Origin of the sequence: Streptomyces sp. NPDC047315, assembly GCF_040643215.1 — a bacterium.
Taxonomy (GTDB): domain Bacteria; phylum Actinomycetota; class Actinomycetes; order Streptomycetales; family Streptomycetaceae; genus Streptomyces.
On record NZ_JBEYTZ010000002.1, the window covers coordinates 1 to 57,671 of the forward strand.

38 protein-coding genes (1 of these 38 running past the window's edge) are annotated in these 57,671 nt (G+C 73.0%); 14 read left to right on the forward strand and 24 right to left on the reverse strand.

The genetic code is table 11. From position 1 onward, the window contains the following. The 4 genes from ABZ842_RS01885 to ABZ842_RS01900 all read left to right on the forward strand — a co-directional run. A partial coding sequence (locus ABZ842_RS01885; protein ID WP_361530016.1) for a DUF6531 domain-containing protein occupies positions 1–3,899 on the forward strand: 3,899 nt, incomplete at its 5' end. Between the two features lie 5 nt (positions 3,900–3,904). Continuing rightward, on the forward strand, positions 3,905–4,471 hold the full coding sequence (locus ABZ842_RS01890) for a hypothetical protein (protein WP_361530019.1): 567 nt from the start codon (positions 3,905–3,907) through the stop codon (positions 4,469–4,471). Then, on the forward strand, positions 4,468–5,094 hold the full coding sequence (locus ABZ842_RS01895) for a DUF4291 domain-containing protein (RefSeq protein WP_361530022.1): 627 nt from the start codon (positions 4,468–4,470) through the stop codon (positions 5,092–5,094). The genes ABZ842_RS01890 and ABZ842_RS01895 overlap by 4 nt, the downstream gene beginning before the upstream one ends. A 183-nt stretch (positions 5,095–5,277) precedes the next feature. Beyond that, the gene (locus tag ABZ842_RS01900) at positions 5,278–5,955 is read left to right on the forward strand and encodes an RDD family protein (RefSeq protein WP_361530025.1); all 678 of its coding nucleotides are present in this window, start codon (positions 5,278–5,280) and stop codon (positions 5,953–5,955) included. 118 nt (positions 5,956–6,073) lie between these two features. On the opposite strand, the gene purH is transcribed toward ABZ842_RS01900, so the two are convergent. Then, positions 6,074–7,651, reverse strand: coding sequence for a bifunctional phosphoribosylaminoimidazolecarboxamide formyltransferase/IMP cyclohydrolase (gene purH / locus ABZ842_RS01905; protein WP_361530028.1), 1,578 nt, complete (start codon positions 7,649–7,651; stop codon positions 6,074–6,076). Continuing rightward, positions 7,648–8,301: a phosphoribosylglycinamide formyltransferase gene (gene purN / locus ABZ842_RS01910; protein WP_361530031.1), complete on the reverse strand. Its 654-nt coding sequence runs from the start codon at positions 8,299–8,301 to the stop codon at positions 7,648–7,650. The genes purH and purN overlap by 4 nt, the downstream gene beginning before the upstream one ends. A 256-nt stretch (positions 8,302–8,557) precedes the next feature. On the opposite strand from purN, the gene ABZ842_RS01915 reads away from it, so the two are divergent. Continuing rightward, positions 8,558–9,304: a hypothetical protein gene (locus tag ABZ842_RS01915; protein ID WP_361530034.1), complete on the forward strand. Its 747-nt coding sequence runs from the start codon at positions 8,558–8,560 to the stop codon at positions 9,302–9,304. Between the two features lie 134 nt (positions 9,305–9,438). Here ABZ842_RS01915 and ABZ842_RS01920 read toward each other — a convergent pair whose 3' ends face one another. Then, positions 9,439–11,631: a VCBS repeat-containing protein gene (locus ABZ842_RS01920; RefSeq protein WP_361530037.1), complete on the reverse strand. Its 2,193-nt coding sequence runs from the start codon at positions 11,629–11,631 to the stop codon at positions 9,439–9,441. A gap of 103 nt (positions 11,632–11,734) precedes the next feature. Next, positions 11,735–13,474 (reverse strand): DUF6350 family protein, encoded by a 1,740-nt coding sequence (locus ABZ842_RS01925; protein ID WP_361530040.1) that lies wholly within the window; start codon positions 13,472–13,474, stop codon positions 11,735–11,737. Positions 13,475–13,641: 167 nt separating this feature from the next. On the opposite strand from ABZ842_RS01925, the gene ABZ842_RS01930 reads away from it, so the two are divergent. Further along, the gene (locus ABZ842_RS01930; protein ID WP_361530043.1) at positions 13,642–14,859 is read left to right on the forward strand and encodes a sigma factor-like helix-turn-helix DNA-binding protein; all 1,218 of its coding nucleotides are present in this window, start codon (positions 13,642–13,644) and stop codon (positions 14,857–14,859) included. A 117-nt stretch (positions 14,860–14,976) separates the two neighbouring features. On the opposite strand, the gene sucD is transcribed toward ABZ842_RS01930, so the two are convergent. From sucD to ABZ842_RS01955, 5 genes are all read right to left on the reverse strand, one after another. Continuing rightward, complete coding sequence (sucD, locus tag ABZ842_RS01935) at positions 14,977–15,861, reverse strand: succinate--CoA ligase subunit alpha (RefSeq protein WP_361530046.1); 885 nt, start codon at positions 15,859–15,861, stop codon at positions 14,977–14,979. A 21-nt stretch (positions 15,862–15,882) separates the two neighbouring features. Further along, positions 15,883–17,067, reverse strand: a complete 1,185-nt coding sequence (gene sucC, locus ABZ842_RS01940) for an ADP-forming succinate--CoA ligase subunit beta (RefSeq protein ID WP_361530049.1) — start codon at positions 17,065–17,067, stop codon at positions 15,883–15,885. Between the two features lie 339 nt (positions 17,068–17,406). Then, entirely contained in the window at positions 17,407–18,594 is a 1,188-nt protein-coding gene (locus ABZ842_RS01945; RefSeq protein WP_361530945.1) for a VWA domain-containing protein, read from the reverse strand. Between the two features lie 41 nt (positions 18,595–18,635). Further along, a complete protein-coding gene (locus tag ABZ842_RS01950) occupies positions 18,636–21,380 on the reverse strand; it encodes a DUF5682 family protein (protein WP_361530052.1) in 2,745 nt (914 codons plus the stop codon). After that, on the reverse strand, positions 21,377–22,516 hold the full coding sequence (locus tag ABZ842_RS01955) for an AAA family ATPase (protein ID WP_361530055.1): 1,140 nt from the start codon (positions 22,514–22,516) through the stop codon (positions 21,377–21,379). Before ABZ842_RS01955 ends, ABZ842_RS01950 begins: the two co-directional genes overlap by 4 nt. Before the next feature lie 145 nt (positions 22,517–22,661). On the opposite strand from ABZ842_RS01955, the gene ABZ842_RS01960 reads away from it, so the two are divergent. Both ABZ842_RS01960 and ABZ842_RS01965 read left to right on the forward strand, forming a co-directional pair. Then, entirely contained in the window at positions 22,662–24,029 is a 1,368-nt protein-coding gene (locus tag ABZ842_RS01960) for an SWIM zinc finger family protein (protein WP_361530058.1), read from the forward strand. A gap of 73 nt (positions 24,030–24,102) precedes the next feature. Next, complete coding sequence (locus ABZ842_RS01965) at positions 24,103–25,818, forward strand: DUF5691 domain-containing protein (protein ID WP_361530061.1); 1,716 nt, start codon at positions 24,103–24,105, stop codon at positions 25,816–25,818. Between the two features lie 327 nt (positions 25,819–26,145). Here ABZ842_RS01965 and ABZ842_RS01970 read toward each other — a convergent pair whose 3' ends face one another. Then, a complete protein-coding gene (locus ABZ842_RS01970) occupies positions 26,146–26,559 on the reverse strand; it encodes a cobalamin B12-binding domain-containing protein (RefSeq protein ID WP_361530064.1) in 414 nt (137 codons plus the stop codon). 274 nt (positions 26,560–26,833) lie between these two features. On the opposite strand from ABZ842_RS01970, the gene ABZ842_RS01975 reads away from it, so the two are divergent. Both ABZ842_RS01975 and ABZ842_RS01980 read left to right on the forward strand, forming a co-directional pair. Then, the gene (locus ABZ842_RS01975) at positions 26,834–27,850 is read left to right on the forward strand and encodes an alpha/beta fold hydrolase (RefSeq protein WP_361530067.1); all 1,017 of its coding nucleotides are present in this window, start codon (positions 26,834–26,836) and stop codon (positions 27,848–27,850) included. Positions 27,851–28,137: 287 nt separating this feature from the next. After that, complete coding sequence (locus ABZ842_RS01980; RefSeq protein WP_361530070.1) at positions 28,138–29,685, forward strand: M23 family metallopeptidase; 1,548 nt, start codon at positions 28,138–28,140, stop codon at positions 29,683–29,685. A gap of 94 nt (positions 29,686–29,779) precedes the next feature. On the opposite strand, the gene pcrA is transcribed toward ABZ842_RS01980, so the two are convergent. Together pcrA and ABZ842_RS01990 are read right to left on the reverse strand one after the other, a co-directional pair. Further along, positions 29,780–32,269 carry a DNA helicase PcrA gene (gene pcrA, locus ABZ842_RS01985; protein ID WP_361530073.1) on the reverse strand — a complete coding sequence of 830 codons (2,490 nt, stop codon included), beginning with the start codon at positions 32,267–32,269 and terminating at the stop codon, positions 29,780–29,782. A gap of 159 nt (positions 32,270–32,428) precedes the next feature. Beyond that, positions 32,429–32,782, reverse strand: a complete 354-nt coding sequence (locus tag ABZ842_RS01990) for a hypothetical protein (protein WP_361530076.1) — start codon at positions 32,780–32,782, stop codon at positions 32,429–32,431. 306 nt (positions 32,783–33,088) lie between these two features. Between ABZ842_RS01990 and ABZ842_RS01995 the strand changes: the two genes are divergently transcribed. Beyond that, positions 33,089–34,138, forward strand: a complete 1,050-nt coding sequence (locus tag ABZ842_RS01995) for an NlpC/P60 family protein (protein WP_361530079.1) — start codon at positions 33,089–33,091, stop codon at positions 34,136–34,138. A 48-nt stretch (positions 34,139–34,186) separates the two neighbouring features. Here ABZ842_RS01995 and ABZ842_RS02000 read toward each other — a convergent pair whose 3' ends face one another. Then, on the reverse strand, positions 34,187–34,906 hold the full coding sequence (locus ABZ842_RS02000) for a response regulator transcription factor (protein WP_361530082.1): 720 nt from the start codon (positions 34,904–34,906) through the stop codon (positions 34,187–34,189). After that, positions 34,903–36,201, reverse strand: coding sequence for a PspC domain-containing protein (locus ABZ842_RS02005; protein ID WP_361530085.1), 1,299 nt, complete (start codon positions 36,199–36,201; stop codon positions 34,903–34,905). Before ABZ842_RS02005 ends, ABZ842_RS02000 begins: the two co-directional genes overlap by 4 nt. Before the next feature lie 209 nt (positions 36,202–36,410). On the opposite strand from ABZ842_RS02005, the gene ABZ842_RS02010 reads away from it, so the two are divergent. Both ABZ842_RS02010 and ABZ842_RS02015 read left to right on the forward strand, forming a co-directional pair. Beyond that, positions 36,411–37,751 (forward strand): PspC domain-containing protein, encoded by a 1,341-nt coding sequence (locus tag ABZ842_RS02010; protein WP_361530088.1) that lies wholly within the window; start codon positions 36,411–36,413, stop codon positions 37,749–37,751. Then, positions 37,738–38,100, forward strand: a complete 363-nt coding sequence (locus tag ABZ842_RS02015) for a hypothetical protein (RefSeq protein WP_361530091.1) — start codon at positions 37,738–37,740, stop codon at positions 38,098–38,100. Before ABZ842_RS02010 ends, ABZ842_RS02015 begins: the two co-directional genes overlap by 14 nt. Here ABZ842_RS02015 and ABZ842_RS02020 read toward each other — a convergent pair. From ABZ842_RS02020 to guaA, 3 genes are all read right to left on the reverse strand, one after another. Then, complete coding sequence (locus tag ABZ842_RS02020; RefSeq protein ID WP_361530094.1) at positions 38,007–38,531, reverse strand: DoxX family protein; 525 nt, start codon at positions 38,529–38,531, stop codon at positions 38,007–38,009. The genes ABZ842_RS02015 and ABZ842_RS02020 overlap by 94 nt on opposite strands. A 214-nt stretch (positions 38,532–38,745) precedes the next feature. Next, complete coding sequence (locus ABZ842_RS02025; RefSeq protein WP_361530097.1) at positions 38,746–39,606, reverse strand: class II aldolase/adducin family protein; 861 nt, start codon at positions 39,604–39,606, stop codon at positions 38,746–38,748. Positions 39,607–39,720: 114 nt separating this feature from the next. Further along, the gene (gene guaA, locus ABZ842_RS02030) at positions 39,721–41,316 is read right to left on the reverse strand and encodes a glutamine-hydrolyzing GMP synthase (protein WP_361530100.1); all 1,596 of its coding nucleotides are present in this window, start codon (positions 41,314–41,316) and stop codon (positions 39,721–39,723) included. A 397-nt stretch (positions 41,317–41,713) separates the two neighbouring features. Between guaA and ABZ842_RS02035 the strand changes: the two genes are divergently transcribed. Beyond that, a complete protein-coding gene (locus tag ABZ842_RS02035; protein ID WP_361530948.1) occupies positions 41,714–41,989 on the forward strand; it encodes a chorismate mutase in 276 nt (91 codons plus the stop codon). Positions 41,990–42,785: 796 nt separating this feature from the next. Here ABZ842_RS02035 and ABZ842_RS02040 read toward each other — a convergent pair. The 7 genes from ABZ842_RS02040 to ABZ842_RS02070 form a co-directional block, all read right to left on the reverse strand. Next, a complete protein-coding gene (locus ABZ842_RS02040; RefSeq protein ID WP_361530103.1) occupies positions 42,786–44,654 on the reverse strand; it encodes a GMC family oxidoreductase in 1,869 nt (622 codons plus the stop codon). A 57-nt stretch (positions 44,655–44,711) separates the two neighbouring features. Then, on the reverse strand, positions 44,712–46,346 hold the full coding sequence (locus ABZ842_RS02045) for a succinic semialdehyde dehydrogenase (RefSeq protein ID WP_361530106.1): 1,635 nt from the start codon (positions 46,344–46,346) through the stop codon (positions 44,712–44,714). A 280-nt stretch (positions 46,347–46,626) separates the two neighbouring features. After that, on the reverse strand, positions 46,627–48,378 hold the full coding sequence (locus ABZ842_RS02050) for a serine/threonine-protein kinase (protein ID WP_361530109.1): 1,752 nt from the start codon (positions 48,376–48,378) through the stop codon (positions 46,627–46,629). Positions 48,379–48,547: 169 nt separating this feature from the next. Beyond that, positions 48,548–50,524: a serine/threonine-protein kinase gene (locus ABZ842_RS02055; protein ID WP_361530113.1), complete on the reverse strand. Its 1,977-nt coding sequence runs from the start codon at positions 50,522–50,524 to the stop codon at positions 48,548–48,550. A 97-nt stretch (positions 50,525–50,621) separates the two neighbouring features. After that, positions 50,622–53,507 carry a protein kinase gene (locus ABZ842_RS02060; protein ID WP_361530116.1) on the reverse strand — a complete coding sequence of 962 codons (2,886 nt, stop codon included), beginning with the start codon at positions 53,505–53,507 and terminating at the stop codon, positions 50,622–50,624. Positions 53,508–53,629: 122 nt separating this feature from the next. Then, the gene (locus tag ABZ842_RS02065; RefSeq protein WP_361530119.1) at positions 53,630–56,185 is read right to left on the reverse strand and encodes a protein kinase; all 2,556 of its coding nucleotides are present in this window, start codon (positions 56,183–56,185) and stop codon (positions 53,630–53,632) included. A gap of 323 nt (positions 56,186–56,508) precedes the next feature. After that, a protein-coding gene (locus ABZ842_RS02070; RefSeq protein ID WP_361530122.1) for a glycerol-3-phosphate dehydrogenase/oxidase crosses the window boundary here: on the reverse strand, positions 56,509–57,671 show its 3' portion. It continues 544 nt past the right edge of the window; only the last 1,163 of its 1,707 coding nucleotides appear in the window; the start codon falls outside the window, past its right edge; its stop codon occupies positions 56,509–56,511.

Sequence of the window (57,671 nt, forward strand, 5' to 3'; positions counted from 1 at the left end):
CCAAGGGCAAGGACTCCCTCACCGCAGTCCTCGACGGCACCATCGAAGGCGTCGTCGAAAAGCTGATCAAGGGCCACAACCACCTCGGCGACCACGTCGGCAAGAAACTCCCCGACGCCATCGGCCAGAGCTCCAAGACCCACAAGAACACCGACAAGGACGTCGACGACCGCATCAAGAAGATCACCGGCAGCGGCAAACGCGACACCGACGACCTCACCGGCAAACGCGCCGAATCCGAAGGCCCCGCCCGCAAGCGCCCCGACGACGTCCGCACCCAACCCGCGTCGCTCGACGACGTCAAGAACGACCCCCGGCGCCACTCCGTCCCCCTCGACAAGAAGACCTGCCGCAACGACCCGATCGACGTCGCCACCGGCGAGATGACGCTCCCGCAGACCGATCTGGTGCTGCCCGGCGTCCTTCCCCTGACGCTGCGCCGCACCCATCTGTCGGAGTACCGCTACGGCCGCTGGTTCGGCCGCAGTTGGGCCTCCACCCTGGACGAGCGCATCGAACTCGACGCCGCCGGCCGCGGCGCGATCTGGGCGCGCGACGACGGTTCCGTACTCCTCTACCCCCGGCTCCCCGCGCCCGGCGACCCCGACGGCGTCCTGCCGCTGGAGGGCCCGCGGCTGCGCCTGGTGCACGGCGGGCAGCGGGACGCGGAGACGTCGTACCTGGTCACCGACCCGGCGGACGGCACCGTCCGGACCTTCACCGGCAGCCCGTACGGCGAGTCCGCCGCCTTCTGGCTGCGGGAGATCGAGGACCGCAACGGCAACGGCGTCACCTTCCAGCGCCGCGGCGACGGCTCCCCCACCAGGGTCCTCCACGACGGCGGCTACCAGGTCGGCGTCGCCTGCCGCGACGGACGCGTGCACGAACTGTCGCTGCGCACGCCCGACGGCCCCGTCACCGTCCTGACCTACGGCTACGACCGGGACGGCAACCTCGACGCCGTCACCAACTCCTCCGGTCTGCCGATGCGCTTCGCGTACGACGCGGAAGCGCGCATCACGTCCTGGACCGACCGCAACGACTCCACGTTCCAGTACGTCTACGACCCCGCCGGCCGCGTCGTGCGGACCGTCGGCCCCGACGGCACCCTGTCGTCCACCTTCGCGTACGGGACCGGCCCCGACCCCGACACCGGCACCCGCGTCACCCGCTACACCGACTCCACCGGCGCCACCACCGTCTTCCACCTCAACGAGCTGCTCCAACTCGTCGCCGAGACCGACGCGAACGGCGCGACGAGCGTCTTCGAACGGGACCGCTACGACCGGCTCCTGAGCAGCACCGACCCGCTGGGCCGCACCATCGGCGTGACGTACGACGCCGACGGCTCCGTCACCTCGGTGACCCGCCCCGACGGCCGCCGCACCACCGTCGAGTACGAGGGCTCCCCCGCCCTGCCCGTGCTGGTGAACCAGCCGGACGGCCGCACCGTCCGCCAGGAGTACGACGACCGGGGCAACCGCACCTCCGTGACCGGGCCCACCGGCCTCACGACCCGCTTCGGCTACGACGGCCGGGGCCGGCTGGCGTCCACGACCGACCCCCTCGGCCGGACGACGACGCTCCGCTGCGACGACGCCGGTCTCGTCGTCGAGTCCACCGACCCGCTGGGCGCCGTCACCGGGTACGCGTACGACGCCTTCGGCCGGCCCGTCGCCGTCAGCGACCCGCTCGGCCGGGTCACCCGGCTGACCTGGAGCACCGAAGGTCGGCTCGTGCGCCGCGTGGAGCCCGACGGCTCCGAACGGACGTGGACGTACGACGGCGAGGGCAACGTCACCGGCCGCACGGACCCCGGCGGCGGCCGGTCCGCGTACGAGTACGGCGCCTTCGACCGGCTGTCCGCCCGCACCGGCCCGGACGGCGCGCGCTACGAGTTCGCCCACGACACCGAGCTGCGGCTCACCGGGGTCACCGACCCGCGCGGGCTGACCTGGACGTACGAGTACGACCCGGTCGGCCGGCTGACGTCCGAGACGGACTTCGACGGCCGCACCCTGCGCTACGGCTACGACGCCGCAGGCCAGTTGACCTCCCGCACCAACGCGCTCGACGAGACGACCCGTTACGCCTACAACGCGCTCGGCCAACTCCTCCGCAAGGACGCGGCCGGCGCCGTCACGGAGTTCGCGTACGACGCCTTCGACGAGCTGGCACGTGCCACCGGCCCCGACGGCACCCTGGACCGGATCCGCGACGCCCTCGGCCTGCTGCGCTCCGAGACGGTCGACGGACGGACGCTGAGCTTCGCCTACGACGAGTGGGGCCGGCCGGTCGGCCGCACCACGCCCACCGGCGCCGTCAGCGAGTGGACCCACGACGCCGAGAACGCCCTCACCCGGCTGACCGCTTCGGGCCGCACGCTCACCTTCCGGCACGACGCCGCCGGCCGCGAGCTGACCCGGACGATCGGCTCGTCCCTCACCCTCACCCACGGCTTCGACGAACTGGGCCGCCTCACCGAGCAGCACCTGGTCGGTCAGGACGGCGCCACGGTGCAGCGGCGGGGCTACGCGTACCGCGCCGACGGCCACCTGACCGACGTGGACGACTCGGTCAGCGGCCGGCGCAGCTACACCCTCGACGCCGGCGCCCGGGTCACCGCGGTGGAGGCGGACGGCTGGTCGGAGAGTTACGCGTACGACCCCGCGGGCAACCAGACCGCGGCGTCGTGGCCGGCCTCGCACCCGGACGCCGAGGTGGCCACCGGCCCCCGCTCGTACACCGGGAACCGGCTCACGGACGCCGGCGGGCTGCGCTACGAGTACGACGCCCAGGGGCGCGTCGTGCTGCGGCAGAAGACCCGGCTCTCCCGCAAGCCGGAGACCTGGCGCTACGCATGGGACGCGGACGACCGCCTGGTGGGGGTGGTGACCCCGGACGGCGCGCGCTGGCGCTACCGCTACGACCCGCTGGGCCGCCGCTCCGCCAAGCAGCGGCTCTCCGCGGGCGGGGAGGTCGTCGAGGAGACCACCTTCACCTGGGAGGGCTCGACCCTCTGCGAGCAGACGACCGCGGCGCACGCCGGGTCGGAGCACCCGGTCACGCTGACGTGGGACCACCGCGGACTGCACCCCGTCGCCCAGCGGGAACGCATCCTTTCGGCCAGTCGGGAGGAGATCGCCAGCCGCTTCTTCTCCGTCGTCACGGACCTGGTCGGCACCCCGACCGAACTCGTCGACGAACAGGGCGAGATCTCCTGGCGCAGGCGCTCCACCGTGTGGGGCACGACCCTGTGGAACCGCGATGCGACCGCGTACACGCCGCTGCGCTTCCCGGGCCAGTACTTCGACCCCGAAACGGGGCTCCACTACAACGTCTTCCGCACCTACGACCCGGAGACGGCGCGCTATCTGAGCCCCGATCCGCTGGGCCTTTCGCCGGCGCCCAATCCGTCGACGTACGTCCACAATCCGCTCACCGGATCCGATCACCTGGGGCTCGCGCCGGACGAATGCACGGTCACGGTGTACCGGAAGCAGACGCGCTATCCACAGAGCCAGCGCGTCCACATCGACGAGAACGGCAACGTCAGGATCAGCGGAAAGAACTCGCTGTACGTCAACATGAGCGGGGACATCCGGCACACCACCGAATTCCGCGAGGGCGAAGCCGGGTCACAACAGATCGTCGCCTTCGAAGTTCCGAAGAGCTTCCTGGAATACGTCCGGCGGGAGGCCGTCCCGCAGGAGCAGCCGTCGGACCTGGGCTTCACCAAGGCGGAATGGCGGGAGATCAAGAAGTCCTACCCGGAGATTTCCGACCCCACGAAGGGAAAGGACCTCTACGGTCTCCCCAATGAAGTCATCGAGAAAATGCGAGGGGTCATCATTCCGGGCTCTGGTAAGATCGTTCAGGATTTTGATGACGGAAAGTAGTGGGGATGCTGCACGAAATCGAGGGTGTCGAGCAGGAGCGGTCACGCGTTTCCGAGCGGCCTGAAATCGATCCCGATGTGCCCTTGCTCTCCTACGTCGAGGTGGCGGTGGCGGGCTCGCCCGAGGCGTACGCCCGCCGGCTGCGCGAGGTCCTGGCGGCGGTGTACGACCTCGCCGTGCGGGAGGACTTGGACGAGGAAGTGGTGCCGGTCGACACCCTCCCCGCGTGGTTCGTGGGCGTGTGCCGCGGCGGCGGGGGGACCGAGCCCACCGAAGAATTCGCCGCCGAGGGCCTGGCGGGGTACACCGAGCGGACCGGCAGCGGTCCCTGGGAGATCCAGGACTGGCTGTCGCGCTTCCATCCCGAACTGGAGTCGCGGGGCTGGGCGTTCTGGGACCTGACGCACCCGAAGGACGGCGGGGACCGGCTGCGGCTGTGGGTGGACACCTGGGGCGAGTCGTTCTTCGCCTGGGAGGAGCTGCGCTTCCTCGCGTACGTCTGCGGGGCGCGCTCCGTCGCGGACCCGGCGCTGGCCGAGCCCGGCGCGTGGGCCGAGGAGGCGTCCGTATGACCGACGGCGCACGCCCCGACGGCTCCGTGGAGATCCCCTCGCACCAGGTGCGAGCGGTCTTCACCGAGGAGACCATCACGGTCTACCAGGCGTACTCCGCGCGGATCGCGGACCCCGCGCTGAAGGCGGGCACCTTCGTCGACCCGTTCAAGCGCGCCCGGATGACCTGGATCAAGCCGTCCTTCCTGTGGATGATGTACCGCTGCGGCTGGGCCGCCAAGCCCGACCAAGAGCGGGTCCTCGCCCTCGACATCACCCGCGAGGGCTTCGAGTGGGCGCTGTCGAACGCCTGCCTGAGCCACTACGACCGCACCCGCTTCGCCACCGAGGACGAGTGGCGCACGGCCCTCAAGTCCAGCCCGGTCCGCGTCCAGTGGGACCCCGAGCGCGACCTCGGGCTGAACCCACTGCCGCACCGCGCGATCCAGGTCGGGCTGTCGGGCGAGGCGGTCGAGCGCTACGTGGACGACTGGATCACCGCCGTACGGGACGTGACGCCGCTGGCGCACGAGGTGCACGCGGCCGTGCTCGCCGGCGACCGGGCCGCCGCCGGGGCGCTGTTGCCCGCGGAGCGCCCGTATCCGCTCCCCGCCGATGCGGTCGAGCGCATCGGAAGGTCCTGAAACCGCAGGTTGCACTTGCACAACACCTGAGGTGCCGGCTGGACAAAGCGTCCGGGGCGACAGCACGATGTGGGGGAACAGGAAGCACCGCGGCGAATCATCGGGGGGAACACCGCGAAGCCTGTTCTCCCGTCCTCCCGCTGGACCGCGGAGTCCCCGCACTCTCCACGGAGGAACCTCGCCATGAGCTTCGGCGACCCGAACAACCCCTACGGCCAGCCCCAGGGGCAGCAACCGGGCGGATACGGCCAGCCCCAGCAGCCCGGTGGTTACGGCCAGCCCCAGCAGCCGGGCGGGTACGGCCAGCAGCCCGGAGGCTACGGGCAGCCCCAGGACCAGCAGGGGTACGGCTATCCGCAACAGGGGCCGCCCCAGCCCCAGCAGAGCCAGTACGGCTACCCGCAGGCCCCGCCCGTCCAGCCGTACGACGCCTATCAGCAGCCCGGCTACGGCAGCGGGATGCCGGAGCTGGCCCACTGGGGTCTGCGCGTCGGCTCCTTCCTGATAGACAGCCTGATCTCGGCGACGCCGTACATCGTGGTGTCGGTGATCGCCGCCGCCTCGCGCGTGTCGACGCTCATCGTCCTCCTGACCGCGGTGTGGATGATCGCCACCACCCTGTGGATCGCCCACCGCGAGGGCACCACCGGCCAGTCCCCGGGCAAGCAGGTACTCGGCATCAAGCTGCTGCGGGAGCAGGACGGCCAGGTCGTCGGCTTCGGCAAGGCGTTCGTGCGCCGGCTCGCCCACATCGTCGACGGACTGCCCTGCTACCTGGGCTACTTCTGGCCGCTGTGGGACGACAAGAAGCAGACCTTCGCCGACAAGATCTGCTCGACGGTCGTCGTCAAGTCCAACTGACCGGTCTGACGCCGAAGGACCGACCGCGCGACGCGCGAAGGCCGCGCCACCCGTTTCCGAGGTGGCGCGGCCTTCGCGTACAGCGGCTCGCGTACAGCGGCTCGCGTACGGCGGTCGATCAGTGGAAGAAGTGGCGCGTACCCGTGAAGTACATCGTCGCGCCCGCCTTCCGCGCCGCCTCGACGACCAGTTCGTCCCGGACCGAACCGCCCGGCTGGACGATCGCCCGCACGCCGGCGTCGATCAGGATCTGCGCCCCGTCCGGGAAGGGGAAGAACGCGTCGGACGCGGCGTACGAGCCCTGCGCCCGCTCCTCGCCCGCCCGCTCGACCGCGAGCTTCGCCGAGTCGACCCGGTTGACCTGCCCCATGCCGACGCCGACGGACGCGCCGTCCTTGGCGAGCAGGATGGCGTTCGACTTCACCGCGCGGCAGGCGCGCCAGGCGAACGCCAGCTCCGCCAACTCCGCCTCCGACAGCGGCTCGCCGGTCGCCAGGGTCCAGTTCGCCGGGTCGTCGCCGTCGGCCTGGAGCCGGTCGGCGACCTGGAGCAGCGCACCGCCCTCGATGAGCTTCACCTCGACGGGCGCGGCGGGCGCGTCGGGGCAGCGCAGCACCCGGATGTTCTTCTTCTTCGCCAGCACCTCGACCGCGCCGTCCTCGTACGCCGGAGCCACGATGACCTCGGTGAAGATCTCCGCGACCTGCTCGGCCATGGCGACCGAGACGGGGCGGTTCACCGCGATGACGCCGCCGAACGCGGACAGCGGGTCGCAGGCGTGCGCCTTGCGGTGCGCCTCGGCGACGTCCGCGCCGATCGCGATGCCGCACGGGTTGGCGTGCTTGATGATCGCCACGCACGGCTCGGCGTGGTCGTGCGCGGCGCGCCAGGCGGCCTCGGTGTCGGTGTAGTTGTTGTACGACATCTCCTTGCCGTGCAACTGCTCGGCCGCCGGCAGCCCGCCCTTGCCGTTGACGTACAGCGCGGCGCCCTGGTGCGGGTTCTCGCCGTAGCGCAGCACGCCGGCGCGCTCGTACGTCGTGCCCAGGAAGTCCGGGAAGTGCGCGTCCGCTCCGTCCTCAGCGGTGGCCCGGGCCGCGAACCAGGACGCCACGTCGACGTCGTACGCGGCCGTGTGCGCGAAGGCCGCGGCGGCGAGCCGGCGGCGCGCGGCCAGGTCGAAGCCGCCGTCCTCGACGGCCGCGAGCACGTCGGCGTACCGCTCGGGGCTGGTGACGACCGCGACCGAGGGGTGGTTCTTCGCGGCGGCGCGGACCATGGAGGGGCCGCCGATGTCGATCTGCTCGACGCACTCGTCCGGGCTGGCGCCCGATGCGACGGTCTCGCGGAACGGGTAGAGGTTCACGACGACCAGGTCGAACGGCTCCACACCCAGCTCGGCGAGCTGCTCGCGGTGCGCGTCGAGCCGCAGGTCGGCGAGGATGCCGGCGTGGACGCGCGGGTGCAGCGTCTTGACCCGGCCGTCCAGGCACTCGGGGAAGCCGGTCAGGTCCTCGACCTTGACCACGGGCACGCCGGCGGCGGCGATCTTCGCGGCGGTGGACCCGGTGGAGACGAGCTGCACGCCCGCCCCGTGCAGACCGCGGGCGAGGTCTTCGAGGCCCGTCTTGTCGTACACGCTGACCAGCGCCCGCCTGACGGGGCGCCTGCCGCTCGCGGCAGCCTCAACACTCACGGGAAAACAACCTTTCGTCCCTCGATGCGGTAGCCGTCACGGGCCAACCGCCCGACGACCTCGACGAGCAGCACTCGCTCGACTTCCTTGATCCGCTCGTGCAGAGCGGCTTCGTCGTCCTGCTCCCGGACCTCCACCACGCCCTGCGCGATGATCGGCCCGGTGTCGACGCCGTCGTCGACGAAGTGGACGGTGCAGCCGGTGACCCGGGCGCCGTACGCGAGTGCGTCCCGCACTCCGTGGGCGCCGGGGAAACTGGGCAGCAGGGCGGGGTGCGTGTTGACGCAGCGCCCGCCGAAACGGGCGAGGAACTCCTTGCCCACGATCTTCATGAACCCGGCGGACACGACGAGGTCGGGCTCGTACGCCGCGGTGGCCTCGGCCAGCGCGCGGTCCCACGCCTCGCGGGTGGGGTGGTCCTTCACCCGGCAGACGAACGTCGGCAGCCCGGCGCGCTCGGCGCGCTCCAGGCCGCCCGCGCCGTAACGATCCGCCCCGACGGCGACGACGCGTGCGCCGAAGCCGTCCGGGTCGGCCTCGATCGCGTCGAGGAGGGCTTGGAGGTTCGTACCGGATCCGGAGACGAGGACGACGATCCTGGCCGGACGGCGGGCCGGCGCGTCGTCGGGTCGGGCGGGAGCGGGGGCCACGGCGGATCTCTTTCGGGTACGGCGTGCGGGTGCGCACGGTTTTGTGTGGTCGTACGAACGAATCGCGCCCCTCGATACGGGGAACTCTACGAAAGGGCCGACCGTCAGCAACGATACCGGCACCAAGGAAGGCCCCCGGGGGACGGGGGCGCGGCCGGGAGGTAGCGTCAGGGGACAACCACCCGTCCCCGGACGGGCACGAGACGACGACACAAGACCCCAGGTGCACCGGGTCTGAGGGGAAGACGTTCACCAGATGCGGGACCGACGCCGCCGTACGGACCTCCTGTTGCCGCGGGAGCGCCAGTCCACCGACGACAACAACCCCTTCGCGCCGCCGCCGGAGGGCCGGCCCGACCAGCCCTGGCAGCCGCGCCGCCCGGACGACTCCGGCCCCTCCGACGGGTCGGACTCCTCGGGCTCCGCCGACGCCCCGGAGTCCTCGACCTCGTCAGGTGGCCGGTCGGGCTGGGGCAGCCAGTGGAGCAGCCGCCAGCCGGGCCGCTCGTCGGGCGGCGGCTTCGGCGGTCGCCCCGGAGGATCCTCCGAGAACGGCTCCTCCCAGGGCGCCGGCCCGCGCTGGGACCCCACGGACCCGGCCCAGCGCCGCGCGCGGTACGCGCTGCTGGCGGGCATGTGGGCGTTCTTCTTCGTCCTCTTCGACTTCATGGAGATCGCCCTCCTGCTGGGCGCCCTGGCGATGTACTGGGCGATCAGCTCCCTGCGCGCCAAGCCCAAGCGCCCGGACCCCACGTCCGCGACGCCGCCGGCGTCCCCGGCCCCCTCGCCCCAGACGGCCAGCCGCACCCAGCGCACCTCCGCGATCACCGGCCTGGTGATGGCGTCCCTGGCCCTCCTGGTCGTCGCGTCCACGTACGCGGTCCAGCTCGTCTACCAGGACTTCTACACCTGCGAACGGGACGCCCTGACGAAGGCGGGCCAGGTGTCGTGCAACAGCAAGCTCCCGGAGCCGCTGCGCGAGCTCTACGGCGTGAAGGACTGACGCCCACGCCCTGGGGGTGCCACTGCGGCGCCCCGCGTCCACCGGGCCCGGGGAGTGCTGGGGCGACCAGCACTCCCCGGGCCCGACGCTTTGAAGGGTCGCCCGGCGCGTCTTGGAGGGACGGGGGCAAAGGGTCAGTGCAGCGAGGCGAAGTCCTGCCAGCCGGTGCCGATCTTCACGCCGCGTGTGACCCCGCCCGCGCCGTCGCCGCCGTACCGGTACAGCTCGCCGGTCGTCGTCGTACGGGCGACGATGTCGTTCTTCCCGTCGCCCGTCAGGTCGCCCACCCCGACGATGTCTCGGAAGCCGCTCCAGCCCGTGCCCATCACCACGCCGCGCTGGATCGTGGCCTGCCCCGTGCCGAAGTACCGGTAGAGGTCGCCGGTGACGGTACGGGCCAGCAGGTCCGCGTGCCCGTCGCCGTTGAGGTCTCCGGGGCCGACGACGGTCAGCGACTTCCAGTTCGTACCGATCCTGCCCGCCGCGGTGACGCCGCCGGTCTTCGTGCCGCCGTAGAGGTACAGGTCGCCGCTGGCGGCGTCCCGTGCCACGAGGTCCGGGACGCCGTCTCCGGTCAGGTCTCCGGAGTGCAGCAGGGCGTCGAAGCCGCTCCACCCGCTGCCGATCTTGGTGGCCGGTGACTGCGGCGTGACCGCGGTGCCGCGCGGTGCGCCGTAGCGGTACAGGGCGCCCGAGCCGTCCCGTACGAGGACGTCGTTGCTGCCGTCCCCGTTCAGGTCACCGAAGGGGACGAGGGTGCTGTCGGCGGGCCAGGTGCCCGCGCTGACCCTTTCGTTGACGGTCTGGGACGCGTTCCCCTTGTAGATGCTCACGGCACCGGTCGAAGCGCGCGCGAACAGGTCGGGGAAGCCGTCGCCGCCCACGTAGTCCCGGTGCCCGGGCTTGGGGGTGGTCAGCCCCGTTCCGGCGGCGAACACCTGGAAGAGCCAGGCACTGGTGGGGCGGTGGGTCCACACCACGGTGGCTTCGCCGTCGCGGCCGGTGGCGCTGCTGCCGGATTCGTAGGTGCCGTTCCGGCCGAGGCCCGTGGGCCGGGACCACACCCCCGCGTTCCTGGAAGCCGTGAACACGTCGGAGACGTTGCGATCGGCCGTCCGCTCGGTCCAGTACGTGTGGATCGTGCCGTCGGCACCGATGCTGGCGTCCCAGAAGTTGGAGGTCAGGTTGGTGGAGAGCGTCCGGACCGGGCTCCAAGTCCCGTCCGGCGCACGGGTGGAGGTCTCCGTCGCCCCGCGGGGCGGTGCTGCCTCATCCCATTCGAAGCTGCCCCAGACGAAGGTGACGTCGCCGTCTGGGCCGATCAGCGGCTTGCTGACCCGCTCGGTGTTCTGGGGGACGTCCTCGGCCGGGCCCCACTGGGTGCTGCCGGCCGGTCGGTAGGCGAATTTGCTGCGCTCCGAGGTGTTCCAGCCCAGCACCGCCGCCCCGCTCGCGCTCCTCGTCATGACCGCGTGGTTGGTCGGCTGGGAGCTCGCCGATCCGCTGATGGTGACCGGTGCGCCCCAGTCAGCCGCCCCGGCGGCCCTGGTGAGGACGTGAACGCCGTGCCCCTCGGGCTTGAAGTAGTCGGAGGTGGACCAGGCGAGGGTGGTCGTGCCGTCCGGCTCGACGAACGCCGTCGGAGCCTGGGCAGGGTCGTCGGTCAGGTTGAGGGGAGTCGACCACGAGCCGTCGGAGTTGCTGCGCTCGGACACGTAGAGCTTGAAAGTCGGCCACCCGTTCGGATGGCTCATGACCTCGTCGGTCCACAGGGCGACGAGCCTGCCGCTCGGGTTGCCGGCCAGCGTCAGATCACGCCCCTCGGTGACCTGCGCGATCTGTGTCACGGGTGTCCAGGTCCCCGAACCGGGAATGAAGCTGGACATGCTGTAGGCGAAGCCCGCCCCCGACGCCTGTTGCCAGACCGCGGTCACTGAGCCGTCGTCCGCGGTGTGGAGGAAGCCGCCTCCCGGCGAGTCGGCGGCCAGTCTGCGAGCCGGGCCCCAGACGGTGCTCTTCGGTGGACGGGTGGCCGTCCAGACTTCCCAGGAGCGAGTGCCGGTTTCGCGAGACCACATGGTCACGGCGGAGCCGTCGGACGCAATCGCGACCGATCCGGCCCAGTTGGCCTCGTCGGCACTGGTCAGCGGCGTGGGCGTGCTCCACGGCCCCGGCGCCGCCTGCGGTTTCGCCACTCCCGCGGCGGGTGCGGCCGTGACGGTGGCCGCCGCGGCCGTGCCGGTGGCGGTGGCCGCGGTCCATCCGGCGCCCGCCGCGACGAGCACCGGTGTTAACGCGGCCGTGACGACCCTGTTCCTGCGCGCCATGCGCCCCTCCCCTTCTCGCCATGTACACGCGAGATTACTGAGCACATGACCACCGGGGAACAGCTCTCCGTTATCACGTGATGTGTCACGATCACGTGTCCCATCAGGCCCCTTGCCCTCCCTTGCCTTGTCCTCCCTTGCCGCCGTCCGGGTCGCTCGGCCAGGGGCTCGGCGGGGCCGCCCAGGGGCGGGACGGGTCCGTCGGGGGGAGGGGGGACGGGGGCGGGCGGTCCGCCCAGGCGTCCAGGGGGAGGAAGTCGTACGGTCCGTCCTGCGCGTCCAGGACCTCCAGCGGGTCCCGGCCCTCCAGTGCGTCCAGCGGGCTCGCCGACGGCTTCGGCTTCTCCGCAGCGGGCGCCGTCGTCTTCGGCTTGGGCCCGGCGCGCTTGAGGGTCTTCAGCCTTCCCAGGCCCCGACTCAGGGGCTTCGGCTGCCCCGTGACCGGCGGTGCCTTCGGGGACGTTTTCAAGGTCGTTTTCGGGGACACCGTCGGCGGCGTCTTCGCGGGCGCCTTCAGAGGCTGCGCCTCCGCGGGGGCGCTGTCGCGGCCCCGCCAGGCCCGTACCCCCAGCGCCACCGGCACTCCCAGCGCCCCCGTCCACACCACCGCCGCCGCGCCCGTCAGCCACCACGCGGGGCCGAAGTCGGCCAGTCGGTGGGTGCCCAGCGGGCCGGCTGCGAACGCGGTCAGGGTCGCGGTGAGGGCGCCGCAGCCCACCGCGCCCAGCAGCGCGTTCGCCGCCGTGCGGCGGAGCGGCGCGCCCCGCTCGCCCGCGCCGAACCAGCCGACGGCCAGCCCCGCGACCACCGGCACCACCGCGCTGGACCAGTTCAGGGGGGTGCCTGGGCCCTGCGCCGGGACGATCGCGACCAGCGGGAAGTGCGGCAGCACGGGGTCCCCGTACAGCGCGAGCGGCGTCGCCGTCGCGCCCGTGCCGAGCGCGAAGCCCGGGCCGAGTCCGTACGCCGCGGCCCACACCGCCGCGTTGGGGACGAGCACGATCCCGAGGAAGAGGACGGCGACCCGGCCGGACCACTCGTCGGCCAGGTGCAGGAAGGAGTCCTGCGCGGCGTCCGCGTGCCAGACCAGCGACGACGCCACCAGCACCGCCCCGCCGCCCAGCAGCACGAGCGCACCGGCAGCCGCCGCGCGGGCGGCCACCGCGGCGCGGGCGCCGCTCAGCCAGACCCGTACGTCGTCCCACGAAGGCCACTTCGACGCCGCCGCCCCGGCCGACGGGGCTCCGGCCGGCGGGGCTCCGGCCGGCGGCGCGAACAGGCGGCCGTTCGCCGACCACGCGCCGGTCGTCGCCGCGGCGAACGCGAGCAGCGGCAGATGGAGCAGCGCGCTCAGCGCATCGGGGACGATCGAGCCTTCGCGCGCGTAGACGGTCACGCACGCGCCGACGAGCAGATAGCCGGTGGCGACGCCCCACACCGCCGTCCGGGTCGACGGCCGCGGTCGCAGCTCGGCGTCGTCGGGCGTCAGGGCGTCGCGCACGGCGCGATGGGCCAGCCAGGCGGGCAGCACGGCGAGCAGCAGCGGTACGACCCCGATGGGGGCGGGGGTCCCGTACAGCGTCTCGACGCGCACCAGCTCCGTGCCGTGCGCCAGCAGCCACAGCGAGGCGGCCACGTGCAGGGCGCCGTCCGGTCCGCTGTCCGGGTAGGGGGAGCTGATCCACAGCACCATCACCAGCACGGTGAGCGCGCCGAGCCCGAGCCCCGCGGCGGTGGCGCCGCGCAGGAGGCACCTCACCAGCGCGGCTCTGCGCCCGCCCTGTACGAGGACGGTCTGCGGGAAGTCGGTGGAGGCCGGGCCGTGTTCCGTCGTCTGGGTCACGCGGCCATGCTCCCAACGACACGCGCTTTCGCGGCGTAACGGGCGAATAGCCGTTGTGTCGCTCAATATACGTTTATGTACTTTTCTGATAAGTGCACCGCATGGGTGAGTCCACGCCCGGGAGGCCCGTGCTCGACGGGTCCGCGCCCCGGCCACGGGGGCGCGCCATGACCCAGAGCACGGCCCCGTCGGCGGAGTCGCCCCTGCCCACCCCGAAGGAACGGCGCAGGCTGCGCGAGGCGCTGTCGCTGAGCGAGGCGCAGGTGGCCGACGCCGTGGGCGTCACGAAGGCGACGGTCCGGGCGTGGGAGACCGGCCGCAGCGACCCGCGCGGACGCCGACGGGAGGCGTACGCGAAGGTGCTCGCACGCCCCCTCCCGTCGAACGAAGCGGGTGAGCCCGACACGTCGAGCGAACCGGCCGCGGCGGCGGAACGGACGGCACCGGTCGAAGCGACCACGGCGGCTACGTCACCTGCGGCAGTCGAGTCCGCTGCCGCTGCGGAACGGGCCGTCGCCCCCGGGTCGGTCACGCCCGTCCCCACAAGCCCGCCCGCGAGCCCGCCCCAGGCGACCGCCGGCCTCAGCCCCGCCGCAGCGTTCGACGCCCTGTACGCGCACGCCGCCCCCGACCTCGTACGACAGGTCTATCTGCTCACGGGCCGACAGCAGCTCTCGCACGAAGCCGTCGAGCGTGCCTTCCACACCGCCTGGCAGAACTGGCCGAAGGTCGCCCAGGACCGCGACCCGGTCAGCTGGGTGCGGGCCGTCGCCTACGAGCTGGCGCTGTCGCCGTGGCACCGGCTGCGGCCCGCGCACCGGCACCCCGAGAGCCCGCCGCTGGACAAGGCCGGGCGGGAGCTGTTGGACGCCCTGCTGGAGCTGCCGCCGCCGTACCGCCGCACCGTCCTGCTGTACGACGGGCTCGGGCTCGACCTGCCCGAGACGGCGGCGGAGACGGAGGCCAGCACCCCGGCCGCGGCGAACCGGCTGCTGCACGCGCGCGAAGCGCTCGCCGAACGGCTGCCGCACCTCGCGGCGTCCCCGGAGGCGCTGCGCGAACAGCTGGGCACGCTCGTGGCGGCCGGGCCGCCGCCGCGCCCGGCGCCGGCGGCGACCGTGCGCACCACCAGCGAGCGCCGGGCCTGGTTCTGGACCCGGGCCGCGCTGAGCGTGACCGTCCTGATCATCGGCGCCACGGGGATGACGCTGTCGACCGCGCCCACCCGCTACGTACCGGAGATCGCCCCCGCGCAGCGCGTCGGCGGCGTCCCCGGCCACGCCGGTCCCCCGCCGCAGCTCAGCCCGCAGGACGCGGCGCTGCGGGACATGCTGCGCGAGCTGCCGGGCAGCGGCCCGGGCAAGCTGGTGCCGCGGATCGAGTGAGCGCGGGGGAAACGCGTGTGGGCCCGCGCTCCGTGATGGAGTGCGGGCCCACACGCGTCGTGCGTCAGCCGTCGGACACCAGCCGTAGGGCCACCGGCGCCGTGCGGCCTTCGGCCGTCAGGCCGAGAGGATCTCGCGGGCGAGCTTCGCCGTCTCGGTCGGGGTCTTGCCGACCTTGACGCCGGCGGCCTCCAGGGCCTCCTTCTTCGCCTGCGCGGTGCCGGACGAACCGGACACGATCGCACCGGCGTGGCCCATCGTCTTGCCCTCGGGGGCGGTGAAGCCCGCGACGTAGCCGACGACCGGCTTCGTCACGTTCGCCTTGATGAAGTCCGCCGCGCGCTCCTCGGCGTCGCCGCCGATCTCGCCGATCATCACGATCAGCTCGGTCTCCGGGTCGGCCTCGAAGGCCGCGAGGGCGTCGATGTGGGTGGTGCCGATGACCGGGTCGCCACCGATGCCGACGGCCGAGGAGAAGCCGATGTCCCGCAGCTCGTACATCATCTGGTAGGTCAGCGTGCCGGACTTCGACACCAGGCCGATGCGGCCCGGCTTGGTGATGTCGCCCGGGATGATGCCGGCGTTGGACTGGCCGGGGGTGATCAGGCCGGGGCAGTTCGGGCCGATGATCCGGGTCTTGTTGCCCTTGGCGACCGCGTACGCCCAGAAGGCGGCGGAGTCGTGCACCGCGATGCCCTCGGTGATCACGACGGCCAGCGGGATCTCGGCGTCGATGGCCTCGACCACGGCGGCCTTCGCGAAGGCCGGCGGCACGAAGAGGACGGAGACGTCGGCCCCGGTCTCCTTCATCGCCTCGGCGACCGTGCCGAAGACCGGCACGGAGGTGCCGTCGAAGTCGACGCTGGTGCCGGCCTTGCGCGGGTTGACGCCACCGACGATGTTGGTGCCGTCACCCAGCATCAGCCGGGTGTGCTTCATACCCGTGGCACCGGTCATGCCCTGAACGATGACCTTGCTGTCCTTGGTCAGGAAGATAGCCATGGTGGTGGTGTTCCTCGTCCCTTACTTCGCAGCAGCCGCGGCGAGCTCGGCAGCCTTGTCGGCCGCGCCGTCCATCGTGTCCACCCGCTGAACGAGCGGGTGGTTGGCGTCGGAAAGGATCTTGCGACCCAGCTCCGCGTTGTTGCCGTCGAGACGGACGACCAGCGGCTTCGTGACGTCCTCGCCCTTGGACTTCAGCAGCTCCAGGGCGCGGACGATGCCGTTGGCGACCTCGTCGCAGGCGGTGATGCCGCCGAAGACGTTGACGAAGACGGACCGGACGTCCGGGTCGCCCAGGATGATCTCCAGGCCGTTCGCCATCACCTCGGCGGACGCGCCGCCGCCGATGTCGAGGAAGTTGGCGGGCTTGACGCCACCGTGCGCCTCACCGGCGTACGCGACCACGTCCAGGGTGGACATGACCAGACCGGCGCCGTTGCCGATGATGCCGACCTCGCCGTCCAGCTTGACGTAGTTGAGGTCCTTCTCCTTGGCGGCGGCCTCCAGCGGGTTGGCCGCGGCCTTGTCCTCCAGGGCGTCGTGCTCCGGCTGACGGAAGTCGGCGTTCGCGTCCAGGGACACCTTGCCGTCGAGCGCGATGACCCGACCGTCGGCGACCTTGGCCAGCGGGTTGACCTCGACGAGGAGCGCGTCCTCGGCGACGAAGGTCTTCCAGAGGGTGACCAGGATCTCGGCGACCTGGTCGGCGACCTCGGCCGGGAACTTCGCCGCGGCGACGATCTCGGCGGCCTTCTCCGCGGAGACGCCGACGCTGGCGTCGACCGGGACCTTCGCGAGGGCCTCGGGCTTGGTGGCCGCGACCTCCTCGATGTCCATGCCGCCCTCGACGGACGCCATGGCGAGGAAGGTGCGGTTGGTGCGGTCGAGGAGGTACGAGACGTAGTACTCCTCGGCGATGTCGGGCGCGGTCTCCGCGATCATCACCTTGTGGACCGTGTGGCCCTTGATGTCCATGCCCAGGATCTGGCCGGCCTTCTCGACCGCGTCATCCGGGGTGGTGGCCAGCTTGACGCCGCCGGCCTTGCCGCGCCCGCCCACCTTGACCTGCGCCTTGACGACCGACTTGCCGCCCATACGCTCGGTCGCCGCGCGCGCTGCGTCAGGCGTGTCGATGACTTCACCGGCCAGCACCGGTACACCGTGCTTGGCGAAGAGGTCCCTCGCCTGGTACTCGAACAGGTCCACGCGCGTCCGTCCCTTTTCTGATGATCGCGGTTCGTTGTCTGCGTGGGCGTGCCGCGGAGGGCAACGTGACTGCGATCGTCACAAGGGAGGCGTACACGGTGTCCGGCACGCGGCATGTCCGTCTCGCAGGTTATCCCCGTGAACGGTGGCTCCCTAAATCGGAGCTCACACATGAGTGGTGAGAACGGTCACAGATCGCCCCGCCCGACACCCGGGTCGATGGCCTCTACAGGGGCCGTTGCAGGGATTGCGCCGACAGCGCCGGAGGGGCCGGTTCCGCTGGTGTGCGGGGCGTCCTGCCGGTCGCCGGCACTGGTGGTCTCGGCGACCGGGGCCGCGTCAGGGCGCCGCTCGGTCGGGTACGGGTATCGGCCGCTTCTCGATCGCCGCGGCCATGACCTCGGGGAACAGGTCCGGCGTGCAGGCGAAGGCCGGTGCGCCCAGTGCGGCGAGCGCCGCCGCGTGGTCGCGGTCGTACGCGGGCGTGCCCTCGTCGGAGAGCGCGAGCAGCGCCACGAACTGCACCCCGGACGCCTTCATCGCCGCGACCCGCTTCAGCATCCCGTCCCTGATCCCGCCCTCGTACAGATCGCTGATCAGGACGACCACGGTGTCCGCCGGACGGGTGATGCGCTCCTGGCAGTAGGCGAGGGCGCGGTTGATGTCGGTGCCGCCGCCGAGCCGGGTGCCGAAGAGGACGTCCACGGGGTCGTCGAGCTGGTCGGTGAGGTCGACGACCGCGGTGTCGAAGACGACGAGCCGGGTCGCGACGGACCGCATTGAGGCCAGCACGGCGCCGAAGACGGCCGCGTAGACGATCGACGCGGCCATGGAGCCCGACTGGTCGATGCAGAGGACCACCTCCTTCTTCACCGACTGCGCGGCCCGGCCGTGGCCGACGAGGCGCTCGGGGACCACCGTGCGGTGCTCGGGGAGGTAGTTCTTCAGATTGGCCCGGATCGTGCGGTCCCAGTCGATGTCGCGGTGGCGCGGGCGGTGCACCTTCGCGGAGCGGTCGAGCGCGCCCGTCAGGGTGGACCTGGTGCGGGTCGCCAGTCGCTTCTCCAGGTCCTCGACGACCTTCCGGACGACGGCGCGGGCCGTCTCCTTCGTCGTCTCGGGCATCGCCTTGTTGAGGGAGAGGAGGGTGCCGACGAGGTGCACGTCGGCCTCCACCGCTGCCAGCATCTCGGGCTCCAGGAGGAGCGTGGACAGCCCGAGGCGGTCGATCGCGTCGCGCTGCATGAGCTGCACGACGGAGCTGGGGAAGTACGTGCGGATGTCGCCGAGCCAGCGGGCGACGGAGGGCGCGGAGGCGCCGAGCCCGGCCGATCGGCTCCGGCCGCCGCCCTTGGCTCCGCTGCCCTGGCCCGTTCCGCTGCCGTACAGGGCGGTCAGGGTGCCGTCCATCGCGGCGTCGCGGCCGGACAGGGCGTGGCCGGTGCCGTCGGCGGACTCACCGCCGAGGACCAGCCGCCAGCGCCGCAACCGCTCGTCGGCGGCGCCCGTGTTCGCGTCGGTCGCCATCGCGTGGGGCTTGGTCCCATCGGTCACGGTCACGTCGGTCGTCATGTCCTCGCCTCCGTGCGTCGATCCGTACGGTCTGTGTCGGTGCCGGCCGCGTCGGCGCTGTCCACGTCGTCCCGCGGGGCCGCCCCTTCGGCGGGGGCCGTCAGCAACAGCCGCACCAGCGGCACCACGGCGTCGGCTCGGGCGCGGTCCAGCCCCGGGCCGAAGCCCGGTCTGCCGGCCGTGGCCGCCGCGCCGCCGGCCGCACCGGCGCCCGGCCCCGCCCCCGGTGCACTGCGCACCAGCTCGCCCAGGGCGCGGCGGACGCCCGGCTCGTACGCGGAGAAGGTCCGGCGCAGCAGCGGCAGGACGTCCGTGAACGCGTCGGAGGGCACGCCCGTGAGCCAGGCGTCCACGAGGCCGAGCAGCCGCTCGTCGTGGAGCAGCAGCATGCCGCCGCCGGATGCGCCGCCGACGAAGCCCTCGATCCATGCGGCGGCGTCGGCGGGCGGCGTACCGGGCGACAGGGCGAGGCTCATCAAGGTGGCGGCCTCGTCCTCGGAGAGCCGCCCGTCGTCGAGCAGCAGACGGGCGGCCCGGCCCCGGACGACTCCGGCGACGGTGTCCCTGGAGGCCAGCCGGTGCAGCACGGCGCCCCAGCGGTCGGCCAGCTCCCGGGCCGTCGGCAGCAGTCCCATCGCGCTGTGCACGGCGTCCAGGTGCACGCGCATGACGGCCGCGCCGTCCGCGTCGAGCCCCGTGCACGCGGGTGGCAGCCCGACGCAGATCCGCTCGGCCAGCCCGGCCGCGACCTCCGCGAGGGCGGCCGTGTCGGTGGCGCGCACGTCCCCGTAGCGCAGCGAGCGTGCGAGGGCGGGCAGCGCCTGGGCGAGGTGGCTGACGTCCGTGTCGAGCGCGGCCCGGTCGGCGAGGGCGCGCATCACCACGGGCAGGGCGTCGGCCAGCTCGGCGAGGAGGCAGTCCTCGGCCAGCTCGGTGACTTCGACGAGCGCGGTCGCGGTGAGGGCCCGGTGCTCGGCCTTGGCCGTGGCGGCGGAGGGCACGGTGGTGCCCCACACGCCGGCCTCGGCGACCTTCACGTACAACTCGGGCTCCCAGCGCAGCCGCCAGCTCTCGCGGAAGGTGCCGGTGCTGCCGCGGCCGGCTACGGGCTCTCCCCAGCCCACGCCGAGCAGCCGCAGCCGGTGCAGCAGTCGGCTCTTCTCGGCGTCCGTGTCCTTGCGCAGGTCCAGCTCCAACTCGCGCTCCAGGGCCTCCGGCTTCAGGCGCAGGCTGCGCTGTCGGCGGCTCAGGTCCCGCTGGAGCGGGACGGCGGGGGCGTCATCCGGCACCTCCCCCAGTACGTCCCCGACCACGAGCCGGTCCCTGACCAGGGCCAACTGGACGTCGGAGCCGTCGCACATCACGGCCCTGACGGCGTCGGTGGTCTCGGTGAGGCCGGCGAGCGGGCGCCCGCGCATCACGGCCAGCGCCTCCGCCAGCCGTACCGCCTCGATGACGTGGGCCGACGACACGGGCACGTCCTCGTCCCTGAGCAGCCCGGCGACCTTGGTCAACCACCGCTCCACCGGCCGGTCCGGCGCCGCGAAGAGGTGTCCGTACCAGCCGGGCGATTCGACGCCGGCGCCGTACCCGCTGCGGCGGGCCAGCCTCCGGTGCGTCCAGGGCACCCAGGTCGTCTCGGTCTTGAGCTTGGGCAGCCCCTTCAACTGCGCCCGGTCGGCGGCGAGGGTGGTCCGCTCCCTCAGCGCCGGCACGTGCCAGGCGCCGCAGACCACGGCGACGTCGTCGCCGAACTCCTTGCGGGCGGCGCGCAGTTGCAGCCGCATGTGGGCCTCGCGGACCAGGTCCCGCTCGTGGCCCCCGTGTCCGTACGACTCGCGCAGCGCCGTCATGGCCTCGTCGAGCGCGGCGAAGGCGGCGAACGGGTCGGCCGCGCCGCGGTGTTCGACGACGTCCTCCCACCAGCGCTCGGGGTCGTCGTACCCCGCGGCCTCGGCGAGCACGGCGATCGGGTCGACCCGCATCCGCGCCGGGTCCGGTCCCGATTCCGGCCCTGGTCCGGGTCCGGGTCCGGGTTTCGGTTCCGGTTCCGGTTCCGGTTCCGTGAGCAGGGGTACGGGGGCCGGTGCGTCGATCGCGGAGCCGCGCGGCGCGACGTCCCACTCCGGATCCCCGCCCCGGCCCCGCGCGGGAGGCGCGCCCTGCCTCGGGCCGATGTCCCACTCGGGGTCGACGACGGCGGCCCGAGCCACGTCCCACTCGGGATCGGCGCTGGCGGCGGCCGGCGCGCCGGGCGCGGGGGTGAGGTCCCACTCCGGGTCGACGGTCGCCGCCGCGGGGCGGGACGCGCCCGCGCGGGATGTGGATCCCCCCGGAACCACATCCGACGCCGGCCCGCCCGCGCCCGCGGCGGCCTCCTCCGCGGCGGCCTCGTCCTCCGCCGCGAGGGCGAGCGAATGGGCCGCGGGAAGGTCGATGAACCGCACCGGCACCGCCTCGGCGAGCGCCCAGCGGATCGCCACCCACTCGGGCGAGAACTCCGCGAAGGGCCAGAACGCGGCCCTCCCCGGGTCGTCCACCGCGTGGGCGAGCAGGGCGACCGGGGGGCGCATCCCCTCCCCCGCGGCCAGGTGCAGCAGTGCGTCCCCCTCGGGCGGCCCCTCGATGAGCACGACGCTCGGCCGCCGGGCCGCCAGCGCGGCGCGCACGGCACGCGCGGAGCCCGGACCGTGGTGCCGCACCCCGAGGAACAGGGGTCCTGCGGGCGGGGCGGCGCTCATGCGCTCACCTCCCGGCAGGCCCGGTAGAAGTCCTTCCACCCGTCGCGCTCGCGGACGACCGTCTCCAGATACTCCTGCCAGACGACCCGGTCCGCGGCCGGGTCGCGGACGACGGCGCCGAGGATGCCGGCCGCGACGTCGCCGGGGCGGAGCACCCCGTCCCCGAAGTGCGCGGCGAGGGCGAGGCCGCCGGTGACGACGGAGATCGCCTCCGCCGTGGAGAGCGTGCCGGACGGGGACTTGAGCTTGGTGCGGCCGTCGAGCGAGACCCCACCCCGCAGTTCGCGGAAGACGGTGACGACGCGCCGGATCTCCTCCAGCCCTTCGGGGGCGGCCGGCAGGTCCAGGGAGCGGCCGATCTGATCGACGCGGCGGGAAACGATGTCCACCTCGTCGTCGGCGGTCGCGGGCAGCGGGAGCACGACGGTGTTGAAGCGGCGGCGCAGCGCGCTGGAGAGGTCGTTGACCCCGCGGTCGCGGTCATTGGCGGTGGCGATGAGGTTGAACCCGCGGACGGCCTGCACCTCTTCGCCCAGCTCGGGGATGGGCAGCGTCTTCTCGGACAGGATCGTGATCAGGGTGTCCTGGACGTCGGCGGGGATCCGGGTCAGCTCCTCCACGCGCGCGGTCATGCCCTCCGACATGGCGCGCATCACGGGGCTCGGCACGAGCGCTTCCCGGCTCGGCCCGTGGGCCAGCAGCCGGGCGTAGTTCCATCCGTAGCGGATGGCCTCTTCCGGGGTGCCAGCGGTGCCCTGGACGAGCAGGGTCGAGTCGCCGCTGACGGCGGCGGCCAGGTGCTCGGACACCCAGGTCTTCGCGGTGCCGGGCACGCCGAGCAGCAGCAGGGCGCGATCGGTGGCGAGGGTGGTGACGGCGACTTCGACGATGCGGCGCGGCCCCACGTACTTGGGGGTGATCACGGTGCCGTCGTCGAGGGTGGCGCCGAGGAGATAGCGGGACACGGCCCACGGGGACATGCGCCAACCGGCCGGGCGCGGGCGGTCGTCCGCGGCGGCGAGCGCGGCGAGCTCGTGGGCGAAGGCGTCTTCCGCGTGTGGGCGAAGTGCTTCGGCACCTTGGCTGACGGTGTCGACAGCACTGACGGGAGCGTCATGTGTGGTGGTTTCGAGCACGGTGCAGCATCCCCCTCCAGGTCGTTGCGACCGATGCGGTCCGACGTGGTTCCCAGCCTGCACCACCCCACTGACAATCGACCGTCTCCCCAGGTCAGAGCAGGTTTTCGGGCGATTGTCAGTGGTGGGCCGTACGGTCGGATGCATGACTGGACCGGGGGTTCGTTGGACGGCGGATCAGGTGCTGGCGCTGGCTCCTGACGCCACGTCACGCAAGGCGGGCGGCCGGCTCGGCGCGGCCGGGCCGTGGTCGGACGCGGGCAGCAGCGGCGGGGGCGCCGTCTGGGGCCAGTGCAAGGGCAGCGGCTCGAAGCCGTACCGGACGGTGGTCGACACGACGGGGCCGGCTTACGCGTGCAGTTGCCCCAGTCGCAAGTTCCCCTGCAAGCACGCGCTGGGGCTGCTGCTGCTCTGGGCGTCCGAGACGGGCGCGGTGCGTGACGGCACCGCGCCCGAGTGGGCCGAGGAGTGGCTCGCGGGGCGGCGCAGGCGCGCGGAGCAGGAGGAGGGGCGGGCGCCGGAGGGCCGGGGTCGGCCCGGGGCGACGGCCGCGCCCGACGCGGCCCGGCGCAGGGCGGAGCGCCGGGCCGCGCGGATCACCTCCGGGGCCCTGGAGTTGGAGCAGCGCCTCGCGGACCTGCTGCGCGGCGGCCTCGCCTCCGCCGAGCAGGCGGGGTACGGCCTGTGGGAGGAGACCGCGGCGCGCATGGTCGACGCCCAGGCTCCGGGCCTGGCCGCGCGGGTGCGGGAGTTGGGGGCCATTCCGGGGACGGGGCCGGGGTGGCCGGTGCGGCTGCTGGAGGAGTGCGCCCTCCTCCATCTGTTGGACTCGGCCTGGCTGGGGCGGGAGTTGCTGCCGGCTCCGCTGGCCGCCACGGTGCGCACCCGCGTCGGGCTCACCGCCCCCGCCGACGGCGTCCCCGTCCGGGACCGTTGGCTGGTCCTCGCCCAGTACGACTCGTCCGACGGCAAGGTCACCACCCGCCGGGCGTGGGTGTACGGGCAGGGGTCGGGGCGCTTCGCCCTGCTGCTGTCGTACGGGGCGGCGGGGCGCGCGCCGCAGTTGGCGCTGCCGGTGGGCGGGGCGGTCGAGGCGGAGCTCGTGCCGTACGGGGGCGCCGGCCGGTTGCGGGCTGAGCTGCGTGAGGGCTCGTGGGCGCCGGCGCCGGTCGAAGGTCCGCCGCGGGGCGGCCCGGTCGCCTCGGCCCTCGATGCGTACGGACGCGCCCTTGCCGAGGATCCGTGGCTGGACTCCTGGCCGGTGACGCTCACGGACGTCGTGCCGGTGCCGGCGTCCACCCCGGACGGCGTCGGCTGGCAGCTCGCCGATGCGCAGGGCGATTCGGCGCTGCCCCTGACACCGGTCTCGCTGACCCGGCAGGGGCTGTGGAAGCTCGTGGCCCTGTCGGGCGGCGGACCGGTCACGGTCTTCGCCGAGTGCGGTCAGGCGGGGGTGACGCCGCTCGCCGCGTGGTCGCCGGCGACCGGGGCGGAGGCGGTGCCCCTGATATGACCGCCCGCCCCCTACGCCCAGAGGGCGTGGGGGGACCCCAGCGCCTGATGGCCCGTCTCCAGGGGAGGACGCGATGACCCACACCGATCCCGACCGCACCGTCGACAGCCGCGCCCAAGACACCGCCGCCGCCGAAGACAGTTTCGGCGGCGACGAGGCACGCTGGCAGGAGCTGGTCACCTCCGCGCTGCTCGGCACCGACCGCCGTACGCCGCCCGTGGAGTTCACGGCCCCGGGCAAGGACGCCCCCACCGCGCTGTTGGACGCCGCGGCCCTGCACACGGTGCGCCGCCGGGCCGGGCTCCTGCCGGCCCCGGCGGCGGCGCACCCGGAGCCCGCGCCCGAGGACGCCCGCCCCGCGCTGCCCGCCGCCGCGCGCCGCAGGCTCGCGCTGTTGCTGGCGGACCGCTCCGCACCGTCGTCGTCGGGTCGGCGCGGCGCGGCACCGGATCTCACCGAGCTGTTGCCCCAGTGGCTCGCCGCCGCCAATGAACGGGGCTATCAGGCGCCGTACGCGCAGTTGCCCGCCCTGTTGGACGCGGCCCGCGCCCGCACCGACCTCAGGCCGCAGGCGCTCGCCTTCGCCGGCGCGCGCGGGCTGTGGCTGGCCCGGTTCAATCCGGAGTGGAAGTTCGCGCTCCGCGGCTCGGCGGGCGGCGGCGTGCTGCTGCCGGACCCGACGGACCAGGAGGCGGTGCACCGGCTGTGGGACGAGGGGCTGTTCGCCGAACGCGTCGCGCTGCTCGGCGCCGTACGCGAGGACGACCCCGCCCGGGCCCTCGCCCTCCTCTCCGGCACGTGGGCGACGGAGCGCGCCGAGGACCGGCTGATGTTCCTGGACTCCCTGCGCACGGGGTTGTCGGACGCGGACGAGCCGTTCTTGGAACGTGCGCTGGCCGACCGCAGCCGCAACGTCCGAGCGACGGCCGCGGAGCTGCTGTCCGCGCTGCCCCGCTCGGCCCTCGCGGGCCGCATGGCGAAGCGGGCGGCGGCCTGCGTACGCCTGGATCGGGCGAGCAGCGGGGAGCTGGCCATCGTGGTGGCCGCGCCCGAGGAGTGTGACGCGGCCATGCAGCGCGACGGCGTCGCGCCCACGCCGCCCACCGGCCGGGGCAAGCGCTCCTGGTGGCTGGGCCAACTGGTGGAGGCGGCGCCGCTCGCCGTGTGGTCCCGCGCCTTCGGCGGCCGTACGCCCAAGGAGGTCGTGGCGCTCCCCGCGGCGGACGACTGGGCCGGCGAGCTGCACGCCGCGTGGTGCCGGGCGGCGGTCCGGCAGCGCGACGCGAGCTGGGCCCGCGCCCTCCTCGGCACCCCGGGCGTGCCCCCCGAGGTGGGCCCGGGCACGTCCTCCTTGGCCGAGCGCGCGAAGCTGCTGGCGACGCTCCCGGAGGGCGAACGCGCCCTCTGGGTCGCCGACTTCGTCTCGGCGCACGGCCTCTCGGACGCCTTCCAACTCCTCGGAGTCTGCGCGGTCCCCTGGTCGGAGCCGCTGGGCCACGCGGTGGTCGACGCGTTGGAGATAGCCCGCGAGGCCGGCAGCTACCCGTGGAGCTTCAGCGGGGTGATGGGCTTGGCGGAGCGCTGTCTGGATCCGGTGGAGGCGGGGCGGCTGGCGTTGCTGACGACGCACGGCGAGGACCCGGCGAATGCGTCGCCGGGGGCCGCGGCGTACTGGTCCGAGGCGTTCCAACGCCTCGTGTCCACGCTGCGCCTCCGCGCCGCCATGCACGAAGAACTCACCCCCGAGCCCCCCAGGTACGGGTTGGCCCCCGCGACCCGGCGCGACTAGTTCGCGCAGTTCCGCGCCCTACGCCCAGAGGGCGGGGGGACCCAGCGCCGTTGCACCGCGGGCAGATTGCTCCCTGCGGCCGGGTGGGGCTTGTTCGCGCAGTTCCCCGCGCCCCAAAATGCCCATGCCCTGGCCCGCAGACGAATGGCGGGGGCAGCAAAACAGGGGCGCTGGGGGTCCCCCCACGCCCTCTGGGCGTAGGGGGCGGAACTGCGCGAACAGCCCCCACCAAGCCGCAGAGACCAACGCACCCCGCAGGGAAATCGTGGGTGCGTCACGGGGCGAGGTGGGCGCACGCGCCTTAAGTCATCGCGCGCGCACGCGCGCCTACGCGTCGGCGGGCTCGCGGACGTGGGTGCGCACCCAGTCGACGATCGCCGTCGTCGTCGCACCCGGCGTGAAGATCTCCGCCACCCCGAGCCCCTTCAGCGGCGCGATGTCCTCCTCCGGGATGATCCCGCCCCCGAAGACCACGATGTCCAGCGCGTCCCGCTCCTTCAGCAGCTCGATGACCTTCGCGAACAGCGTGTTGTGCGCGCCGGAGAGGATGGAGAGGCCGATCGCGTCCGCGTCCTCCTGGATCGCGGTGGCGACGATCTGTTCCGGGGTCTGGTGCAGGCCGGTGTAGATCACCTCCATGCCCGCGTCCCGCAGCGCCCGTGCGATCACCTTCGCGCCTCGGTCGTGGCCGTCAAGACCCGGCTTCGCCACCACCACGCGGATCGGACCGGTCACACCCATCGCTGCCTCCAGACACTGAATCCGCCGCCGAGTGAACGAGCGTTATCTACAGCATCCCGCACGCGGCCGTTTCGCGGAGGACCTGGAGGGGGAAATCACATGTTGGGACACGCAAAACGGGCGTCGCCGCCCGATCGGGTCATGCCAGGCCCGGCCCGGCATCCGCAGCGTCCGAGGAGCCGCATCAGCGCCGGGCCACGGGCTTCGGGCTGCACGGCTCCACGAGGGCGCACGGGAGACAGCGTCGCCTCCCGGTGCCGGACGGAGGTGGGCCATGCAGGTTCTGCCTTTCTTCCCCCGAAGCCTCGGCAGTCTTGGCAGCTTCGGGAGCCTCGGGCAGCTCGGGAGCCTCAGCCCGCTGCTCACCCGCGGCCTCTCCGTCGATCAGCTACGTGACCTGCGGCTACCGTCCGTATCCCTGCCCGTACCGCTGCGTGCCACCGCCTTCGAGCTGGCGATCCTCGCCGGACACCTGCTGCTGTACCCCTCGGGGCTCACCGCCGAGCGCACCACCGAGGACACCGCACCACCCAAGGCGCCCGCCGCGAGGAGCGGCAGTGACGAGCCGGGGGCAGCCGCGGTGACCGGCCCCCGCCCCGTGATCATGCTGCACGGTTTGGTGGACAACCGCTCCGTCTTCGTCCTGCTCCGCCGCTTCCTGGCCCGGCACGGCTGGAGCCGGCTGGAGTGCCTGAACTACTCCCCCCTGACCTGCGACATCCGCGCCGCCGCCGACCTACTGGGACGGCACGTCGAGGAGATCTGCGCCCGGACCGGCCGGGAGGACGTCGACGTCGTCGGACACAGCCTCGGCGGCCTGATCGCGCGGTACTACGTCCAGCGCCTCGGCGGCGACCGCCGGGTGCGGACCCTCGTGACGCTCGGGACGCCGCACTCCGGCACCACCGTCGCCGCCCTCGCCAGCGCGCACCCCATCGTGCGGCAGATGCGGCCGGACTCCCCCGTCATCGCCGAGTTGGCCGAGGCGACCCCCGGCTGCCGCACCCGCTTCGTCTCCGTCTGGAGCGAGTTGGACCAGCTGATGGCCCCGGTGGAGACGGCCCGGCTGGACCACCCCGACCTCATCGTGGAGAACGTCCGGGTCAGCGGAATCGGCCATCTCGCGCTGCTGGTCCACCCCGCCGTCGCCGCCCGCGTCCAACAGGCCCTCCAGGGACCCGAGGACGACGCCGACCGGCAGGAGCACGCGACACGCCCCGGCCGCACGGGCGGCGAAGACGTTTCGACGACCGACCCGACGACCGACCCGGACGTCGTCTCGTTCGTCTGACCTCCCCGATCCCCCCGTTCCCTGCGCTTCCCCCTCGCAGGTTCGACCCAAAGGCTCACGCCAGGTGACGATCCGTCGAACTAATTTCGAACGTACGGCCAAAGCTGTCCCCCCGGCCCACCGAAAGGCGCTCGAATGCCCGTTTCCTGAACGCGCAAAACCTGCGGAAGATTGTCGCCGTCGCATACCGCCGGGTACAGTCGCCGCCACTGGCTCCCCTCTGGGTCCCGTCCGCTTCTTCGGCCCCAGAATCCAGCGGTCCTGTTGCCGAGGCGAGAGAGAAGTTGGTGAACGACCAGCACGCCCACGCCGGGTACGGCCACGACACCTACCCCACGGGCAGCTTTGACACCGACCCGCTCTTCGGTGCACTCCCCGGAACAGCGAACCCGACCCCGACCCCGGCCACCGACTACGACGCCGGGCACAGCGGTCAGTACGACGCCTCCGCATGGGACACCGGTTCCCATCACACCACTTCGGCCACCCCGACCGCCACGGGTTATGGCGGTTACGACGCCTACGCGTCGCCCCAGCACGCAGCCGCGGACGGCTACGACACCACCGGCCAGTGGGACGCCGCAGCCTGGAACCAGTCGGGGCAGACCGGGCAGTTCGAGAACGCCGCAGCCGCCTTCACGTACGACACCACCGGCACCTGGACGGGGCCGACGTTCGACTCCGGCAGCTACGACGCCACCGCCTGGAACGGCACCGGTGAGGCCGAGCCCCTTCCGCTCGTACCGCCGCAGTACGTGCCGGAGCAGGAGTTCCCCGACGGCACGCAGGAGTTCGGGCCCGAGGCGGTGGAGGAACTGGCGCAGCAGCTCGGCGCCGACCAGTCCGCCCACCTCCCCCACACCGCGCACGCCGACGCCACTGAGGTCATCGACGCCGTCGACACCTCCACCACCGCCGACGTCACCGATTCCCCGTACGCCGATTCCTCGTACGCCGAACCTCCTCACGGCGACTCCGCGTACGACGACTCCCCGTACGCCCTCGACGAGGGCATCGGCACCGAGCCCGCCCGGGCCGCCCACGACGCCGGCGCGACCCGCGCCGCCCGCCGCGGCTCCGGCGGTGGCAGCCGCGGCCGACGCCGCACGCCCGCCAAGCGCTCCGCGCTGCTCACCGTCGCCGTGCCCTCCGCCTGCGTCATGGGCGTGGCCGGCATCGCCGCCGCGTCAGTCGGCGGCATCGGCGGCACCGAGCAGAAGAAGGACGACACCACCACGCTGGCCGCCGCCGACACCACGCCGGTCGAGAACGTGGCGGCGAACAACAAGATGGACACCCAACTCGCCGCGCTCAGCGCCGACGCCCGCGACTTCGGCGACCGCGCCTCCCGCACCCAGGAGCGCCTCGACCTGAAGGCCCGCCAGGAGGCGGAGCGGCAGAAGCGCGCGGAGGAGGCCAAGCGCAAGGAGGCGCTGCGGCCCAAGTTCGCCCTCCCCGTGGCGCAGAAGGGCCTGAGCACGTACTACGGCGAGTCCGGCGTCAACTGGATGGCGCTGCACACGGGCATCGACTTCCCCGTGCCGTACGGCGCCGAGGTGATGGCCGCGAGCGACGGCACCGTCCGCACGCAGATCAACCCGGCGTACGGGAACATGGTCATCGTCACCGCCCCCGACGGCACCGAGACCTGGTACTGCCACCTCGCGAGCGCCAAGATCCGCTCCGGCAAGGTGAAGGCCGGCGACGTCATCGGCTACGCGGGCGACTCCGGCAACTCCACCGGTCCCCACCTCCACTTCGAGGTGCGCCCCGGCGGCGGCTCGCACATCAACCCGCTGACCTGGCTCCAGAGCAAGGGCCTCAACCCGCTCTGAGACCCCCTCCGACGCCCGCCCCCGAGACCCTTCTGATGGCCGGGCGCCCAATACGCCCGGCCGTCACGACGGCACGTGGTCCCTACAGCTACGTCTACAGCTTCTCGACGGGCGCGTAACGCAGCAGCAGCCGCTTGGGCTTGGTGTCCCCGAAGTCGATCGTCGCCTGCGCGTCCGACCCCGTCCCCTTGACCTCGATCACGGTCCCCAGACCGAACTGGTCGTGCGTGACGCGGTCGCCGATCGCCAGTGCGATCACCGGCTTCTCGGACGCCCCGCGCCCGGTGGCGAACCGGGACTGGGCGGTGCGCCGCGACGAGCCGCCCGCCCCCGCCGACGGCATGGCCGGCAGGCGCGAACCGACGCCGGACGTCGCGCCGGCGGGCGCCCCCATCGGACCGGTGCGCTTCCACTCCAGGTGCTTGACCGGGATCTCCTCCAGGAAGCGCGACGGAGGGTTGTACGACGGCTGGCCCCAGGCGCTGCGCATCGACGAACGCGTCAAGTACAGCCGCTCGCGGGCGCGCGTGATGCCCACGTACGCCAGGCGGCGCTCCTCCTCCAGCTCCTTCGTCTGGCCGAGGGCGCGCATGTGCGGGAAGACGCCGTCCTCCATGCCGGTGAGGAACACCACCGGGAACTCCAGGCCCTTGGCGGTGTGCAGCGTCATCAGGGTGATGACGCCCGCGCCCTCCTCGTCCTCGTCCGGGATCTGGTCGGAGTCGGCGACGAGGGCGACCTGCTCCAGGAACTCGGCGAGCGTGCCGGCGCCCTCCTCGTCCGTGCGCGCCTGCTCGAACTCCAGGGCGACGGCGGCCAGCTCCTGGAGGTTCTCGATGCGGGTCTCGTCCTGGGGGTCGGTGGACGCCTGGAGTTCGGCGAGGTAGCCGGTGCGCTCCAGGACGGCCTCCAGGACGACGGCCGGGCCGGCGCCGGAGTCCACGACGGTGCGCAACTCCTCCATCAGCGCGTTGAACCTCTTGACCGCGTTCGCCGAGCGGGCGGCCATGCCGTACGCCTCGTCGACGCGCCGCAGCGCCTGCGGGAAGGTGATCTTCTCCCGGAGGGCGAGGGCGTCGACCATCGCTTCGGCGCGCTCGCCGATGCCGCGCTTGGGGACGTTGAGGATGCGGCGCAGCGGGACGTTGTCCTCGGGGTTGGCGAGGACCCGCAGGTAGGCGAGGACGTCCCGGACCTCCTTGCGCTCGTAGAAGCGCACGCCGCCGACGACCTTGTAGGGCAGGCCGACGCGGATGAAGATCTCTTCGAAGACGCGGGACTGGGCGTTCGTCCGGTAGAAGACGGCGACGTCGCCGGCCTTCGCGTCGCCCGCGTCGGTGAGCCGGTCGATCTCGTCGGCGACGAACTGCGCTTCGTCGTGCTCGGTGTCGGCGACGTAGCCGGTGATCCGGGCGCCCTCGCCGGCGTTGGTCCACAGGTTCTTGGGGCGACGGCTCTCGTTGCGCTCGATGACGGCGTTGGCGGCGGAGAGGATCGTCTGCGTGGAGCGGTAGTTCTGCTCCAGCAGGATCGTGGTGGCTTCGGGGTAGTCCTCCTCGAACTGGAGGATGTTGCGGATCGTGGCGCCGCGGAAGGCGTAGATCGACTGGTCGGCGTCGCCGACGACGCACAGTTCGGCGGGGGCCAGGTCCTCCTGGCCGGTGCCCACCAGCTCGCGCACCAGGGTGTACTGGGCGTGGTTGGTGTCCTGGTACTCGTCGACGAGGACGTGGCGGAAGCGGCGCTGGTAGTGCTCGGCGACGTCGGGGAACGCCTGGAGGAGGTGGACCGTCGTCATGATGATGTCGTCGAAGTCCAGGGCGTTGGCCTCGCGCAGCCGCGCCTGGTACATCCGGTACGCCTCGGCCAGCGTCTTCTCGAAGCCGTCGGCGGCTCGATCGGCGAAGGTCTCCTCGTCGACGAGTTCGTTCTTCAGGTTCGAGATCTGGGCGCTGAAGGACTTCGGCGGGAACTTCTTCGGGTCCAGGTCGAGGTCGCGGCAGACCAGGGCCATCAGCCGCTTGGAGTCGGCGGCGTCGTAGATCGAGAACGACGAGGTGAAGCCGAGCTTCTTGGACTCGCGGCGCAGGATGCGGACGCAGGCACTGTGGAAGGTGGAGACCCACATCGCGTTGGCCCGCGGGCCGACGAGCTGTTCGACGCGCTCCTTCATCTCGCCGGCGGCCTTGTTGGTGAAGGTGATCGCGAGGATCTGACCGGGGTGCACCCGGCTGGTGGCGAGGAGGTGGGCGATGCGGTGGGTGAGCACCCGGGTCTTGCCGGAGCCGGCGCCGGCGACGATGAGCAGGGGGGAGCCGGTGTGGACGACGGCGGCGCGCTGCTGCTCGTTCAACCCCTCCAGCAGGGCGTCCGGATCCACGACGGGGCGGGCGGCGCCCCCGCGGTAGTACGCGTCGCGGGCGGGCGGCACGTCGTAGGCGCCCTGGAAGAGGTCGTCCGGGACCTCCTCCCGGGCGTGACCCTCCGGGTTCTCGTGGTCCTCGTGGTCCTCGGGCGGCGGCGGGGGCTCCTCCGCGGAGTGCTGGAGGCCCGCCAGGAAGTCTTCGTCAAAGAGGCTGCTCATCGCTCTCTGAGTCTATGCCTCGGCACTGACACTCCGCGGCCCCCTGGCGAAAGGGACCGCATCGCCCGCCCGACGCCACCGGAGGGTGGCGTTCCGAATCCCTGAGTGACCAGTGGACCTCAGGTCGAGCCGGCTCGTCTCGCGTCGAGCCGGTGGCCCTCAGGTCCAGAGGGTGGCGATGAAGATGTTCGCCGTCGTGAGGCCGCCGACCGCGCCGAAGACCGCCTTCTCCACCTGCTCGTCGTCCCGCTTGACGTACACCAGCGCCAGGATCACCACCAGAACGGCCATCTTGATGCCGATCTTGACGTTGTTCACCGCCTGGTCGTCGGCCTGGTTGAGCCCGACCAGGGCGACGCCGGTGATCAGCATCGTCAGTGCGCCGTGCAGCATCGCCGGGTTGAACCGGGCGGTGCCCGCGCCTATCGCCTTCATCTGGGTGAGGAACCCGCCGAGCAAGGAGGCGATGCCGATGACGTGCAGGGCCACGAAGACATTGATGAGTACGTCCATGAGCGGAGCCTAACCAGCGCCATATCACCCCCTTCAGGTCAGGTGGACCTCATTCGCCGCATCGGTCACTCCCACACAAGCGCGCACACCCATGGTGACCGATCGATCACCGAACGTGCTAGGGGTTGGCCACCTTCGGACAGAACCGGTCGTTCCGCCTCCGGTCCGTTACCTCGCGCCTAGCGTCCTGCCCCGGACGCACCAAGCCGTCCAAGACCTCGTACGTCGATCAACCGATCGATCGGCCGACCGACCGACTGACCGAACCATCACCTCACCGGAAACCGGAAGGACGTGGACGCCCCCGTGGCAGCGCACCGCAAACCCAGGCAGCAGCGGCGGTACCCGTTCGCCGCGCGCCCCGCCGCCAGGACCGCCACCACCCTGGCGCTCGCGGGCGCGGCGACCGCCACGGCGTTCAACGGCACCGGCGCGGCCGACACCGCCCCGACGCCCGCGCAGATCAAAGCCAGGGTCGACAAGCTCTATCAGGAGGCGGAAGCCGCGACCGAGGACTACAACGGCGTCAAGGAGCAGGCCGACCGGGCCCGCCGGGAGCTCGACCGGCTGCGCGACGAGGCCGCCCGTCGGACCGACCGGCTCAACTCCACCCGCAACGCCCTCGGTTCGATCGCCACCGCCCAGTACCGCGCCGGCACCATGGACTCCGGGCTCCGCATCGCCCTGACCTCCGACCCCGACGAGTACCTGGAGCGCGCCGCGCTCGCCCAGCGCGTCGGCGACCGGCAGGCGGCGGCCGTCGCCCAGGTGCGCCAGCAGCTCGTCGGGATCGACCGACTCAAGGAGACGGCGGACCACCAATCCGCCGAACTCAAGGCTCGACAGAAGGAGTTGGCCGACCACAAGAGCTCGGTGCAGCGCAAGCTGGCCGCCGCCGAAAGCCTGCTGGCGCAGCTGACGGCGGAGCAGCGCGCGGCCTACGACGCACCGCGGGACGCCCCGGCGACGGCGGCGCCGGCGCGGCCGGCCGCGACCGGTGCGACGGGCCAGCGGGCGGCGCGGGCCGTGGCGTACGCGTACGGGGCGCTCGGCAAGCCGTACGTGTGGGGGGCGACGGGGCCCGCTTCGTACGACTGCTCCGGGCTGACGCAGGCGGCGTGGCGGGCGGCGGGCATCTCGCTGCCACGCACCACGTACACCCAGATCAATGCGGGGAAGCGGGTGGCACGGTCCGAACTCGCCCCCGGTGACCTGGTCTTCTTCTATCCCGGGATCAGCCACGTGGGGCTGTACGTCGGGGGCGGCAGGATGGTCCACGCGCCCCGGCCGGGCGCGCCGGTGCGCATCGCGTCGATCGACGAGATGCCCTTCGCGGGTGCCGCCCGCCCCGCCTGAGCCGCCCCTGCCCGAGCCGCCCCGCCTGAGCGACCGGGCGGGCGTCGGTCAGACCAGGCGCCGCGCGGTCGCCCAGCGGGTCAGCTCGTGCCGGTTCGACAGCTGGAGCTTGCGCAGGACCGCGGAGACGTGCGACTCGACCGTCTTGACGGAGATGAAGAGCTGCTTGGCGATCTCCTTGTACGCGTATCCGCGGGCGATCAGCCGCAGCACCTCGCGCTCGCGCTGCGTGAGCCGGTCCAGGTCCTCGTCGACGGGCGGGGCGTCGGTGGAGGCGAACGCGTCGAGCACGAAGCCGGCCAGCCGCGGCGAGAAGACGGCGTCCCCCTCCTGGACGCGGAAGATCGAGTCCACCAGGTCGGTGCCGGTGATCGTCTTGGTGACGTAGCCGCGGGCGCCGCCGCGGATCACCCCGATGACGTCCTCGGCGGCGTCGGACACGGACAGCGCCAGGAACCGCACCGGCTGCTCGGCCGCCGCCATGAGGGGGGCGCAGCGGCGCAGCACCTCGACGCCTCCGCCGCCCGGCAGGTGCACGTCCAGCAGGACGACCTCGGGGCGGGTGGCGGTGATCACGGTGACGGCCTGGTCCACGTCCGCGGCCTCCCCGACGACCTCGACGCCGGTGCGCTCGGTCTGTCCGATCTCGGCCTGGACGCCGGTGCGGAACATGCGGTGGTCGTCGACGAGGACCACCCGCACCCGGCGGCCCGCGCCGCCGTCCGTCGGCTCGCCGGGGCCCGTCGCGTCCGTGTTGGGGTTCGTCATCCGTCCGCCCTCTCCATGCTCAGCTCCACTTCCGTGCCCTCCCCGGGCGCCGAGGTGAGCCGGGCCGTCCCGCCGTTGCGCTGCATCCGGCCGATGATCGACTCCCTGACGCCCATTCTGTCGTCCGGCACGGAGTCCAGGTCGAAGCCCGGCCCCCGGTCCCGTACGGAGACGAACACCGTACGCCCCTCGACCTCCGCGAAGACCTGGACGGCGCCGCCCTCGCCACCGTACTTGGCCGCATTCACCATCGCCTCGCGCGCGGCCTGCATGCACGCGGTCAGCTTGTCGTCGAGCGGGCAGTCGCCGACGACGACGACCTCCAGCGGAACGCCGTGCTTGTCCTCGACCTCGGCGGCGGCCCGCTTGACGGCCTCCGCCAGGGTCTCGGGCTCTTCGGCCTCCTCCTTGCCGGTGCCCTCCGGTTTGTACAGCCAGTTCCTCAGCTCGCGCTCTTGGGCGCGGGCGAGGCGGCGCACCTCGCCGGGGTCGTCCGCCCTGCGCTGTATCAAGGTGAGGGTGTGCAGTACGGAGTCGTGGACGTGGGCGGCGACTTCCGCACGCTCCTGGGCCCGGATGCGCATGGTCCGCTCTTCGGAGAGGTCCTGCGTCATCCGCACCAGCCAGGGGCCGGCCAGCAGCGCTATCCCGGCGATGACGGCGACGGCGGCCGTCAGCACGTTCCCCAACTGGGCCGCGGAGCCGCGGACGACCATGAAGACCGTCAGGCCCATGCCGACGAGCGCCACCCCGGCGAGGGCCCGGGCGATCTGGAACAGCCTGCGGCGGCTGGAGGCGGCGGCGGTCCAACTGGCGCGCCGGGCGTTGTCCGCCTGCCGCCACACCAGCACCACGCCGGCGCCGATCAGCAGCGTCGGCCAGACGTAGCGGTTGGCGTGGCTGGTGCTGTTCAGGTCGTCGATGAAGATCAGGCAGCCGAAGGCGAGGGCCACCAGCGCGAACACCTGTCCCCGGTCCGGCTTGCGCAGTCGGCGCCGACCGTCGTTGGCGACCTCGAAGAGGGAGCGCGGCTCGACGGTGCGCCCGCCGACGCCGAGCGGGACGACGACCCAGAACGCGGCGTACAGCAGTATCCCGAGGCCGTCGGCCATGAGCAGGACGAGGAAGACGAGCCGCACCCAGACCACGGGCACGCCCAGGTGCCCGGCGAGTCCGCGGGCCACGCCGCCCAACATCCGTCCGTCGGCGCTGCGGTAGAGCCGGCGCAGCGGCACGTCCTCGGGCGCGGGGGCGCGGGAGGACGTGGGAGGCGTGCGGGGCGGGGCGACGGGCATGCATCGATCGTCACACGGACGGCCCCGGGACCGGTATCAGGGGCGACCCGGAGAACGACCCTGAGGTCGGGCCGGGGGCACCCCGTAAGCGTCGGGGTCTTCGGGGTCCGGATTTTCGGGGTCTTCGGGGTCGTCGGGGTTCGGATATCAGGGACGGGCCAGGGTCGCCCCCGCTCCCGCCGGCGGTCCGCGACCGTCACCATGGACGTATGAACCAGCAGACCAGCGCCGCCCCTCCCGGGCCGCAGGACGACCCGGCTGCCGCGGTGCCCGCAGCCGAGCAGCAGCCCGGCGGCCTCCGCCAGCTGCGCCGCGACCCGGGCCACAAGGTCATCGGCGGCGTCTGCGGCGGTCTCGGGCGGTACTGCGACGTGGACCCGGTGGTGTTCCGCGTGGTGATCGGCGTGCTCGCGGTGACGGGCGGCTTCGGCCTGATCTTCTACGGGTTCGCCTGGCTGCTGATGCCGATGCAGGGCGAGGAGGAGAGCGAGGGCCGTCGGCTGCTGGGCGGCCGGGTCGAGGGTGCGGCGCTCACCGCCGTGTTCCTCGCCCTCATCGGCTGCGGACTGTTCCTGACGATGCTGAACAGCCGGGGGACGCTGCTCTTCGCCGCCCAGCTCGCGCTGGCCGCCATAGGGATCTGCGTGTGGTCCCGGCGCCGTACGGCAGCGCCCGACGGCGCCCCGCTCGACGCGGCCACGGTGCACGCGGTGTCGGACGCCCCGCCGGAGACGAAGGCGCCGCCCGTGCCGGAGAGCCCGTCCTGGTGGCGGGACCCGGTCGCCAGGAGCGGCGGGGCGGCGCCGGCGGGTGCGCCGACGGCGTACCTCTGGGGCCCGCCGGAGGAGGCCGAGGCCCGGTCACGCAGACCGCTGTGGGGCGGGGGGACGCGCAAGTGGAGCCCGCGGATCTCCCGCGGCCCCCAGTCGATCGGCGGTCCGGTCGCCAATCTCGCGGTGGTGGCCTGCGTCCTCGGCATCAAGCTCAGCTGGGACCACCATCCGCTGGGGACGAGCCTGCAGATCGGTTTCGTGGCCGCGCTGGGCGTCCTCGGTCTCGGCCTGGCCCTCAGCTCGTTCCTGGGGCGGACCGGCTTCGGCACGATCCTGCTGACCGTCGTCACCGCGCTGCTGCTGGCCGCCTCCGCGGCCCTGCCCAAGGACATCAGCACGAACTGGCGGGAGACGTCCTGGAAGCCCGCCTCCTCGACCGCCCTCCAGCCGCGGTACGAGTTGGGCTCGGGCGTCGGCACCCTCGATCTGTCGGCCCTGGTCGTGCCGCCGGGTCAGACCCTGTCGACGACGGGCCAGGTCGGCCTGGGCAAGCTGAAGGTGGTCCTGCCGGCCGACGCCCCGGTGAAGCTGCGCGCCGAGGCCAGCGTGGGCGACATCGTGTTCCCCGGCGATCCGAAGAACGACATCGACGTGTCCCCCGGGCAGCAGCGCACGCAGACGCTGTCCGCGCCGAAGGGGGCGAAGGAGTCCGGCAGCGTGGAGCTCCACCTCCAGGTGAGCGTCGGACAAGTGGAGGTGACACGTGCCGCGCCCTGACGTGCAGTTCGATCCGACCGCCCCCGGTCGTGCCGACGCCCGGCCCGCGGGGGCCGGGCGGGTCGACGAAGGCCGGCCGCGCCGTGCGTATCTGCACCCCTTCCGGCTGGGGAAGGCGCTGGCGGGTCAGTCGGTGCTGGCCGCGACGGTGCTGTTCGCGGGCGATGCGGCGGGCACCTGGCACACCCCCTGGTTCGTGGTCTTCCCGGTGGTCTTCGGCGGGCTGCTGCTGGCCGGCACGGTGGGCACCGTGCACTACGTGATGCGCCGCCGGCGGTCCGCGATCAGCGCGTCCACCGACAGCACCGACGCCCCGGCGAGCACCAGCGGCAGCCAGGCCATCAGATAGATCAGGTCGTTGCCGTAGTAGTACGGCTCGACCTGCCAGCTGACGGTCAGCCACAGGCTCAGGGAGATCAGCGCACCGCCGAGGGCGGCGATCCGGGCCAGCAGGCCGAGGAGGGTGCCGATGCCGACGGCGAGTTCGCCGAAGGCGATGGCGTAGCCGAAGCCCTCGGGGCTCTTGAGGGCGAGGTCCACCAGCCAGGGCACGGCCGAGGTGTCGCGCACGCCGCGCATCAGGTCGCCGACGGAGCCGGCCCCGCTGTCGGCGAAGAACTTGCTGTCGGTGAGCTTGTCGAGTCCTGCGTAGATGAAGGTCACGCCGAGGAAGATCCGCAGCGGCAGCAGGGCGTACCGCGCCGCCTGGTCCTTCAGGCCGCGGACGCCGCCCGGCCCGCCGCCGTATCCGGCCGTCGCCGTCCGATATGTGTGTGTCATCGCTGGTCCTGCCTCCGATGGGCGCGTCCGAGCCGTCAGACCCGCTGTCGACCGATACGTATCCCCGTGGACGTACGTATCCCGGTGGACCGATCTTTGTCGACCGGTCCCTGTTGACCAATACGTATGGCGACGCCATACGGATCGGTGGCCGTACGAGGTTTTTCACCGGGTGGCCGTGGCGTTCGGCCGAGCGGCCCCGGCCCGCGGCCCGTCACGGTGCGCCGTCGGGCGCACCCCAGCGGCGCCACAGCGGTTGGTAGCTGATCCAGGCGACGAGGTCGGTGCCGAGTTGATCGCGGGTGGCGAGCGCGTCCCGGCGCTGGATCAGGGTGGGCTTGCCGGCTGCCCGGGCCGTGAGCTGCACCCGGGCGCAGCGCTCCATCGTGATGAACCACCAGGCCGCGGCGTCCACGGAGGCGCCGACGGTCAGCAGTCCGTGGTTGCGCAGCACGAGGCCCTTGTAGGGGCCCAGCGCCTCGGCGATGCGGCGGCCCTCCGGCACGTCCACGGCGACCCCGGTGTACGCGTCGACCAGGGCGTGGTCCTCGTAGAAGGCGCACGCCTCTTGGGTGAGGGGCTCGATGAGTTCGCCGAGGGCGGCGAGGGCGCGCCCGTGGACGGTGTGGGTGTGGGCGACGGCGACCGCGTCCGGCCGGGCCAGGTGGACCTGGGCGTGCACGGCGAACGCGGCCTGGTTGACGTGGTGGCCGCCGTCGACGACCTGCCCCCGTTCGTTGACCAGCAGCAGGTCGGCGGGGGTGACCAGGGCGAAGGGCAGGCCGAACGGATTCACCCAGAAGCAGTCCTGGTACACCGGGTCCCGGGCCGTGATGTGGCCGGACACCCCGTCCTCGTACCCCAGCCGGGCGAAGATCCGGAGCGCTCCGGCGAGGCGTTCCTTGCGGTGTGCGCGTTCGGCCTGCGGGGAGTCGTGGCGCGGCGGGAGGGCGAAGGCGAGCCGTTCGACGGGGACGGGAGGCGGCGCGGGCAGCGGGGCGGGGAAGGGGGCCGCTACCGGGCCGGGGTCCGGGGACGGGGACGGGGACGGATTGCGGGCGGGCGTCTGCGTCATGCGCGGAAGTTAGCGCGCGTCCCCGCAGGTGAACAGAGACGTGCGCGGCCCCGGACAGAGACGTGCGCGGCCCCTGGCGGAGCCGCGCACGTATGTCTCAGTGGCCCCGGGGGCTCACTCCCACTCGATGGTGCCCGGCGGCTTGCTGGTGACGTCCAGCACGACCCGGTTGACGTCGGCGACCTCGTTCGTGATCCGCGTCGAGATGCGGGCGAGCACGTCGTACGGCATCCGCGTCCAGTCCGCCGTCATCGCGTCCTCGGACGAGACGGGACGGAGCACGATCGGGTGGCCGTAGGTGCGGCCGTCGCCCTGGACGCCGACGCTGCGGACGTCGGCGAGCAGCACCACCGGGCACTGCCAGATGTCCCGGTCGAGACCGGCCGCCGTCAGCTCCTCGCGGGCGATGGCGTCGGCCTCGCGCAGCAGGTCGAGCCGGTCGCGGGTGACCTCGCCGACGATGCGGATGCCGAGGCCGGGACCGGGGAAGGGCTGCCGCTGGACGATCTCGTCCGGCAGGCCCAGCTCCTGGCCGACCATCCGCACCTCGTCCTTGAACAGCTTGCGCAGCGGCTCGACGAGCTGGAACTCCAGGTCTTCCGGGAGCCCGCCCACGTTGTGGTGGGACTTGATGTTGGCGGTGCCGGTGCCGCCGCCGGACTCGACGACGTCCGGGTAGAGCGTGCCCTGGACGAGGAAGGCGACCTCTTCGCCGTCGGCCGCGCCCTCGGCGACGATCTCGGCCTGCGCGTTCTCGAAGACCCGGATGAACTCCCGGCCGATGATCTTCCGCTTCTGCTCGGGGTCGGAGACCCCGGCGAGGGCGGACAGGAAGCGCTCCGCGGCGTCGACGACCTTCAGCTGTACGCCGGTGGCCGCGACGAAGTCCTTCTCGACCTGCTCGGTCTCGCCCTTGCGCATCAGCCCGTGGTCGACGTACACGCAGGTCAGCTGGGTACCGATGGCCTTGTGCACCAAGGCGGCGGCGACGGCGGAGTCCACGCCGCCGGAGAGTCCGCAGATGGCGCGCTTGCTGCCGACCTGCTCGCGGATGGCGGCGACCTGCTCGTCGATGACGTTGCCCGTGGTCCAGGTGGGCCGGATGCCGGCGCCCCGGTACAGGAAGTGCTCCAGGACCTGCTGGCCGTAGGTGGAGTGCATCACCTCGGGGTGGTGCTGCACCCCGTACAGCCGCTTCTCGTCGTTCTCGAAGGCGGCGACGGGCACCAGGTCCGTGGAGGCGGTGACCGTGAAGCCCTCGGGCGCGGCGGAGCAGGCGTCGCCGTGCGACATCCACACCTCCTGCTCGGCCGGGGTGCCCTCGAAGAGCGTCGAGGCGGTCTTGGAGACGTGCAGCCCGGTGCGGCCGTACTCGCGCGCGCCGGTGTTGTCGACGGTGCCGCCGAGGGTGGTGGCCATCAGCTGGAAGCCGTAGCACATGCCGAAGACGGGGACCCCGGCCTCGAACAGCGCGCGGTCGAGGGTGGGCGCCTGGTCCGCGTAGACGGACGACGGCCCGCCGGAGAGGATGATCGCCTTGGGGTTCTTGGCCAGCATCTCGGCCACGGGCATCGTGGACGGGACGATCTCGCTGTAGACCCGTGCCTCACGGACGCGGCGGGCGATGAGCTGGGCGTACTGGGCACCGAAGTCGACGACGAGTACTACATCGGCGACGGTGGGCGCGGCAGCGGGGGACGCTGATGACACTGGCGGCCTTCCGGCGGGGGTCTGGGCGGGGGTCGGTGTACCCGATTCTACCGGCCCCCCGCGTTGGCCCCGGCAGGCCACCGGGGCCATACTGTCCTCCATGCGTCACCACACGACCTCCGTCTTTACCTATGGCAACCGGCCCGTCCGGCTGCCACGGTCGTGCGTGTGATCCGCTGACACACGACTTCCCAGGCGCCCCGGGCCGGCTTCGGCCCGGGGCGCCCGTCGTTTCCGGACCGCAGTGACCGGACCGGGGCTCCACGGGAGACCGCGACGTACCTTCGCGACCGCCCCGCAACGAACCCCGAGGAGCCACACCGTGACCACCACGAGCACCACCGCCACCACCGCCACCACCGACACTGGCACCGGCACCGGCACCGGCACCGCCGAAGTGACGGAGACCACGGGCGCCCGCACGCCCGAGGCCGCCGAGCTGATCGGATCCGCCCGGCAGCGCATCGACGCCCTCGACGACCGCATCATCGGCCTCGTCCAGGAACGGATGGCGGTCTCCGCGGTGATCCAGGACGCCCGGATCGCCTCCGGTGGCCGCCGGGTGAACCTCTCCCGCGAGATGGAGGTGCTCGGCCACTTCCGCGACGCCCTCGGAAAGCCCGGCACCGCGCTCGCCATGACGGTGCTGGAGCTGTGTCGGGGCCGCATCTGAGTTCGGGCGCGCTCTCACCCGTACGGCGCGTGACCGTCGACGACGGGGCTTCGTTGGTACCGGTGTCCGTGTCAGCCAGGGGCGGCCCCGAAGGGAAATCCACGCGTGGCTCGCTGGAGCGTGTGACGTACGCAGTACGTCGTGGGACCTCGCGCCAGCGCGCGTGACCGGACGGCAGGGGACAGCAGCCCGGTCACCCCCGCGGCCGGTTCCGGGGACGCCCGGAACCGGCCGCAATCCGGTGCCCCCGGTTGCGCGGCGCGCAGCCGCTCCCCCACGATGCTCCACGTCCGGCAGGGTCCAGGCCGGGCCGGGCACCGGGTCGACCGGCACCACCCCAGACCAGCTCCCCCGCGGCGCAACCCCCCCGGCGCCGCGCCTCGGCACCGACGACGCCCTGACGTCGGTGCTGACCACCAAGGGCCCCGCGGTGCGCGCACCCCGCGGGGCCCTTGTCATGCGCTGCCGCGCCACGCTCTGCCGCCCGCGGCGCATCGAGCCGAGGATTTAGTGACCTAGACCACATAAAGTTCTTGTCAGTTCAACTGCAACCGTTTCGGCGGGACAGGGGTCGTAGAGGTCATCCACCGCGCACCAGCAGCCACGTCCGTGTGCTCGCACCACGCGCGGGTCGTGGGGGCCGCTGCACTCGGAGGGGGGTGCAGCGGCCTCCTCCTTATCCGGGCCGACTTCCGGGCCCAATCCGGGCCGAATCCAGGCCGCCTTCCGAGCTGACTTTGCGGGCCACCCACTCCGCGCCGTTCTGCTTTGCGCTGCGCTCAGGCGCCGCTCGGGGTCAAGCGTCGGTTTCCGGCCGCGTGCGTCCGGCGTCCTCGGCTCCGCTTACCGTGCCGGCCCCGGTTTCCGAGGGCCGTACGACCGGCATCCCGAGGTGCGTCAGCCGTAGCGCACCGAACGCGTCGTCGGGCACCGCGGGCGAGTGCGGCGCCACCGGTGCCAGCCGTCGGTACGGCTCCCCCGGCGCGGGCCGCGCGTCCGCCTCGCCCCGGTTCGGCCACAGCGCCATCGCCCGCTCCGCCTGCGCCGTGATCGTCAGGGACGGGTTGACGCCGAGGTTCGCGGTGACGGCCGCGCCGTCGACGACCGAGATGCCCGGGTGGCCGTGGAGCCGGTGGTACGGGTCGACGACGCCCGTCCGCGGGTCCGCGCCGATCGGGCAGCCGCCCAGGAAGTGCGCGGTCAACGGGGTGCCCATCAGCTCCCCGACGTTCGACCCGGCGAAGCCGTTGATCTCCTCGGCGAGCACGGTCGCCGCCCGCGTCGCCGCCGGGATCTGGTTCGGGTTGGGCGCGCCGTGGCCCTGGCGGGCGGTCAGCAGGCCCTTGCCTATGCCCGACGGCTTGCGGTGCGTGGTGAGGGAGTTGTCCAGCGACTGCATGACGAGTTGGATCAGGGTCTTCTCCGACCAGCGGTGCTGGGAGAGGGTGCGCAGCGCGAGCACCGGGTGGCGGACCATGCCGCCGAGCCAGCCGGTGATCCGGCCGCGGGCCGTGGCGCGGTAGGGGACCTGGAGGGTCGTCAGGAGTCCCATGGCGTTGGAGCCCTTGCCGTAGCGCACCGGCTCGATGTGGGTGTCGGCGTCGGGGTGGATGGAGGAGGTGATGGCCACCCCGCGCGTGAAGTCCACCCGGGGCGCGCCGTGGCGCTTGCGGTAGCGCCGGTCCCCGGTCTGCGCCCCCACCAGCGCTTCGGAGTTGGTCCGGGTCAGTTCGCCGAGGCGGGGCGAGATGCGCGGCAGCAGGCCGGTGTCCTTCATCCGGTGCAACAGGCTCTGGGTGCCGTACGTACCGGCGGCGACCACCACCCGCCGGGCGCGGAACACCCGGCCCCTGCCCTTCCTCCGGTCGTCGGTGGGCAGGGTGCCGACGGCGTAACCCCCGCGGGAGTCCTCGGTGAGGGTGACCGCGGTCGTCATCGGGTGGACGACGGCGCCGGCCCGCTCCGCGAGGTGGAGGTAGTTCTCGTTCAGGGTGTTCTTGGCGCCGTGGCGGCAGCCGGTCATGCACTCGCCGCACTCGGTGCAGGCCCGGCGGGCGGGCCCGGCGCCGCCGAAGTACGGGTCGGGGGCGGCGTCCCCGGGGGCCGCCGTGACGCCGCAGCCGTCGGCCCCGTCGCCGAAGAAGACCCCGACGGGCGCCGGGTGGAAGGTGTCGCCGATGCCCATGGACTCGGCGGTCGCCTTCAGGTGGACGTCGGAGGCGGTCGTCGTCGGGTTGATCCGGACGCCGAGCATCCGCCGTGCCTGGTCGTAGTACGGGGCGAGTTCGCCCTGCCAGTCGGTGATGTCCTTCCACTGCGGGTCCTGGAAGAAGGCGGCGGGCGGTACGTAGAGGGTGTTGGCGTAGTTGAGGGAGCCGCCGCCCACGCCCGCGCCCGCCAGCACCATCACGTTGCCGAGCAGGTGGATGCGTTGGATGCCGTAGAGGCCGAGCGCCGGGGCCCACAGGAAGTTCTTCAGGTCCCAGGAGTTCTTGGGCAGGGTGGCGCGGGTGAAGCGGCGGCCGGCTTCGAGGACGCCGACGCGGTAGCCCTTCTCGGTGAGCCGCAGGGCGGAGACGGAGCCGCCGAACCCGGACCCGATGACGATGACGTCGTAGTCGTAGTCGTCGCCGGGGTGTCTGCGGGCAGGGGGTACCTCGGGCACGGCTCTCCTCCGTAAGAAGGGCGGATCGAGCTAGGACCTGTCCTACTGATCAGACGGTCAGCGCAGCCGGAAGGTCTTCATCAGCCGCAGCGAACGGCTCATCAGCTCCGCGTACTTCTCGTCGTCCATGCCGAACGCCGGCCCCATCGGCACCAGCCGCTGCTGGGACACCGTCTGCGCCTCGGTGAACTTGAGGATGCCCTCCGCGCCGTGCCGCCGCCCTAGGCCGGAGTCCTTCATTCCGCCCATCGGGGACTGCACGCTGCCGTACGCCGGGGCGTACCCCTCGTTGATGTTGACCGTCCCGGTGCGCAGCCGGGCCGCGATCGCGTGGCCCCGCTTGCCGTCGCGGGTCCAGACGCTCGCGTTCAGCCCGTACGAGGTCGCGTTGGCGCGCTCGACGACGTCGTCCTCGTCGGTGAAGCGGTAGATCGACACGACCGGGCCGAAGGTCTCCTCGGTGCACACGGCCATCGGCGGCTCGACGCCTTCGAGGATCGTCGGCTCGAAGAAGAGGGGGCCGATGTCGGGACGGGCGACGCCGCCGGTGACGACGGTCGCGCCCTTGGCCACGGCCTCCTCGACGTGCCGGGTGACGGTCTCCAACTGCCGCTCCCCGACGAGGGAGCCCATGTCGGCCCCGTACGCGAGGGAGGTGCCCAGCCGCATCGCCCGGGTGCGCGCCGCGAACCGCTCCACGAAGTCGTCGGCGATCGACTCGTGGACGTACAGCCGCTCGATGGCGATGCACAGCTGCCCCGCGGAGGAGAAGCAGGCGCGGACCGCGCCCGCGGCGGCCTTATCCACGTCGGCGTCGTGCAGCACGAGCATGGCGTTCTTGCCGCCGAGTTCGAGGGAGACGCCGACGAGTCGGTCGGCGGCGGTCCGGGCGACCTCGCGGCCGGTGCGGGTGGAGCCGGTGAACGAGACGTAGTCGGCGTGCTTGACGACCTCGGGCCCCACGACCGGGCCCTCGCCGAGGACCACCTGGAAGACCTCCGCCGGCAGTCCCGCCTCGATCAGCAGGTCACGCGCCCACAGGGCGGTCAGTGCGGTCTCCGTGTCGGGCTTCATCACGACGGCGTTGCCGGCGACGAAGGCGGGCAGCGCGTCGCCGACGGAGAGCTCCAGCGGGTAGTTCCAGGGGGCGATCTGGCCGACGACGCCGCGCGGCTGGCGCAGCTCGGTGGTCTTCGTCAGCACGGGGACGACGCCGGCGTGCCGCTTGGGGCGCAGATACGCGGCGGCGCGGCGGCCGTAGTGCCGGGCGGCGACGGCGACGGCCTGGATCTCCTCGTGGGCGTGCATCCGGGCCTTGCCGGTCTCCAGCTGGATGAGGTCGAGGACCTCGGCCTGCCGCTGGAGCACCAGGTCGTGGAAGCGCAGCAGGACGGCGGCGCGGGTGCGCACCGGGGTGGCGGCCCAGACGGGTTGGGCGGCGCGGGCCCGGTCGAACGCCTCGGCGACGTCGTCGGGGGTGGACTCGGGCAGGTCGGCCAGCTTGGCGCCGGTGAACGGCGTGTGGTTGGCCGTACGTCCGGAACCGACGACTCCGCGGGTGAGCTGGGCCACCACCTCGGGCGTCACCACGTCGGCCGCGGTGCGCGCACCGGCCGGTGCGGTGGCCTTGGGGTTGGTGCCGAGCACGTCGGGGGTGGCGTCGAGGGTGGTCGGGGCCTTCGAGTCCGTCATGTGGCCGAGCGTATGCCCCGACCGACCCTTTGGGTACCCGTGGGTAACAGCTTTTGGCCGAACCCGGGACCACGCCAGCGATCACTGGCCGGATAAGCCCTGATCAGGGGCGCCATCGCGGTTGGACGGCTGCGGCAGACCGGTGCGACGCCTTTGCGACGCCGGTGCGACGGGCCGGTGCGGAGATGGCGTGGAGATGATGTGGGGGACCCTGGTGACCCGCGGGAACCGGGGGGAATCGGGGGGAACCGGCGGCGGGGACACGCGCCATTCCGACGCCTCAGAGGTCCTCGATCTTCAGGTTCTTCACCACGGTGTCGAAGATCCGCTCGCCCTCCTCGGCGGCCCATCCGTCGGCGGGTCCGGCGACGCGCAGCCGCCAGTAGACCTCCTTGCCCTCCTCGCCGGTGACGACCACGCGCTCCATCCAGCGGTCGCGCTGCTCGGACTCCTTCGCCGTGGCGGCGTACTGCACGTGCTCGACGGTCATGTCGAAGGCGGGCTTGCCCTGGTGGCGGGTGTCCTCGACCGTGACCTCCGCGCTCTCGATCTCCCGGCCGTCCACGCCGCCCTTCTCGTAGTGCCGCTGCCACGCCTCCTTGGTGGGGGCCAGTTCGTTGTCGAAGGCGGTGGTGTCGGTCTTCTCGACGAAGACGTAGAAGACGCCGCTCGGGTCGCGGTAGGTGACGGTGTTGCCGTCGTCGTCCTGCTCTCGGCGGTAGTCGGAGGGCACGGCGATGCTCGCGGAGACCACCTCGCGGTCGTTGCGCACCTCCCAGCCGTCGGGGAGGCCCTCCTTCGCGAACGGGTTCACGAGGACCAGCGTGAGCACGGCGGCCAGCACCAACGCCCCGCCGCCGATGCCGTACCGGGCCTTCTTGCTGCCGTGCAGGACCGGGGGAACCCAGCGGCTGCCGCGGCCCTGCGGACCCCGCCCGGCGGCGCCGGCGAGCTGCGTCAGCTCGTGCACCGACGTCTGCGGCCGGGCCAGGGACTCCAACGTCTGGCGGATCTCCGCCACGTCCGGCCGCATCGTGGGCTCCTTGCGCAACAGGCGCATCACGAGCGTGCCGAACGCACCCGCTCCGCGCGACGGCGGCGGCGGTTCGGCGGAGACGACCGCCTGGAGCGTCGCGTGGATGTTGCTGCGCAGGTACGGCGAGACGCCCTCGACCGCCGCGTACAGCACCACGCCCAGGGACCACAGGTCCGCCTCCGGGCCGGGGGCCTGGCCGAGCGCCCGCTCGGGGGCGATGAACTCCACCGTGCCGACGAAGCCGCCCGTCTCCGTGAGGCGCTGCTCCCCCTCGACGTGCGCGATGCCGAAGTCGGTCAGGACGACCCGGTCGGCGCGGCCCAACAGGATGTTGTCCGGCTTGACGTCGCGGTGCAGCACCCCCGCCGCGTGGGCGGCGGTCAGCGCGCCGAGGACGGCGGCGCCGATCCGGGCGGCCTCGCTGACGTCGAGCGTGCCGTCCCGCAGGCGGGTGGCGAGCGACTGGCCCTGGACCAGCTCCATCACGATCCAGGGCTGCGCGTCCTCCACCACGACGTCGTGGATGGTGACGACGCTGGGGTGGTCGATCCGGGCGGCGGCGCGCGCCTCGCGCTGCATCCGCAGATGGGCCGTCTCGCGTTCGGCCTGGCTCAAGTGGTCGGGCAGCCGGGGTTCCTTGACGGCGACCTGCCGGTCCACGACCTCGTCCCGGGCCTGCCACACGGTGCCCATGCCGCCCTGGCCGAGCCGGCTCAACAGGCGGTAGCGCCCGCCGATCAGCCGCCCGGAGCCGGAGATGTTGGAGGTGTTGGAGGTGTTGGAGGTATGTGAGGTCTCAGAGGTGCTGGAGGGGCCGGGCGCCGGGGCGGGGTCGGCCTCGGCGGGTGTGGCGGGCGGCGGAACGGGGGCGTGCTGCGCGGCCGGTGCCTGAGGAGGAGCGGGCGTCCCCGTCGACTGCACGGGCACCTGCGGCGCGTTCGGCGGCCTGAGTTGATAGCTGGTGGGCTCGGCTGCCCGTCCTCCGTCGTTCGTCATGCGCACCATCCTCGTGACGTCGTGCAGGCGGATGCTACCCACGGTGGACAGCGGATGCAGAGCCGTGACAGTGGCGGACCGGGAAACGGCCGTACGCCGCCGCACGACCGCCCTACGACCGCCGTGAACGCGCCGTCCGCGCGCCGCCGGGCTGACGGGCCCGCCGGGCTCACTCCTCGCCCGTCGCCCGCCAGCCTTCGAGCATCGTGTCGAACTCGCCGCGCGTCTTCGCCCAGGTGGCCGCCGGCCCCGACAGATACAGCGCGTACTCGGTGCCGTCGGCGGTCTGGTACAGCTGGTCCACGGCGTGGCGCGGACCGGCCTGCCCCTCCGTCCAACTGAACTCCCACAGCGCGGCCTTCTGTTGCCCCTTGAAGGTGTTCCGCTTCAGCGAGGTCCGCTCGTAGTCCGGGAGCCTGCGCAGGTCCCGCTCCAACTGGAGGGCGAGGTCGTACGAATCGTCGTACTCCGGCGCCCGGTTGACGCCGATGCGCAGCAGGTGCCGGCCGCCGTCGGGCGAGTAGTCGGCCTGGCCGTTCTTGGCCGTGACGCGCCGCCAGCCCTCGGGGACGACGACGGAGAAGCCCAACGGGTCCTTCAGGCGCTGCCAGCCCTCCGGCACGGACCCCCGGTCGTCGGGCGCGTCCGACGGCTTGGTGGAGTCATCGCCAGAGCCGGAGCCAGAGCCGGAGCCGGAGCCAGAACTGGAGCCGGAATTGGGCGCCTTGGACGAGCCGGTGGCTCCCTCGGTGGAGGTCTCCGTGCCGGTACGGGCCTGGTCCTTGCCGTCGTCCGAGTCGCCGTACTTCATCGCGGCGAAACCGGCGCCGCCGCCCACGACGGCGGAGAGCAGGACCACGACCGCGGCCCGGCGCAGCCGCCCGCCGCCACGGCGCTTCTTCTTCTGCTGCTGTCCGGACGGTGCCGGAGCCGGTACCGGAGCCGGGGGCTCCGCGGCGGGAGTCGTCGGAGGGTGGGCCGCGGGCGGTGCGGCGGCCGGGGCCGGGGTCTGGGCCGGGTCGCCGACGGGGAGCGGCGCGGTCGACACCCGCGGCTCGGGCGGCGCACCGACGGTGGGTGCCTCTCCGCCTGCGGAGTGCGGGACGGCGCGAGTGGGGGCCGTGCCCTCGTGGCCGGCACCGGGCGCGGAGACGGAAGCGGAGGAAGCGGATGCGGAGGAAGCAGGGGGAGCGGAGGATGCGGGGGGAGCGGAGGATGCGGGGGATGCGGCGGGGGCCACGGGCGCGGGCTCCGGCCGCGTGCGTATCGCCGCGGTCTGCGCGGGCGCGATCCGTACCGTGCCCTCCAACTCCGCCACCACCGCCTTGAGCATCCGCTCCACCTCGAACCCGACCGGTCGGGCCTCCGGCTCCTTCGCCAGCAGCGCCAAGATGACCGGCTCCAACGGCCCCGCGCGCTCCGGCCTGGCCGGCTCCTCGCTGACCACGGCCTGCATGCTCGACAGCGGTGACGTGCGCCGGAACGGCGACTGCCCCTCCAAGGCCGCGTACAGCGTCGCCCCCAGCGACCACAGGTCGGAGGCCGGCCCCGGGTCGGCGCCGCGGACGCGCTCCGGCGCCAGGTAGTCGATGGAGCCGATGATCTCGCCGGTGCGGGTGATGGTCGAGTCGCCCTCGATGGCGGCGATGCCGAAGTCGGTGATCAGGACGTTGCCGTCGCGGGCCAGCAGCACGTTCGCCGGCTTGACGTCGCGGTGCAGCACCCCGGCCGCGTGCGCCGCGCCGAGCGCGCGCAGCACCCGCAGACCGATCCGGGCGGTCTCCAGCGCGGACAGCCCCTCGGCCTCCTTGGCCGCCTCGGCGAGCGAGGGCCCGTCCACGTACTGCATCACGATCCAGGGGCGCTGGTCGTGTTCGAGCACGTCGTGGACGGTGACGACGCCGGGGTGGGTGATCCGGGCGGCGGCCCGCGCCTCCTTCTGCGTACGGGCGTGGAGCACGATCCGGTCCGCGTCGGACGCGTACTTGCCGGCGGTCAGCTCCTTGACGGCGACGACCCGGTGCAACACCTCGTCGTGCGCGCGCCACACCCGGCCCATGCCGCCGCGGCCGATGGACTCCACGAGCCGATAGCGGCCCGCAAGCAGCACTCCGGCGCCGACCTGCACGCCCTGTTCGTTCTCCACGTCCGCGAAGTCCCCCTGCCCCATTCCTTGGTGCCCAGACTACGGAAGGGGTCCGTGAGTCGGAAACGCCGGTGTCATCCGTGGCGCGCCGGCGCCCTCAGCCGTTCTTCCGGTAGGCGTCGACGGCCAGTTCGTACGCCTCCGTCACCTTGTCGCGGCGGTCGCTCGGGCCGATCACCTGGACGACGTGGTACCGGCCCTCGATGACGATGACCCGGTTGCGGACGAAGACCTCGCGTCCGCTGCCGTCCTGCCAGGTGTACTCCCCCTCGGCCATGACGCGCCGCCCGACCTCGATCCGGCGCAGTCCGCTCGACGACGACCACGACGAGTCGCGGAACGGCTGGAGTTCGCGTTCGCGGTCGCGCTGGTAGGCCAGCGGGTCCTCGTCGTCGGAGCGGACGGTGTCCCGGCCGGGGACGATGATCAGTACGAAGTCGTCGTCCGCGTAACGGACCTGGCCGGCGTCGTTCATGGGGCGGCGCTGCCAGGTGCGGTCGACGGCGACGCTGAAGCCCTCGGGATCGCTGCGCAGCTCGTACCCCTTCGGCAGCTTGCCGGCGGAGCCGGCCGCGGGCGCGGAGGTCTGCGCCTGCTCGGAGCCGGGGGAGCTGCCCGGGCTGCTCGGACCGCCGTTCGTCGACGGATCTGGGGTACCGCCGGGCGTGGGGCGGGGGTTGCCCCGGGGCGCGGTGCGGTCCCCGGACTCGCCCGACTTCGGCATGAACAGCACGGCGTACGCCACGGCGGCGGCGAGGAGCAGCAGCACCAGCAACAGCAGCCGGCGTCCGAGGGACTTCGGGCCGCGCTCACGCCGGGGCTTCTCGGCCGGGCGGGGCTTCTCGGCCCGGCTCTGCTGCCGGGTCTTCCTGTGCCGGTGGCGGCCGTGCTCCACCTCGGCGGAGGATCTGCGGCGCCGGCGCACCAACTCGCCCTTGCGGCGCAGGATGGGCAGTCGCTCGCCGCCGGTCGCGGCGCCGGCACCGGACGGCAGCGCGACGACGTCCGTGCCGGCTTCGGGCTCCGGCGCCGAGCGCACGAGCGAACGCAGCCAGCCGCGCAGCTCCTCGACGTCCGGCCGCTCGGTGGGGTCCTGCCGCAGCAGCGACTCGACGACCGGGCGCAGCGGACCGCACTCCTCCGCGAAGGCGGGCGGCTCGGAGCACACGAGTTGGACGAGCTCGGCGGCGTTCTCCTCGGGGTAGGGCGCGTGGCCCTGGACGGCCCGGTAGAGCAGGGCGCCGAGGGCCCAGAGGTCGGTGGCGGGGCCGACGGGGGCGGCCAGCTGCCAGTTCTCGTGTACGGGGCCGGCCTGCTCGGGCGCCCAGCGCTCGGTGACCGCGCCGACGATGGCGATCCTGGCCTGGCGGGCGCGCTCGGCGGCGAGCGGGGTCGTGGGGCCCTGGTAGGCGGGCGGGCCGTCGTCGTCCGACGGTGCGTCCCAGCCGGCGGCGGACTGGGGGTGTCGGCTCGCCGGCACGGCGGACGGTGCGGGCGGGGGCGGCGAGGCGGGGGCCGGCTGGCGCCGGGCGTCCGCGCCGAGCGCACCGCCGCCCGCACGCTCCTGCCAACTGGACTCGGCGCTGCGGTGCGGTGCGTACGGCTCCGGTGGTGGTGTGGGCCCGGGCGCGGGCGCGCCGCCCGGTCTGCCCGCGCGGGCCACCGGTAGGGCGGGCAGACCGCCGGAGGCGGGGGGCAGGGCCCGTACGCCGTAGGGGTCGCTGTCGCGCTGCGGACGGTGGTGCGGTCCGCCGCCGTCGGGGGCCACTGGGCCGGTCGCCGGCAGTCCACCGCCGGCGCCGAGGGGGCGCGGCCCGTCGTGGCCGGGCAGCGGGGCGTCGTGCCAGGTGCCGGCGAGGCGGGCGTGACCTGGGGCGGAGTCGTCGTCCTGGCCCTGGCGGTCCTCGGGGCCGGGGGTCACGTGGTCGTGGTAGCGCGGGCCGACGGGGCCGGGGTCCTGGGCGCCCTCACCGGGCTTGCGCGCCCACCAGTCGGGGTCGGAGCCGGTCTGCACCGGGGGGTCACCGGCCCGGCGCTGCTCCTCGTTGACTCGGGCCGCCGCCCGCGCGCCGGCGCGGTACGCGGCGATGGCGCCGGCTCTCGCGGACCGCACGTCCGGCACGGCGGGCGGGGCCGGGCCGTCGTAGGGATCCACGTCCGAGGCGGAGCCACGGTCCGTATCGAGGTCAGAGCCGGGGTCCGAGGTGCGGCCCTCGGCGGGCGCCGACGGCTCGAAGCCGCCGTGGTCTTCCGCGCCTTCCGCGTCTGAGTACCCCCCCGAGTACGCGTCTGAGTACTCGCTGGAGTCCTCGTCCGACCAGTCATCGTCTTCGACGGAACCCTCAGCGAAGGGGTCCGCGTCGACGTCGTGCGCGGTCGGGACCGTCGAGTAGCCGCACAGGGCCTCCTCGGCGGCGCCGGACGCGAGGCCGGTGAGCACGACCCGCCCGTCGTCGCAGACGAGGACCGTACGGGCGGAGATGTTGCGGTGGATCCAGCCCTGGGCGTGCAGCACGCGCAGCGCGGTGAGCACGTCGGAGGCGATCTCGGCGGCCCGGTAGGGCGTGAGGGGCTTCTCCGCGAGCAGCGCGGCGAGCGGGCGGGAGGCCACGCGCTCGCTGACTATCCACAGCGAACCGTCTTCGGCGAAGACATCGAAGACCTGGTCGAGCCGGGGGTGGTCGGGGACCTGCGCCGCGGCGCGGGCCGCCTCGATGGCGCGGACGACGGCGGGGTCCATGGCGCGGCGGGCCGCGCGGCTGGCGGCGTAGCCGAGGTGCCGCCCGGATCCGTGGGCGCCGGGCTCGGCGTCCGGATCGACCACCTCCGCGTCCACGACCTCGGGCAACGGCACCTGGCGCACCAGGACTTCCTGCCCGCTGTACGTGTCGAAGGCCCGGGTTTCGACCAGTTCGTACTCGTCGGACGGGAGCAGCGGAAGGCGGTAGCGGTCGGCCAGCACCCTGCCCGCGTAGTCCTCCATGCCGCCTCCCCTCCTGCCCCGCTCCTCGGCCCCCGTGGAACCGACGGCCGGTCATGTCCGGTCGGTCAGGGGCGCGGTGTGGTCGTGGCCCGCCCGCGACCTCTCACGATACGTGTACCCACTCAGTCCTTGGGCTTGAATGTCGCGAACGCGGTCTCGCGCAACGTCTTGCACTCCGCCGCGTCCCACTCGCTCGCCTTGCAGGAGACCATGATCGAGTAGCCCCGCTTGGCGTCGACCTTGAAACCGCGGTTCAGGACGCGTATTCGCTCGCCGCCCTGGTCGCGCTCGAACTCCCAGTCCGCGACGGTCGGGTAGCCGTTGTACTCGACGGCCTTGATACCGATGTGCTGGTAGCCGCTGCTGGCGCCCTTGGTCGCCGCGACGGCGGCGGACCAGGCGGCAGCGGCGTCGTCCTTGGGGCTGTTGTTGAAGTCGACCTGGACCCGGGGGAAGGCGCCTTCGGCGGTGTTGAAGATGCCGCCCGAGTTCCGTCCGGCGATGTCCGTCATGCGGAAGCCCTGCGGCATGGCCATGGTGAACCGGAACTGGTCGTTCGACACGCTTTGGTACCCGGCCGGCACTCCCCCCTTCACGGGGTCCTGCCCCTTGGGCGGGGTGATGCCGGTGCCCGATCCCGAACCGCTGGGCTGACCGCTCTGCTTCCCGGTCTCCTTGCCGCTGTCGCCCTTGGGCTGCTCCTGGGAGCCGTCGCCGCTCTTGTCGCCGCTGCCGGGGGTGGTACCGGCGGACGCGGACTTGTCGCCGCCGGGGGCCGACTTGTCGTCGCCGTCCTCGCCGTCGAGCGTCAGGTACAGGATGACGCCGACGACCACCAGCACGATGCCGACGGCCAGGAACACCAGAGTGCGCCGCGGCACCACGTCCGTCAGCGGCGCGCGGGTGGGCGCGGCCCGCTGCACGGGCGGCTGCGGCGGGGGTGCCTGCGCGGGCGTACGCGCACCGGTCGCGCCGTGCTGGGCGGCGGGGCGCGCGCCCTGGCCCGCCGACGCGTTGCGCGCGGACCGCAGGGCGCCGCGCACCCGGTCCGCGGCCGGCGCCTCCGCGCGGGGCGCGGGCGTCGGGGCGGGCGGCGGCATCACCGGCAGCGTCATCGCACGCGTGGCGTCCGCGGGGAGTTCCGCTTCGTCCGGGCCGTTCACCACGCCGGTCAGCAGCGCCCGCGCGCCCGCGTCGTCGAGCCGCTGGTCGGGGTCCTTGGCGAGCAGGCCGTAGATGACCTCCTCCAACGGACCGGCGTTCTTCGGGCGGTCGAGCGGCTCGGTCATGACGGCGGTCAGGGTCGCGATCGCGGACCCCTTGTCGTACGGCGGGGCGCCTTCGACCGCCGCGTACAGCAGGCCGCCCAGCGACCACAGGTCCGCCGCGGGCCCGGGTCGGTGGCCCCGCGCCCGCTCGGGCGAGATGTACGAGGGCGCTCCGACGAGCATGCCGGTGGAGGTGATGGAGGGGTCGCCCTCGACCTGGGCGATGCCGAAGTCGGTGAGCACCACGCGGCCGTCGTCCGAGATCAGCACGTTCGACGGCTTCACGTCCCGGTGCAGGATGCCCTCGCGGTGGGCGGAGCGCAGCACGTCGAGGATGGCGAGGCCGACCTCGGCGGCCCGGCGCGGCGTCAGCGTGCCGTCCTCGCGGATGACTTCGGCGAGGGACTTGCCCTCCACCAGCTCCATCACGATCCACGGCCGGTCGTCCTCGTCGACGACGTCGTAGACGGTGACCGCGCTGGTGTTGCGGATCCGGGCGATCGCCTTGGCCTCGCGGAGGGTGCGGGTGATCAGCCGGCGCTTCTCCTCCTCGTCGATGCTGTTGGGGAAGCGCAGCTCCTTGACGGCGACGGTGCGGCTGAGCGTTTCGTCAACGGCGCGCCACACGGTGCCCATGCCGCCGCGGCCCAGCACTCCGCCGAGCCGGTAGCGACCGGCGAGCAGCCGCCCCTCGCTCTCCTCCGTCCCGGAACTCCGCCGGGACGCCCCGGCCTTGCCCGCCGACTTGGCGCCCGAGCCCTTCGCGCCCGCAGCCTTCCCGCTCGACGCCTTCTCGCTTGGCGCCTTCTCGCCCCGGGCTCTGTCTCCCGTGGCCTTCCCGCTCTGGTCCTTGTCGCCCCGGCTTCCTTCGTCCTGAGCCTTGTCGCCCGGAGCGCCCTGGGCCTTCTGGCCGGCTCCGCTCGCGCCCGCGCTCTTCTCGCCGGAGCCCGACTTCGCCTCAGCCTTCTCCTCGGCCTTCTCGCCGGCGCGCTCGTCGGCCTGTTCGGCAGGGGCAGGGGGCGCACCATCGGCGGGCCCGGCGGTCCGGTCCGCCGAACCGCCGTCGGCGGCCAACCGCTTGGCGTCGGCGGACAGCTCCTCGGAAGGGGACTCCGACGCGGAAGCGGACTCCGGCTCGGGCGCGGTCCGGGACGGCTCGCCGGTCGTCTGCCTGGGCACCCGCCGGGCCGGCTTCTTCGGCGCGTTCTCGCCCCCGGCCGGGCCGGAACCGGCTGCCTCGACCGCGGCGCCGCCCCCGTCCTTGCCGTCGTCCTGGTCCGTGGCCGTACGGCCGACCGCATCCGACGTCGACCGGTCGTCACGCTTCCCGCCGGGCTCGACCGCCGCCGCAGTCCCGTGCTCCTCGGAGCCGTCCCGCTGGGGTTTCCGCGACTGCTCTGCCTCCGACATGCGTCCCCTCTGCGATCCCTGGTCTTCGCCCGCGCCTGCCGCTCCCGCGCGATGCGGTAACACGCCCTGGCAGAGCTTTCATTGTCCCTCACTCCGGGACTGGCGCGTCTTCCGGGTCCGTCACGCGCCCGGGGTGGTGGCGAGGGTAGTACGGAAGGCACCGGGCGCCCACCATGCCACCGATCCTCGCAAAGCTCACCGTCCGGATGGTCACACCCCGGTGAACTCCCCGCGCAGCAACATCCGGTTCACCCCCGAACCACCAGGGTTGTCCAGGGGCCCGACCCCGCCGGGCTCGTCGGCGGCCCGCCCCCGGGGTCGCGTCACAGCGGCACGATGTCCGGCGCCCCCAACCTCGCCGCGTCCGCCGTGAGATCGTCCGGCTGGCGCTGCGACTCCCGCTCCGCTTCGACGCGCTTCTCGTAGTGCGCGACCTCCTTCTCGATCTGCTTCGCGTCCCACCCCAGCACCGGCGCCATCAACTCGGCGCACTCGCGCGCGCAGCGGGTGCCCCGGTCGAAGGTCTCGATGGAGATGCGGGTCCGCCGGGTGAGGACGTCGTCGAGGTGGCGGGCGCCCTCGTGCGACGCGGCGTAGACGACCTCGGCACGCAGATAGTCCTCCGCTCCGGCCAGCGGCTCACCGAGGCCGGGGTCGGCGGCGATCAGGGCCAGGACCTCCTGGGCGAGCGATCCGAACCGGTTCAACAGGTGTTCAACGCGCACGACGTGGATCCCGGTGCGCGCCGCGATCCTCGCGCGGGCGTTCCACAGCGCGGCGTACCCCTCCGCTCCGACCAGGGGCGTCTCCTCGGTGACGCAGGCGGCCACCCGTTGGTCGAGGCCGTGCACCGCCTCGTCCACCGCGTCCTTGGCCATGACCCGGTACGTCGTGTACTTGCCGCCGGCGACGACGACCAGCCCGGGCACCGGATGGGCGACGGTGTGTTCGCGGGAGAGCTTGCTGGTGGCGTCCGACTCACCGGCGAGCAGCGGGCGCAGCCCCGCGTACACCCCCTCGACGTCGTCCCGGGTGAGGGGGACGGCCAGCACCGAATTGACGTGCTCCAGCAGATAGTCGATGTCGGCGCTGGACGCGGCCGGGTGCGCCTTGTCCAGGTCCCAGTCGGTGTCGGTGGTGCCGACGATCCAATGACGCCCCCACGGGATCACGAAGAGGACCGACTTCTCCGTGCGCAGGATCAGTCCGGTGGTGGAGTGGATGCGGTCCTTGGGCACGACGAGGTGGATGCCCTTGGAGGCGCGGACGTGGAACTGGCCGCGCTCGCCGATGAGCGCCTGGGTGTCGTCGGTCCACACCCCGGTGGCGTTCACGATCTGGCGGGCGCGGATCTCGTACTCCCCGCCGCCCTCGACGTCCTGGACGCGGGCCCCCACGACCCGCTCGCCCTCGCGCAGGAAGCCGATGACCCGGGCCCGGCTGGCGACCTGGGCGCCGTACGTGGCGGCGGTGCGCACCAAGGTGG

Bases quoted from the DNA above. Each gene is read 5' to 3' on its own strand.
- ABZ842_RS01890 (WP_361530019.1), top strand. From the start codon at position 3,905: ATGCTGCACGAAATCGAGGGTGTCGAGCAGGAGCGGTCACGCGTTTCC.
- ABZ842_RS01895 (WP_361530022.1), top strand. From the start codon at position 4,468: ATGACCGACGGCGCACGCCCCGACGGCTCCGTGGAGATCCCCTCGCAC.
- ABZ842_RS01900 (WP_361530025.1), top strand. From the start codon at position 5,278: ATGAGCTTCGGCGACCCGAACAACCCCTACGGCCAGCCCCAGGGGCAG.
- ABZ842_RS01915 (WP_361530034.1), top strand. From the start codon at position 8,558: ATGCGGGACCGACGCCGCCGTACGGACCTCCTGTTGCCGCGGGAGCGC.
- ABZ842_RS01920 (WP_361530037.1), bottom strand. From the start codon at position 11,631: ATGGCGCGCAGGAACAGGGTCGTCACGGCCGCGTTAACACCGGTGCTC.
- ABZ842_RS01930 (WP_361530043.1), top strand. From the start codon at position 13,642: ATGACCCAGAGCACGGCCCCGTCGGCGGAGTCGCCCCTGCCCACCCCG.
- sucD (WP_361530046.1), bottom strand. From the start codon at position 15,861: ATGGCTATCTTCCTGACCAAGGACAGCAAGGTCATCGTTCAGGGCATG.
- ABZ842_RS01945 (WP_361530945.1), bottom strand. From the start codon at position 18,594: ATGGCGACCGACGCGAACACGGGCGCCGCCGACGAGCGGTTGCGGCGC.
- ABZ842_RS01950 (WP_361530052.1), bottom strand. From the start codon at position 21,380: ATGAGCGCCGCCCCGCCCGCAGGACCCCTGTTCCTCGGGGTGCGGCAC.
- ABZ842_RS01960 (WP_361530058.1), top strand. From the start codon at position 22,662: ATGACTGGACCGGGGGTTCGTTGGACGGCGGATCAGGTGCTGGCGCTG.
- ABZ842_RS01965 (WP_361530061.1), top strand. From the start codon at position 24,103: ATGACCCACACCGATCCCGACCGCACCGTCGACAGCCGCGCCCAAGAC.
- ABZ842_RS01970 (WP_361530064.1), bottom strand. From the start codon at position 26,559: ATGGGTGTGACCGGTCCGATCCGCGTGGTGGTGGCGAAGCCGGGTCTT.
- ABZ842_RS01975 (WP_361530067.1), top strand. From the start codon at position 26,834: ATGCAGGTTCTGCCTTTCTTCCCCCGAAGCCTCGGCAGTCTTGGCAGC.
- pcrA (WP_361530073.1), bottom strand. From the start codon at position 32,269: ATGAGCAGCCTCTTTGACGAAGACTTCCTGGCGGGCCTCCAGCACTCC.
- ABZ842_RS01990 (WP_361530076.1), bottom strand. From the start codon at position 32,782: ATGGACGTACTCATCAATGTCTTCGTGGCCCTGCACGTCATCGGCATC.
- ABZ842_RS02000 (WP_361530082.1), bottom strand. From the start codon at position 34,906: ATGACGAACCCCAACACGGACGCGACGGGCCCCGGCGAGCCGACGGAC.
- ABZ842_RS02005 (WP_361530085.1), bottom strand. From the start codon at position 36,201: ATGCCCGTCGCCCCGCCCCGCACGCCTCCCACGTCCTCCCGCGCCCCC.
- ABZ842_RS02010 (WP_361530088.1), top strand. From the start codon at position 36,411: ATGAACCAGCAGACCAGCGCCGCCCCTCCCGGGCCGCAGGACGACCCG.
- ABZ842_RS02020 (WP_361530094.1), bottom strand. From the start codon at position 38,531: ATGACACACACATATCGGACGGCGACGGCCGGATACGGCGGCGGGCCG.
- ABZ842_RS02025 (WP_361530097.1), bottom strand. From the start codon at position 39,606: ATGACGCAGACGCCCGCCCGCAATCCGTCCCCGTCCCCGTCCCCGGAC.
- ABZ842_RS02045 (WP_361530106.1), bottom strand. From the start codon at position 46,346: ATGACGGACTCGAAGGCCCCGACCACCCTCGACGCCACCCCCGACGTG.
- ABZ842_RS02050 (WP_361530109.1), bottom strand. From the start codon at position 48,378: ATGACGAACGACGGAGGACGGGCAGCCGAGCCCACCAGCTATCAACTC.
- ABZ842_RS02060 (WP_361530116.1), bottom strand. From the start codon at position 53,507: ATGGAGGACTACGCGGGCAGGGTGCTGGCCGACCGCTACCGCCTTCCG.
- ABZ842_RS02065 (WP_361530119.1), bottom strand. From the start codon at position 56,185: ATGTCGGAGGCAGAGCAGTCGCGGAAACCCCAGCGGGACGGCTCCGAG.